Source organism: Myceligenerans crystallogenes, assembly GCF_039529775.1.
In the GTDB taxonomy this organism is placed as follows: Bacteria; Actinomycetota; Actinomycetes; order Actinomycetales; family Cellulomonadaceae; genus Myceligenerans; species Myceligenerans crystallogenes.
In genome coordinates, this window is the sequence record NZ_BAAANL010000006.1 from 57,672 (window position 1) to 114,138 (window position 56,467).

Annotated in this window: 53 protein-coding genes (2 of these 53 only partly in view); 19 read left to right on the forward strand and 34 right to left on the reverse strand. The window is 73.2% G+C overall.

The window, feature by feature from the left end:
- On the reverse strand, positions 1-235 hold the beginning of the coding sequence (locus tag ABD208_RS14880; protein WP_344104288.1) for a TrmH family RNA methyltransferase. Its footprint begins 593 nt before the window's first position; only the first 235 of its 828 coding nucleotides appear in the window; its start codon is at positions 233-235; its stop codon lies off the left edge, out of view.
- Positions 236-404: 169 nt separating this feature from the next.
- Between ABD208_RS14880 and ABD208_RS14885 the strand changes: the two genes are divergently transcribed.
- Entirely contained in the window at positions 405-1,127 is a 723-nt protein-coding gene (locus ABD208_RS14885) for a sigma-70 family RNA polymerase sigma factor (protein ID WP_344104290.1), read from the forward strand.
- A 177-nt stretch (positions 1,128-1,304) separates the two neighbouring features.
- Here the strand turns inward: ABD208_RS14885 and ABD208_RS14890 are convergent, their stop codons facing one another.
- From ABD208_RS14890 to ABD208_RS14925, 8 genes are all read right to left on the reverse strand, one after another.
- Positions 1,305-4,271, reverse strand: coding sequence for a hypothetical protein (locus ABD208_RS14890; protein ID WP_344104292.1), 2,967 nt, complete (start codon positions 4,269-4,271; stop codon positions 1,305-1,307).
- A gap of 86 nt (positions 4,272-4,357) precedes the next feature.
- Entirely contained in the window at positions 4,358-5,704 is a 1,347-nt protein-coding gene (locus tag ABD208_RS14895; protein WP_344104294.1) for an endo-1,4-beta-xylanase, read from the reverse strand.
- Between the two features lie 145 nt (positions 5,705-5,849).
- The gene (locus ABD208_RS14900) at positions 5,850-7,880 is read right to left on the reverse strand and encodes an ABC transporter ATP-binding protein (protein WP_425561116.1); all 2,031 of its coding nucleotides are present in this window, start codon (positions 7,878-7,880) and stop codon (positions 5,850-5,852) included.
- Between the two features lie 73 nt (positions 7,881-7,953).
- A complete protein-coding gene (locus ABD208_RS14905) occupies positions 7,954-9,720 on the reverse strand; it encodes an ABC transporter ATP-binding protein (protein WP_344104296.1) in 1,767 nt (588 codons plus the stop codon).
- Positions 9,721-9,805: 85 nt separating this feature from the next.
- Complete coding sequence (locus ABD208_RS14910) at positions 9,806-10,501, reverse strand: TetR/AcrR family transcriptional regulator (protein ID WP_344104298.1); 696 nt, start codon at positions 10,499-10,501, stop codon at positions 9,806-9,808.
- Between the two features lie 210 nt (positions 10,502-10,711).
- Positions 10,712-11,887: an SPFH domain-containing protein gene (locus ABD208_RS14915; protein WP_344104300.1), complete on the reverse strand. Its 1,176-nt coding sequence runs from the start codon at positions 11,885-11,887 to the stop codon at positions 10,712-10,714.
- 67 nt (positions 11,888-11,954) lie between these two features.
- On the reverse strand, positions 11,955-12,401 hold the full coding sequence (locus ABD208_RS14920; protein WP_344104303.1) for an NfeD family protein: 447 nt from the start codon (positions 12,399-12,401) through the stop codon (positions 11,955-11,957).
- A 115-nt stretch (positions 12,402-12,516) separates the two neighbouring features.
- Positions 12,517-13,302 carry an ABC transporter ATP-binding protein gene (locus ABD208_RS14925; protein ID WP_344104305.1) on the reverse strand — a complete coding sequence of 262 codons (786 nt, stop codon included), beginning with the start codon at positions 13,300-13,302 and terminating at the stop codon, positions 12,517-12,519.
- A gap of 109 nt (positions 13,303-13,411) precedes the next feature.
- Between ABD208_RS14925 and ABD208_RS14930 the strand changes: the two genes are divergently transcribed.
- Entirely contained in the window at positions 13,412-14,209 is a 798-nt protein-coding gene (locus ABD208_RS14930) for a hypothetical protein (RefSeq protein WP_344104307.1), read from the forward strand.
- 39 nt (positions 14,210-14,248) lie between these two features.
- Here the strand turns inward: ABD208_RS14930 and serB are convergent, their stop codons facing one another.
- The 6 genes from serB to glgA form a co-directional block, all read right to left on the reverse strand.
- Positions 14,249-14,923 (reverse strand): phosphoserine phosphatase SerB, encoded by a 675-nt coding sequence (gene serB, locus ABD208_RS14935; protein ID WP_344104309.1) that lies wholly within the window; start codon positions 14,921-14,923, stop codon positions 14,249-14,251.
- Positions 14,924-15,004: 81 nt separating this feature from the next.
- Complete coding sequence (locus ABD208_RS14940) at positions 15,005-15,571, reverse strand: SixA phosphatase family protein (protein ID WP_344104311.1); 567 nt, start codon at positions 15,569-15,571, stop codon at positions 15,005-15,007.
- Between the two features lie 111 nt (positions 15,572-15,682).
- The gene (fabI, locus tag ABD208_RS14945) at positions 15,683-16,459 is read right to left on the reverse strand and encodes an enoyl-ACP reductase FabI (RefSeq protein WP_344104314.1); all 777 of its coding nucleotides are present in this window, start codon (positions 16,457-16,459) and stop codon (positions 15,683-15,685) included.
- A 164-nt stretch (positions 16,460-16,623) separates the two neighbouring features.
- Complete coding sequence (gene fabG, locus ABD208_RS14950) at positions 16,624-17,352, reverse strand: beta-ketoacyl-ACP reductase (protein ID WP_344104316.1); 729 nt, start codon at positions 17,350-17,352, stop codon at positions 16,624-16,626.
- A gap of 90 nt (positions 17,353-17,442) precedes the next feature.
- Positions 17,443-20,817, reverse strand: coding sequence for a S8 family serine peptidase (locus tag ABD208_RS14955; protein ID WP_344104318.1), 3,375 nt, complete (start codon positions 20,815-20,817; stop codon positions 17,443-17,445).
- A gap of 50 nt (positions 20,818-20,867) precedes the next feature.
- Positions 20,868-22,181: a glycogen synthase gene (gene glgA / locus ABD208_RS14960; RefSeq protein ID WP_344104320.1), complete on the reverse strand. Its 1,314-nt coding sequence runs from the start codon at positions 22,179-22,181 to the stop codon at positions 20,868-20,870.
- 85 nt (positions 22,182-22,266) lie between these two features.
- Here glgA and glgC point away from each other — a divergent pair, with 85 nt between their 5' ends.
- The gene (glgC, locus tag ABD208_RS14965) at positions 22,267-23,508 is read left to right on the forward strand and encodes a glucose-1-phosphate adenylyltransferase (RefSeq protein ID WP_344104323.1); all 1,242 of its coding nucleotides are present in this window, start codon (positions 22,267-22,269) and stop codon (positions 23,506-23,508) included.
- A 114-nt stretch (positions 23,509-23,622) separates the two neighbouring features.
- On the opposite strand, the gene ABD208_RS14970 is transcribed toward glgC, so the two are convergent.
- The 3 genes from ABD208_RS14970 to ABD208_RS14980 all read right to left on the reverse strand — a co-directional run bounded on the left by ABD208_RS14970 (position 23,623) and on the right by ABD208_RS14980 (position 25,358).
- Positions 23,623-23,940: a helix-turn-helix domain-containing protein gene (locus ABD208_RS14970; protein WP_344104325.1), complete on the reverse strand. Its 318-nt coding sequence runs from the start codon at positions 23,938-23,940 to the stop codon at positions 23,623-23,625.
- Entirely contained in the window at positions 23,937-24,299 is a 363-nt protein-coding gene (locus tag ABD208_RS14975) for a type II toxin-antitoxin system RelE/ParE family toxin (protein ID WP_344104326.1), read from the reverse strand. The genes ABD208_RS14970 and ABD208_RS14975 overlap by 4 nt, the downstream gene beginning before the upstream one ends.
- A 75-nt stretch (positions 24,300-24,374) precedes the next feature.
- Positions 24,375-25,358 carry a LacI family DNA-binding transcriptional regulator gene (locus ABD208_RS14980; protein ID WP_344104327.1) on the reverse strand — a complete coding sequence of 328 codons (984 nt, stop codon included), beginning with the start codon at positions 25,356-25,358 and terminating at the stop codon, positions 24,375-24,377.
- A 124-nt stretch (positions 25,359-25,482) separates the two neighbouring features.
- Here ABD208_RS14980 and ABD208_RS14985 point away from each other — a divergent pair, with 124 nt between their 5' ends.
- Genes ABD208_RS14985 through ABD208_RS15015 form a run of 7 tightly spaced genes read left to right on the forward strand, consistent with a single transcriptional unit; the run spans position 25,483 to position 33,050 of the window.
- Positions 25,483-27,489, forward strand: a complete 2,007-nt coding sequence (locus tag ABD208_RS14985; RefSeq protein WP_344104329.1) for an HAD family hydrolase — start codon at positions 25,483-25,485, stop codon at positions 27,487-27,489.
- Positions 27,490-27,523: 34 nt separating this feature from the next.
- Positions 27,524-28,486, forward strand: a complete 963-nt coding sequence (locus ABD208_RS14990) for a DUF8171 family membrane protein (RefSeq protein WP_344104331.1) — start codon at positions 27,524-27,526, stop codon at positions 28,484-28,486.
- Positions 28,486-30,555, forward strand: coding sequence for an ABC transporter ATP-binding protein (locus ABD208_RS14995; RefSeq protein WP_344104333.1), 2,070 nt, complete (start codon positions 28,486-28,488; stop codon positions 30,553-30,555). Before ABD208_RS14990 ends, ABD208_RS14995 begins: the two co-directional genes overlap by 1 nt.
- Positions 30,552-31,379 carry an energy-coupling factor transporter transmembrane component T family protein gene (locus tag ABD208_RS15000; RefSeq protein ID WP_344104335.1) on the forward strand — a complete coding sequence of 276 codons (828 nt, stop codon included), beginning with the start codon at positions 30,552-30,554 and terminating at the stop codon, positions 31,377-31,379. Before ABD208_RS14995 ends, ABD208_RS15000 begins: the two co-directional genes overlap by 4 nt.
- A gap of 20 nt (positions 31,380-31,399) precedes the next feature.
- Positions 31,400-31,828: a DUF3099 domain-containing protein gene (locus ABD208_RS15005; protein ID WP_344104337.1), complete on the forward strand. Its 429-nt coding sequence runs from the start codon at positions 31,400-31,402 to the stop codon at positions 31,826-31,828.
- Complete coding sequence (locus ABD208_RS15010; protein ID WP_344104339.1) at positions 31,825-32,088, forward strand: hypothetical protein; 264 nt, start codon at positions 31,825-31,827, stop codon at positions 32,086-32,088. The genes ABD208_RS15005 and ABD208_RS15010 overlap by 4 nt, the downstream gene beginning before the upstream one ends.
- Entirely contained in the window at positions 32,085-33,050 is a 966-nt protein-coding gene (locus ABD208_RS15015) for an SURF1 family cytochrome oxidase biogenesis protein (RefSeq protein WP_344104341.1), read from the forward strand. Before ABD208_RS15010 ends, ABD208_RS15015 begins: the two co-directional genes overlap by 4 nt.
- A 44-nt stretch (positions 33,051-33,094) precedes the next feature.
- Here ABD208_RS15015 and ABD208_RS15020 read toward each other — a convergent pair whose 3' ends face one another.
- From ABD208_RS15020 to ABD208_RS15035, 4 genes are read right to left on the reverse strand one after another with little or no spacing between them, the layout of a single operon-like run.
- Entirely contained in the window at positions 33,095-33,859 is a 765-nt protein-coding gene (locus ABD208_RS15020) for an FAD:protein FMN transferase (protein ID WP_344104343.1), read from the reverse strand.
- A gap of 49 nt (positions 33,860-33,908) precedes the next feature.
- Positions 33,909-34,502: an FMN-binding protein gene (locus ABD208_RS15025; RefSeq protein WP_344104345.1), complete on the reverse strand. Its 594-nt coding sequence runs from the start codon at positions 34,500-34,502 to the stop codon at positions 33,909-33,911.
- Positions 34,499-35,875 carry a ferredoxin reductase family protein gene (locus tag ABD208_RS15030; protein ID WP_344104347.1) on the reverse strand — a complete coding sequence of 459 codons (1,377 nt, stop codon included), beginning with the start codon at positions 35,873-35,875 and terminating at the stop codon, positions 34,499-34,501. Before ABD208_RS15030 ends, ABD208_RS15025 begins: the two co-directional genes overlap by 4 nt.
- A complete protein-coding gene (locus tag ABD208_RS15035; RefSeq protein ID WP_344104349.1) occupies positions 35,872-36,609 on the reverse strand; it encodes a response regulator in 738 nt (245 codons plus the stop codon). Before ABD208_RS15035 ends, ABD208_RS15030 begins: the two co-directional genes overlap by 4 nt.
- Positions 36,610-36,768: 159 nt before the next feature.
- Here ABD208_RS15035 and ABD208_RS15040 point away from each other — a divergent pair, with 159 nt between their 5' ends.
- A complete protein-coding gene (locus tag ABD208_RS15040) occupies positions 36,769-37,428 on the forward strand; it encodes a DUF305 domain-containing protein (RefSeq protein ID WP_344104352.1) in 660 nt (219 codons plus the stop codon).
- A gap of 95 nt (positions 37,429-37,523) precedes the next feature.
- Here ABD208_RS15040 and ABD208_RS15045 read toward each other — a convergent pair whose 3' ends face one another.
- Together ABD208_RS15045 and ypfJ are read right to left on the reverse strand one after the other, a co-directional pair.
- Complete coding sequence (locus ABD208_RS15045; protein WP_344104354.1) at positions 37,524-38,654, reverse strand: sensor histidine kinase; 1,131 nt, start codon at positions 38,652-38,654, stop codon at positions 37,524-37,526.
- Positions 38,655-38,667: 13 nt separating this feature from the next.
- Positions 38,668-39,570, reverse strand: a complete 903-nt coding sequence (gene ypfJ / locus ABD208_RS15050) for a KPN_02809 family neutral zinc metallopeptidase (RefSeq protein WP_344104357.1) — start codon at positions 39,568-39,570, stop codon at positions 38,668-38,670.
- A 142-nt stretch (positions 39,571-39,712) separates the two neighbouring features.
- On the opposite strand from ypfJ, the gene ABD208_RS15055 reads away from it, so the two are divergent.
- The 3 genes from ABD208_RS15055 to ABD208_RS15065 are packed head-to-tail and all read left to right on the forward strand — an operon-like array spanning position 39,713 to position 42,329.
- Complete coding sequence (locus ABD208_RS15055) at positions 39,713-41,353, forward strand: MDR family MFS transporter (RefSeq protein ID WP_344104359.1); 1,641 nt, start codon at positions 39,713-39,715, stop codon at positions 41,351-41,353.
- Complete coding sequence (locus ABD208_RS15060; RefSeq protein ID WP_344104361.1) at positions 41,350-41,832, forward strand: MarR family winged helix-turn-helix transcriptional regulator; 483 nt, start codon at positions 41,350-41,352, stop codon at positions 41,830-41,832. Before ABD208_RS15055 ends, ABD208_RS15060 begins: the two co-directional genes overlap by 4 nt.
- 32 nt (positions 41,833-41,864) lie before the next feature.
- On the forward strand, positions 41,865-42,329 hold the full coding sequence (locus ABD208_RS15065) for a VOC family protein (RefSeq protein ID WP_344104363.1): 465 nt from the start codon (positions 41,865-41,867) through the stop codon (positions 42,327-42,329).
- A gap of 906 nt (positions 42,330-43,235) precedes the next feature.
- On the opposite strand, the gene ABD208_RS15070 is transcribed toward ABD208_RS15065, so the two are convergent.
- Positions 43,236-44,729 (reverse strand): zinc metalloprotease, encoded by a 1,494-nt coding sequence (locus tag ABD208_RS15070; RefSeq protein WP_344104365.1) that lies wholly within the window; start codon positions 44,727-44,729, stop codon positions 43,236-43,238.
- 270 nt (positions 44,730-44,999) lie between these two features.
- On the opposite strand from ABD208_RS15070, the gene ABD208_RS15075 reads away from it, so the two are divergent.
- From ABD208_RS15075 to ABD208_RS15090, 4 genes are all read left to right on the forward strand, one after another.
- Positions 45,000-45,467, forward strand: a complete 468-nt coding sequence (locus ABD208_RS15075) for a hypothetical protein (protein WP_344104368.1) — start codon at positions 45,000-45,002, stop codon at positions 45,465-45,467.
- Positions 45,425-46,111, forward strand: coding sequence for a substrate-binding domain-containing protein (locus ABD208_RS15080; protein WP_344104371.1), 687 nt, complete (start codon positions 45,425-45,427; stop codon positions 46,109-46,111). The genes ABD208_RS15075 and ABD208_RS15080 overlap by 43 nt, the downstream gene beginning before the upstream one ends.
- Before the next feature lie 140 nt (positions 46,112-46,251).
- A complete protein-coding gene (locus tag ABD208_RS15085; protein WP_344104373.1) occupies positions 46,252-46,908 on the forward strand; it encodes a SigE family RNA polymerase sigma factor in 657 nt (218 codons plus the stop codon).
- Positions 46,905-48,281: a hypothetical protein gene (locus ABD208_RS15090; RefSeq protein ID WP_344104375.1), complete on the forward strand. Its 1,377-nt coding sequence runs from the start codon at positions 46,905-46,907 to the stop codon at positions 48,279-48,281. The genes ABD208_RS15085 and ABD208_RS15090 overlap by 4 nt, the downstream gene beginning before the upstream one ends.
- Positions 48,282-48,330: 49 nt before the next feature.
- On the opposite strand, the gene ABD208_RS15095 is transcribed toward ABD208_RS15090, so the two are convergent.
- Together ABD208_RS15095 and ABD208_RS15100 are read right to left on the reverse strand one after the other, a co-directional pair.
- Positions 48,331-49,929 (reverse strand): ABC-F family ATP-binding cassette domain-containing protein, encoded by a 1,599-nt coding sequence (locus ABD208_RS15095; RefSeq protein WP_344104377.1) that lies wholly within the window; start codon positions 49,927-49,929, stop codon positions 48,331-48,333.
- 168 nt (positions 49,930-50,097) lie between these two features.
- A complete protein-coding gene (locus ABD208_RS15100) occupies positions 50,098-50,487 on the reverse strand; it encodes a winged helix-turn-helix transcriptional regulator (protein WP_344104380.1) in 390 nt (129 codons plus the stop codon).
- Positions 50,488-50,583: 96 nt separating this feature from the next.
- Between ABD208_RS15100 and ABD208_RS15105 the strand changes: the two genes are divergently transcribed.
- Positions 50,584-50,994 carry a RidA family protein gene (locus ABD208_RS15105; protein WP_344104383.1) on the forward strand — a complete coding sequence of 137 codons (411 nt, stop codon included), beginning with the start codon at positions 50,584-50,586 and terminating at the stop codon, positions 50,992-50,994.
- A gap of 12 nt (positions 50,995-51,006) precedes the next feature.
- Here ABD208_RS15105 and ABD208_RS15110 read toward each other — a convergent pair whose 3' ends face one another.
- The 7 genes from ABD208_RS15110 to ABD208_RS15140 all read right to left on the reverse strand — a co-directional run.
- Positions 51,007-51,777, reverse strand: coding sequence for a hypothetical protein (locus ABD208_RS15110; RefSeq protein WP_344104387.1), 771 nt, complete (start codon positions 51,775-51,777; stop codon positions 51,007-51,009).
- Between the two features lie 40 nt (positions 51,778-51,817).
- Positions 51,818-52,198 (reverse strand): hypothetical protein, encoded by a 381-nt coding sequence (locus ABD208_RS15115; RefSeq protein WP_344104389.1) that lies wholly within the window; start codon positions 52,196-52,198, stop codon positions 51,818-51,820.
- Between the two features lie 127 nt (positions 52,199-52,325).
- Entirely contained in the window at positions 52,326-52,814 is a 489-nt protein-coding gene (locus ABD208_RS15120; protein ID WP_344104811.1) for a gluconokinase, read from the reverse strand.
- A 201-nt stretch (positions 52,815-53,015) separates the two neighbouring features.
- Positions 53,016-54,371: a ThiF family adenylyltransferase gene (locus ABD208_RS15125; RefSeq protein ID WP_344104391.1), complete on the reverse strand. Its 1,356-nt coding sequence runs from the start codon at positions 54,369-54,371 to the stop codon at positions 53,016-53,018.
- Positions 54,372-54,460: 89 nt separating this feature from the next.
- Complete coding sequence (locus tag ABD208_RS15130) at positions 54,461-55,453, reverse strand: thiazole synthase (RefSeq protein WP_344104393.1); 993 nt, start codon at positions 55,451-55,453, stop codon at positions 54,461-54,463.
- A gap of 2 nt (positions 55,454-55,455) precedes the next feature.
- A complete protein-coding gene (gene thiS, locus ABD208_RS15135; protein ID WP_344104395.1) occupies positions 55,456-55,710 on the reverse strand; it encodes a sulfur carrier protein ThiS in 255 nt (84 codons plus the stop codon).
- A protein-coding gene (locus tag ABD208_RS15140) for an FAD-dependent oxidoreductase (RefSeq protein WP_344104397.1) crosses the window boundary here: on the reverse strand, positions 55,707-56,467 show its 3' portion. 634 nt of this gene lie beyond the right edge of the window; the window shows 761 of its 1,395 coding nt (coding positions 635-1,395); its start codon lies off the right edge, out of view — the gene reads right to left on this strand; it ends in the stop codon at positions 55,707-55,709. Before ABD208_RS15140 ends, thiS begins: the two co-directional genes overlap by 4 nt.

Genomic DNA, 56,467 nt, shown 5'->3' on the forward strand with positions numbered 1-56,467 from the left:
CGGGCACCGCCGCCAGCGCGCCCTCCATGGACTCCAGCCACCGCGGCGCCATCAGGAACGACCGCGGCCGGTGCCCGGCCGCGAGCGCCCGCCGGATCACCTGCGAGCTCTCGGCGATGTACAGCCCCTTGGCCGGCTCGTGCCTGCTGCGCAGCGCGACGTCGGTCAGCCGCATGTAGTCGGCGAGCCGTTCGTCGCCGGGATCGTCGAGGTGGACGACGTCGGGGTTGGTCACCACCCGATTCTGCCGCACCGCCCACACGTCCCACCTCGCCCTACGCCCCCGCGCACCCCGCTTCGCACCGAATATCACTCCCAGCGAACTTCTCCCCCTTCCCAGGAACACCAATGGTTCGCTAATGTCCCCACCAAGGTAACTTCGTACACGACGAAGGAGTTCAGTGATGAGAACCGCCAGAGCCTCCCGTTCGCGCCGCTCCCGGAGTTCCGGAGCGCATCCCGCGCTTCCGGCCTCCTACCAGGAGATCATCGAGCGTACGCCGTCGCTCGACCCGGCCGAGGAAGCTCTGCTCCTCGAGCGGGCCGCCCTCGGAACCGCCGCCACCCGCACGCTCGCGAAGACCGCCGTCTCGCCGACACTGCGTGCCGACCTCGAAGCGCGGGTCAAGGCCGGGCAATACTCCAAGGAGCGACTCGTCCTCGCCTACCTTCGCATCGTCCCGGAGGTCGTGACCGCCTACTCCGGCCGCCTTCCGTTCATGGACCTCGTGCAGGAGGGCAACGTCGGCCTCGTGCGCGCGGCCGAGAACTACGACCCGTCGCACGGCACGTTCGCCGCGTTCGCCACCCGCTGGGTGCGCCGATCCGTGGTCCGCGCCATCGCCGCCGGTGCGCGCGCCGACGTCCCCGGCCAGGACTCCGGCACGCCGGACTCCGACGCCGAGCAGTCGGTCCTGCGCCGCCGCGTGCGCCAGGCGCTCGCTCACCTGGACTCCGTCGAGGCCCGCGTGCTGGAGCTGCGGTTCGGCCTCGTCGACGGCACCGCCCGCACGCTCGACGAGATCGGCCGCCGTCTGAACCTCACCAGGGACCGGGTGCAGCAGATCCTCGAGCACGCGCTGGGACGTCTCCGCGACGTCGTCGCACCACTGCCGGCGGCCGCGTAAGGCCCCGCAGGCACCACGAGAACCCCAGACTTACCCCTGAAAGGTGCACCGTGAGGTGCACGGCGGCCCTGCGGGCCGTCCGGAAGGACAACGGCGTCATTCCGAACGGCCCGCAGGGACTCCGACGACGACGCGGGGCCGGCGACAACCGGGCCGACGTCGTCAGGGCCGACGACGTCAGGGCCGGTCGAGGCGGGACACCACTTCGTCCAGCGCCTCCTGGTACGCGGTCGTGCGCGGGTAACCTCCGTGCAGCCCGATCTCGAAGAGATACGCGGAGCGGTCGACCTCCTCGGCGCCGCGGTCGATGTCGTTGGACTCGTACCCGACCACCGGGAAGCCCAGGAAATCGGTGCGCCGCCACAGGTTCACCCAGGCGGGCGGGCCGCCCGCGGGCGGCACCAGCAGTTCCGTCAGCGCACGCCCGCACGGCTCGCCCGCCGCGCCGTCGGCGGTGTCGGCGACGTCGTCCACGTTCCACGGGTCCCCCTTCCACGCCGGCGGCCCCACCGGCGGCAGCCCCAGCGCCCGCGGCCCCAGCAGATCGGGGAAGAACCGGCCGAAGTACGGCCGCAGCTGGACCCCGTAGGTGAGCAGCCCGACCCGCCCGGCGGCCGGCACCTGCTGTTCCAGCGGGTTCCCCGACCGGATGAGCACCACGGCCGCCGCGATCACCGCGCCGATCGAATGGGCCGACAGCACCACGCGCCGCCGCCGGGCGACCGCCTGCCGGTAGGCGTCGTCGGCGACGTCGACCGCCGCGAGCCACGCCTCCACGCGGCTGCGTACCTCGGGGACCGCCCGCTCCGCGTAGCTCGGCGGGCCGAACGGGTGGGCGCTGCGCGGCAGGAAGCACAGCACGTCCCACAGCAGGCCCCACGGCCGGGTGGCGTTGTCGGTCGAGCCCGCCAGCGCGCTGGCGACCAGCGCGCCGGCGAGCGTGCCGAGCATCGGCACGGCCAGATCGGTGAGCCAGGCGGGCACGAAAAGCAGGCCGGCCGGGTCGCCCGGGAACCCCGCCAGGACGGCCCGCGCGCCGGGCACCGCGAGGGGGATCGTCGCCGCCAGCGCCAGCCACGACGCGACCGCGAGCGCCGACACGGACAGCTCCGCGCGATGCGTCATCGCCGCGAGCTGCCGCGCCTGCAGTGCCCTCCGGGCGGCCGGGGTGAGCAGGTCGGGGTCGATCACGTCCCCGGTCCGCGCCCCCGGCAGCCCGCGCCCTGCGGCCCGGGCCGCCCGCGCCCCGGGCCCGCGCCGCGGCCCGGAGGTGTCGACGGCGGGCGGGATCCAGAGGGTGCCGTGCCGGACGGCGTCGACCACCGCGGGCGCCACGAGCGCGGCCATGAGCAGCCCGAACACCACCACGATCACGGCGACGCTCGCCCCGAACTCGGTGTAGACGGGCGGCACGGGCACCATGTCGCGCGGGTCGGCGACCGCGGCGATGTCGACCCAGAGCCCGTCCCGGGACCCGGGCACGATCGAGCGCCCGGGGCTGGACCGCAGGTACCACTGGATCCCGACCACGACGAGGCTCGAGTACACCGCGGCGGCCGAGGCCGACAGCAGCAGGAAGACGCCGGGCCCGGCGCCGCCCCAGCCCTCGGCGCGCGACCCGTTCACCCGCCGGCGCACCACGGCCCAGACGGCCGGGACCGCGAGCGCCCCCGTCGCGACCCCGAGCAGCACCGCGCGGACCGCCAGCGGCAGCGGCCGGCCGCCGGGCACCAGGAGCGTGGCGGCCGCTGTCGCGCAGACGGCGATCACCGGCACCACGGACCAGCACACCGCCTGCCACGGCCCGGTCCGCCGGGCCCGCCGCCACACGAGACCGGTCGAGGCGATCCCGGCGAGCGCGACCACGAGCAGGCCCGGGACGGCGTCGAGCCCGATCAGGGCGGGCGCGTGGGCGGGTTCGCCGGCCCGCGCGAGCGTCACCCACGCGCCGAGCCACGTCACCAGCCCGCCGGCGAACACCGAGAACGCGGCGCGTGGCTTCCAGCGCGGCTCCGCGGGCTGCACGCCGTCGTCGTCGGTGCGGAGCGTGACGAGCCACGCCGCCACGGCCGTCACGGCGAAGCCGGGTGCCGCCGCCCAGCCGGTGCGCTCGGACGTCCACAGCAGGAGCGCCGACAGCAGGCCCAGCGACGCGCCCAGGTGGCTGTACAGCGCGCCGACGCCGGTGCGGCGCGACCAGAAGCCGGCGCGGCGCAGCACCGGCCCCTCGCTGACCGGGACCACCTCGCCGGCGCGCAGCGAGGACACGCGCGACTCGAACCGCACGGTGCCGCTGTACGCGACGAGCACGAGGATCCCGACGGCGGCCACGGGCACGAGCGACAGCAGGCCGAGCCGTTCGCCGTGGTCCATCCGCGCCAGCGAGTACATCCCGGACGGCAGCTGCGCGCAGACCGACACCGTGTCGCCGTCCGACATCCCCATGCACCGGGTGCCGATGGTCGACAGGGCCACCGTCGCCGTCGTCGCCGTGAACAGGAGCGTCAGCAGGAGCGAGAACACGCGGGTCAGGGCCGCCGAGGCGTCCGGCACGAGCCGGCTCGCGGCCGGGTCGCGCGACGCGCCGGGGATGCGCCGCGCCCAGTACCCCGCGTTCGCGAGGCCGAACGGGACGATGGCCACCCACATCACCCGCAGCGCCATCGCGCCGATCACCCCGAGCAGGCCGCCGAACGGCAGCCTGCCCAGGCGCGACATCGCGCCCCACGAGTAGGCCTCGCGGCGCACGTCGTTGCGGATCTCGTGCGGGTCGCCCGGCGGGATCTGCCGGTCCCGGTCGTCACCGGGCCCGGGCGCGCGGTCCCGGGCGTCGGCCTCCGGCGTCGGCACCCAGAAGCTCCCCAGCACGTCGCCGTCGGTCTGGACCACCTCCTCCGGCGCCAGGTCGAGGATGCCGTGCGGCGGCAGGTTCGCCACGCCGTGGATGCGCAGCTCGAGGATGTCCTGCCCGGGCGCGGCGGGCACGGCCCGCCCGCGCGGTTCGGCCCGCCGCACGCCCTGGGGTTCGGCGACGACGGACGACGGCGGCCGGCCCGCCGGCACCGACGACGACGACGGCGGAGGCGGGCCGGCCGGGGAGGACGACTGGACGGACGAGGGATCTGGCTCACTGACGTGGCTCATCGAGAGGCCTTCCGTAGCGGGTCAGCACGAAGGAACGCCTTCAAAATAGGACTCAGGCCACATTCACGCCAGTATCCGCGCCGTGGTCACACGCGGATCTCCGCGGTCGTCGCCCCCGGCGAGGTCAGGGCGACGGCGGAGGTGGAGCCCGCGGCCTCGATCTCGTAGTCCCCGAGGAACCCGGAGAACGTGACGCGCCCCGCCGCGTCGGTGCGCAGGCGCGTGTCGGCGAGCCACCACTCCCCCTTGACCAGCTCGCGAAGCCGGTCGTAGGCGGGCTTGGGCGACCCGTCGGCGCGCAGCAGCCCGCCGGGGGCGTTCAGCCACATCCCGCGGTCCGACAACCCCCAGTAGGTGAACGCCTCCACGCTCGGGTGGGCGAGCAGCGTGCGCAGGTGCCGCTCCAGCTCGTCGGCCTGCCGGGCCTCCCCCTCCGGGGTGCTGGGCCAGTGCTCGACCTGCCAGTCGTTCAGGTCGACGACGTGCGCCGGCATGATGTCGCCGGACATCAGGGTGGTCTCGGTGAAGTGGATCGGCAGCCCGTACCGGGAGAACCGCTCCAGGATGCGTTCCGTCTTCTCCTCGCCCCAGTACCCCTGGTGCATGTGGGACTGCAGCCCGAGCACGTCGATCTCGATCCCCGCCTCCAGCACGGCCTCGATGAGGCACTCGTACGCCGTCGACATGTCGAAGTCGTTGAGCAGCAGCGTCGCCCTGGGATTGGCGGCCCGCGCCTCCTCGAACGCCATCTGGATCGTCTCGACGCGCCCCCGGGCGCGCGCGAGCGGCGTGATCGCGTTCTCCTCGGCCGTGAACACCGGCATGATGACGACCTCGTTGATCGCGTCCCAGACGTCGATCACCCCGGCCAGCCCGCCGGCCTCCCGCCGGATCCGCTCCCGCTGCAGCCGCTCCACCTCGTCCAGCCCCGCGGCCGTGACGGCGTCGCCGCCCTCCCGCGCGACGTCCAGCAGCCAGCCCGGCTGGACCGTGTGCCACATCAGCGGGTGCCCCTTGACCACCACCCCCCGCTCCCGGAACCACTCCGCGGCCCGGCGCAGCTGCCCGGCGCGCGGCGCCCCGCGCTCCGGCTCGAACGTCCCCCAGTAGAAGGGGAGCGTCGCCTGGTTGAACACCTCGAGCCAGGCCTCCGCGAGGCGCTGGTCGTACCCGAGATCCGGCGAGGCCCCGCTGTCCGCCCGGTGATCGGACCCGTATCCGGTCCGCTCGTGGCCGTTGGCGAGATCGATCAGGTCGAACCCGATGCACCCGAACCAGAACGCGTGCCGCTTCTGCCGCACGATCACCTCGGCGTCGGTCAGCGGGGCACCATCGTCCCCCAGCAGGGTGACGGTCGCCTCGGCGCGACGATGCGCGAGCGACGGGTCCGGGATACGGGCAACGGGCGGGCGAAAGAGAGACGACGTCGTCATGCGGCCCACCATAGCCGAATCGATACGATTCCGAAAACGTTCTCCAGGGAACGGCCGTTACTTGCCCGACGCCCGGACCGGCGCCCCCCGGACCGCCGATCGCTGACCTGTCGGAGCCGTCAGGTCAGCGATCGGCGGCCCGCGCTCACGCCGGCGCCGGGGCCTCCTCCTCCGAGGCCAGCGGAGCGGCGAACTGGCTCTGGTACAGGGCCGCATAGGCCCCGCCGGCGGCCAGGAGCTCCTCGTGGCTCCCCTGCTCCACGATGTCCCCGTGCTCCATCACCAGGATCACGTCGGCGTCCCGGATCGTCGACAACCGGTGCGCGATCACGAACGCGGTGCGTCCCTGCCGCAGCCGGTGCATCGCCTCCTGGACCAGCACCTCGGTGCGCGTGTCGACCGAGCTCGTGGCCTCGTCGAGCACCAGGATCGCCGGATCCGCGAGGAACGCCCGCGCGATCGTGAGCAGCTGCTTCTCCCCCGCCGACAGGCTGGACCCCTCGTCGTCGAGCTGCGTGTCGTACCCGTCGGGCAGCGTCCGCACGAACGGATCCACGTGGCAGGCGCGCGTGGCTGCCAGGAACTCGTCACGGGACAGCTCGCCCCGCACGCCGTACCGCAGGTTCTCCTCGATGGTCCCCTTGAACAACCAGGTGTCCTGCAGCACCATCCCGATGCCGCCGCGCAGGGTGTCGCGGGTCATCTCGCGCACGTCGACGCCGTCCAGCGTGATGTGCCCGGCGTTCACCTCGTAGAACCGCATCAGCAGGTTCACCAGGGTCGTCTTGCCCGCGCCCGTCGGCCCGACGATGGCCACCGTCTGCCCCGGCTCGGCGGTCAGGTCCAGCCCGGTGATCAGCGGCTTGTCCGGGCTGTAGGCGAACTCGACGCCGTCGAACACGACCCGGCCGCGCACCGGCCCGCCGTGGTTCGGCACCACGGGATCCGCCGGGTCCGGCTCCTGCTCCGGCGCGTCCAGCAGCTCGAAGACCCGCTCGATCGACGCCACGCCGGACTGCAGCAGGTTCATCATCGAGGCGACCTGCGCCAGCGGCTGCGTGAACTGCCGCGAGTACTGGATGAACGCCTGCACGTCACCGATGCTGAGCTGGCCCGAGGCCACCCGCAGCCCGCCGATCACCGCGATCAGCACGTAGTTCAGGTTCCCGATGAACCCCATCACCGGCTGCATCGTGCCGGAGATGAACTGCGCGCTGCGCGTGGAGTCGTGCAGCTGCTCGTTCTCCTGCGCGAACGTGGCGGCGGACGCGCCCTGCTGCCCGTACACCTTGACCAGCGCGTGGCCCGTGAACATCTCCTCGATGTGCGCGTTGAGCCGCCCGGTACTGGCCCACTGCCTGATGAACTGCGGCTGGCTCCGCCTGGCGATCTGCGCGGTGACGACCACGGTCAGCGGCACCGTCACGAGCGCCACCAGCGCCAGGATCCACGAGATCCAGAACATCATCGCCAGCACGCCCACCACCGTCAGCAGGGAGGTCACCAGCTGCGCCAGGGTCTGCGTGGCGGTCTGGGCGGCGTTGTCGATGTCGTTGGTGACCCGCGACAGGATCTCGCCGCGCTTCTGCTTGTCCACGTAGCTCAGCGGGATCCGGTGCAGCTTCGCCTCGACGTCCGCGCGGAGCGTGCGCATCGTGTTCTGCACGGCGATGGCCGTGATCCGCGCCTGCCACCAGCCGAACAGGAACGCGGCGACGTACACGCCGACCGCCCAGGCCAGGATCGTCACGAGGGCGCCGGTGTCGATGCCCTGCCCGACGACGACGCCGTCCATGCCCGCGAGCATGTCCGCGAGCTGGTCCTGCCCCTGGGCGCGCAGCCCGTCGGCCACCTGGTCCACGGGCGTGCCGGCCGGGACCTGCCCGGCCAGCATCCGCCCGACGACGCCGTCGAAGATGACGTCGGTCGCCTCACCCAGGATCTTCGGGCCCGCCACCATGAGCGCGACCGAGACGATCCCGCTGAGCGTCAGCACGATCACCCGCGCCCGCTCGGGGCGCATGAGCGCGGCGAACCGCTTGAGCGACTCCCCGAAGTTCATCGCCTTCTCCGTGGGCATGCCCATCCCGCCCATCGGGCCACCCCCGCCCGGACCTCGCCGCGCACCGCTGCGCGCGGCCTCGCGGGTGGTCTCGGCGTCCTGGTCCGCGCTCATGCCGCCTCCTCGATGTTCCTGCGGGACACCCGCACCCGGTCGGCCGTCATGATCGAGGCTTCGCCGTTGTCGATCATGCCGCCTCCTCGAGGGTCATCTGGCTCGTCACGATCTCCTCGTAGGTCTCGCTGTAGTTCGCGTGCTCGTGGTCGAGCAGCTCGTGGTGCCGGCCACGGCCCACGATGCGGCCGTGGTCGAGCACGAGGATCTGGTCGGCGTCCCGGATGGTCGCCACGCGCTGCGCGACGACGATCACCGTCGCCTCCCGCGTGCGCGGCTCCAGCGCGGCGCGCAGCCGGGCGTCCGTCGCGTAGTCGAGCGCGGAGAACGAGTCGTCGAACAGGTACACCTTCGGCTCCCGCACCACCGCGCGCGCCATGGCCAGGCGCTGGCGCTGGCCGCCGGAGAAGGTGCTGCCGCCCTGCCCCACCGGCGCGTCCAGCCCCTCGGGCAGCGCCTCGACGAAGTCACGCGCCTGCGTGATCTCCAGCGCCCGCCACATCTCCTCCGTGGTGGCGTCCGGCTTGCCGTAGCGCAGGTTGCTCGCGATCGTCCCGCTGAACAGGAACGCCTTCTGCGGCACCATCCCGAGCAGCGAGCCGAGGTCGTCGGTGGCCAGGTCCCGCACGTCGACGCCGTCGAGCAGCACCCGGCCGCCCGTCACGTCGAACAGCCGCGGCACCAGGTGGAGCAGCGTCGTCTTGCCCGCGCCCGTCGACCCGATGATCGCCGTGGTCTCCCCCGGCGTCGCCGTGAAGCTGAGCCCGTGCAGCACGGGCTCCTGCGCGCCCGGGTAGCCGAACGTCACGTCGTCGAACGTGACCACGCCGCGCGGGCCGCCGCCGCCGGACAGCGCCGCGAGCGGCGTGGGCGAGGCCGGCTCGGTGACCGACGTCGTCGTGTCCAGGACCTCCCCGATGCGATCCGCCGCGACGGACGCGCGCGGCAGCATCATGACCATCATCGTGGACATCATCACGGCCATGAGGATGTACATCAGGTAGGACAGGAACGCCGTCAGCTGGCCCACCTGCATGTCGCCCGAGTCGATCCGCCCGGCGCCGAACCACAGCACGGCCACGCTGGACAGGTTCATCACGAGCATGACCATCGGGAAGGCCAGGGCCATGAGCTTGCCCACGCCGAGCGAGGTCTCGTACAGGTCCTCGTTCGCGCCGGCGAACCGCTCGGTCTCGCGCCGCTCGCGCACGAACGCCCGCACCACCCGCAGGCCGGTGATCTGCTCGCGCAGCACGCCGTTGATGACGTCGATCCGGCCCTGCATCGCCTTGAAGTACGGCACCATGCGCCACATCAGCACGCCCACGCAGACGCCGAGCACGGGGACGACGACGAGCAGCAGCCCGGACATCGTCACGTCCTCCGCCAGCGCCATGATCACGCCGCCCACCAGCATGATCGGCGCCATCACCATGATCGTGAACATCATGATGAGCACCTGCTGGACCTGCTGCACGTCGTTGGTGGTGCGCGTGATGAGCGTCGGCGCGCCGAACTGGCCCACCTCCCGCGCGCTGAAGGTCTGCACGCGCGCGAACAGGTCGCGGCGCACGTCGCGCCCGAACGCCGTGGCGGCCCGCGCGCCAAGGTAGACCGCGCCGATCGCGGCGACCGCCTGGAGCAGGCTCACGCCCAGCATCCAGCCGCCGGTGTTCCAGATGTACGCGATGTCGCCCTGGGTCACGCCCTGGTCGATGATGTCCGCGTTCAGGGACGGGAGGTAGAGGTTGGCCAGCGTCTGGCCCAGCTGCAGCACGAGCAGCAGGGCGACCGCCGTGCCGTAGGGGCGCAGATATCTGCGCGTGAGGGAGACAAGCATGTCGGGTGGGTCCTCGCTGTGGGTTCGCAGAGCGGTGGTTCGCGGGGGTCGGTTCGGGGTGTCGTGGGATCGGGGCCTTCAGGGGTCAGGACGTGTCACGCGCGCCGGATGTGACACGGGTACCACCCGCGCCCGGCGCGACGATGCCGTGCACCAGGGCATCGGCGACGACCGACGCCGGTGGCGGCTCGCTCAGGTGGTCGACGCGGGCGTGGGTGCCCGCGATGGCAGCCTCCAGCAAGGAGACGACGACGTCGAGGGAAAAACGGAGGTCGTCGGCGTCCGGTTCCAGGATGCCCACCAAACCCTCGATCGTCATCGCGCGCTGCATCTCCCGCTGCGCCACGAGGGTCTCGCGGGTCTGGTGCATCTGCCGGTGCCGCTCCGGCGACATCTGCTTCAGCTGCTCGCCGTCCGGGGCGAGGCGGCGCAGCACCTCCATCCAGCGCAGCGCGGCGGACATGCGCGCCCGGCCCAGCTCGATGGTCAGGGTGAGGCGGTCGGCCAGCGGGAGCGACCGGTCGACGGCGGCCAGCTCGTCGCGGGTGCCCGCCGGGTCGGCCGCGCGGAACATGCCCTCCAGGGCGACCGCGCCCAGCAGCGACCACTTGTCGCCGAACGCCCGGAACAGCGTGCCCTCGGCCACGCCCGCGGCCTCGGCGAGCTCCTTGCTGGACACGTCGGCACCGCGCGCGGCGACCACGTCCAGGCAGGCGTCGACGATGGCGGCCCGGCGGGCTTCCGGGGACATCGGCGCGGCACGGCGCGTGGTCGGTGACACGCCGTCACCCTAACTGAGTGAGCACTCACTCCGCAAGCGACGCCCCGGCGCCGGCAGGACGGCACGAGACGTCACCGGCGCACGAAAGAACCGCCGGGGTGAAGCCTCACAAGGAGGTTTCACCCCGGCGGTTCCCTTGCCCGGAGAGTGCCCGCGGACGGCCCCGCCCGGCGGCGCCGTCCGCGTCAGAGCGACACGATCGGAGGTGCCTCAGGGCTGCGGCGGCGCCGGAGGCGGCGGCAGCTCGTCGCCGTCGACGGTACGCGGCTGCGCCTGCGACGACGCCTGGCCGGCCTGCCCGCCCGCGGGACGCTGGCCCCGCTCGGCCGACGGGTCGAACGGCGTGCCCGACCGGGTGCCCGACTCGGTGGCGTCGGCCGTGGCGGCTTCCGCCTGGCGCTGCGCCTCGGCGAGCGCCTCGCTCGGGCTCGGCAGCACGCCGGCACCGGTGAGGAAGTCGGTGGTGGGCACGACCGGGGGAAGCGGGCCGCCGCCGCCCGAAGGCGAGGTGTCGCCCCCGCCGAAGCCCTTGGCGATCGAGCTCAGCGCCGCGGTGAACTCGGTGGGGATCACCCAGTTGGTGTTCGAGGTGCCGTTCGCGAGCTGCGGCAGCATCTGGATGTACTGGTAGCTGAGCAGCTTGGGGTCGGCGTTGCCGCGGTGGATGGCCTCGAAGACCTGCAGGATCGCGCGGGCCTCACCCTCGGCCTCGAGGATCTGGGACTGCGCGGAACCCTCTGCCCGCAGGATCGCGGACTGCTTCTCACCCTCGGCGGTGAGGATCGCGGACTGCTTGACACCCTCAGCCGTGAGGATCGCGGCGCGGCGGTCGCGCTCGGCGCGCATCTGCTGCTCCATGGCGCCCTGCACGGAAGCGGGAGGGTCGATCGACTTCAGCTCCACCCGGTTGACGCGGATGCCCCAGCGGCCGGTCGCCTCGTCGAGCACGCCGCGCAGCTGGCCGTTGATCTGGTCGCGGCTGGTGAGCGTCTGCTCCAGGTCCATCGACCCGATGACGTTACGCAGCGTGGTGACCGTCAGCTGCTCGATCGCGGTGATGTAGTTCGCGATCTCGTAGACGGCGCTGCGGGCGTCGGTCACCTGGAAGTAGATGACGGTGTCGATCTCGACCACCAGGTTGTCGCTGGTGATCACGGGCTGCGGCGGGAAGGAGACGACCTGCTCGCGCATGTCGACGCCCGCGCGCACCTTGTCGAGGAACGGGATCAGCAGGTGGAAACCCGGGCCGAGTGTCCCCTGGTACTTACCGAGACGCTCGATGACCATCGCCACGGCCTGCGGGACGATCCGCACGGCCCGCGACAGTGCCACGACGACGACGATGACGAGTATGAGAAGGACTATCCACAGTCCGACGTTGTCCACGTGCCTCTCCTACTGCGGGTAGCGCCCGCTCGCGTGATGGGGTGGGTGATGCTTCTCGGTGACGGGCTCAGGAGGACTGACCGGCGGGCCGCTGGCCCACCACCGCGATCGCGCCGTCGATGCGCACCACCTGCACGGTAGCTCCCTCGGGCAGCGGAGGCGAGCCTTCGGCCGCGCGTGCCGTCCACACTTCACCCATGAGCTTGACCAGGCCGGTCGTCTCGGTGACCTCCTCGATCACCGACGCCGGGCGGCCGATGTGCGCCTCCGCGTTGGTCAGGCTGTCCGCGCCGCCCTTGTTCAGGAACCTCTTCAGCGGCGGGCGCACGGTCAGCAGCAGCACGACGGAGACGACGGCGAACGTGATCACCTGCATCGCCAGCGGCTGGTCCAGCCCCGCGGCACCGGCCGCGGCGAGCGAACCCCCCGCGAACATGATGAAGACGAAGTCGAGAGTCGTGATCTCGATCAGGCCCAGCAGCAGGGCCGCACCGACCCACCACAACCACTCCATGGCATTCCCCTCCCGCTACGACGTGACGCCACCTGACGCCTTTGCCCGAAGATTACCAATCGCGCAGGTGACGGGGCCAGGAATTCAGCACATCAGTTTGGCTACGGCTTCATGGTCACCGGGCGGCCCTGGCGAGCCAGCGCCCCCCGCCGTGCGCGACGACCAGCGGGAGCCCGAACGCCTCGGACAGGTTGTCCGCGGTGAGCACCTCCTCGATCGGCCCCGCGGCGTGGATCCGGCTGCGGCCCATCAGCAGCACGTGGGTGAACCCCTGCGGGATCTCCTCCACGTGGTGCGTCACCAGCACGAGCACCGGCGAGGCCGGGTCTCCGGCGAGCTCGGTCAGCGCCGCCACCAGCTCCTCGCGCCCGCCGAGGTCCAGCCCGGCGGCGGGCTCGTCGAGCAGCAGCAGCTCCGGGTCGGTCATCAGGGCCCGCGAGATCTGCACGCGCTTGCGCTCGCCCTCGCTCAGCGTGCCGTAGCGCCGGTCGGCCAGCTTGGCGACGTCGAACGCCGCGAGCAGGTCCGTGGCGCGCTGCTCGTCGACGTCGTCGTACGACTCGGCCCAGCGGCCCGTGACGCCGTAGGCGGCGGTCAGGACGACGTCGCGCACCGTCTCGCCGGCGGGGATGCGGTCGGCGAGCGACGCGGAGGAGAGGCCGACGCGCGGCCGCAGCTCGAACACGTCGGTGCGCCCGAGGGTCTCCCCCAGGATCTCGGCCTTCCCGGCTGTCGGGTGCAGGCGCGTGGCGAGGATCTGCAGCAGTGTCGTCTTGCCCGCGCCGTTCGGGCCCAGCACGATCCAGCGCTCGCCCTCGTGCACCCGCCAGTCCACCGCATCGAGGATGGTCGTGGTGCCGCGCCGGACGGTGACGCCCGAAAGGTCGAGAACCGTGCTCATGGTGACCCACACTAACCGACGCACACCCGGAACGGGGCCGTGTCCCGTGGTGTGACCTGCGCCCGGATCCGGGCGAGCGGGCCGGCCGGAGTGATTACAGTGGTGGCCGATGAACAGCGAGCCCGACCTGCCGCGCAGCGTCGTCCTCGCCCTGTGGCTGCGGGGCGCGGGCGGCACGACCGACATGCCCGACGCCGCCGACGCCGCCGCGTGCGTCGAGGGCGACGACGAACCCCACCGCGTCCACGGGCTGCCCGGCGTCGGGGACGGCACGGACCTGGGCACGCTCGTCACGACCTGGACGGCGGGGCCGCGCACGGTCGCCGCGCTCCTGCCCTCGCCGGGCGACCCGGCCGGCGTCCCCGCCGCGGCGGGTCACGCGGCGACCGAGGCCGGGGAATGCGTCGTCGTCACGACGCCGGCCGGGAGCTTCGCCGCGGTCCCGGCGATCACCCCGTTCGGCAGCCACCTCGAACCCGGCCACCTGGTCGAGTGGCAGGTCCACCCGGTGCCGGACTGGAGCACGGGCCTGCTCGGGGCGATCGGCACGCTGTCCGACGCCGAACGCGAGCTGCGCAGCAGCCTCATCACCGCGACCGAGGCCCTGGACGCCCTCGACGTCGCCCGCTGGCGCGACGACGCGCGCGAGGCGATCGAGCGCCTGCGCTCCGCCGACACCGCGCGCTGGCCCGTCCCCGAGCTCGACGGCCGCCGCGCCCGCGTGCTGCAGCTCGCCACGCGGCTGCGCGCCATCGTCGCACTCGGCTCGTTCGACGCCGACGGGCGCCGCGACGACGGCGGCGCCGTCAACCTCTGGCAGGCGGACCAGCGCAGCACCGCGCTGCGCGAGGTCGACCGGACCGCACGGCACGCGATCTCCGCGGCCACCTTCGGCGAGGCCGGATGACGGGATGAGCCCGGGTGCCGCCCGCCGGGGCGGCACCGGTCACAGCAGGCGCAGGACCTCGTCCAGCGCGCCGTCGAGGCTGTGCGGGGCGGCGGCGCGCACCGCGGGCTTCGCGCGGAACGCGACCCCGACGCCCGCCGCCAGGATCATGTCGAGGTCGTTGGCGCCGTCGCCCACGGCGACGGTCGCCTCCATCGGCACGCCCTCCGCCTCGGCCCAGGCGCGCAGGGTCGCCTCCTTGGCGGCGCGGTCGATCACGGGGCCGGCCGTCCGGCCGGTCAGCACGCCGCCGGCGATCTCCAGCCGGTTCGCGCGGATCAGCGTCACGCCCAGCGGCTCCACGATCGGCCGCACGATCTCCTCGAACCCGCCCGAGACCAGGCCGAACGCCCAGCCCCGCTCCTGGCACGCGGCCACCAGCGCGGCGGCGCCCGGCATCAGCTCGACCGCCCCCCGCACCTTCTCCAGCGCGGCCTCGGGCACCCCCGCCAGCGTGGCCACGCGCTCGCGCAGCGACCCGGCGAAGTCCAGCTCGCCGCGCATCGCCCGCTCGGTCACCTCCGCGACCTGCTCCCGGGTCCCGGCGTGCTCGGCGATGAGCTCGATGACCTCCTGCCGGAAGAACGTGGAGTCGACGTCGGTCACGATAAGGCGCTTCACGCGACACAGTGTGCCCGACGACGCGGGGCCCGCGCAGACCGTCTCAGCCGGCATGCACGCTGCCACTCCTCGTGCTCGGCTACGGGCGAGTGCCTCGTTCCTCGGCCCTCACCCTCCGCCGAGCCCTTCGTCGTGTCAGCCCTGCGGCCGCCCCACGTGACGCAGCACGGCCGTCCCGCGGCCCCAGGTGGACCACGGCTCGTGCTCCGGCGCCTCGAGCAGGGAGTACGTCGCGGTCGGGACGCCCACCCGGACCTGGGCCAGGGCCGCGTCGTCCGAGCCGGGGCCCGCGAGGTAGGCCGCCGTGGCGGCCATCGTGGGCTCGTGGCCGATCACCAGGACGGTGCGCGCGTCGTCGGCCACCTCGCCGACGAGCCGCAGCACGTCGCCGACGCGGGCGTTGTACAGGTCGTCGGTGACGGTGACCCGCGGGCCGTTGTCGCGCGACCGGCCGGACAGGCCGTTCCCCGCGAGCTCCCAGGTCTGCCGGGTCCGCAGCGCGGAGGAGACCAGGACGACGTCGGGCGCCGCGCCGAGCGAGACCAGCGCGGCGGCGAGCCCGGCCGCCTGCGTCCGCCCGCGCAGGGCGAGCGGCCGCAGGACGTCGTCGGGGGTCGTGGCCGGCTCGGCCTTGGCGTGGCGCAACAGGACGAGACGGCGTGACGCCGGCGTCCCCGCCACCTCCTCGCGATGCCTGGTCACGATCGTGCTCCTTCCGGTTCTTGCGGGCTCCTCCAGGTGAGGGAGGAGCCATGGTGCGGGTGGTTCCCGCGACAGCTCTCGGGTACTGCGCTCCCGGGGCCGGTCGCCCCGTTACTGGCCCATCGCGTGCACGCCGCCGTCGACGTGCACGATCTCGCCGGTGGTGGCCGGGAACCAGTCGCTCAGCAGGGCCGCGACGGTGCGGGCGGTCGGTTCCGCCGTCGTCTGGTCCCAGCCCAGCGGCGCGCGCTCGGGCCAGTTGGCCTCCATCTTCTCGAACCCGGGGATGGACTTCGCCGCGGTGGTCTTGATCGGCCCCGCCGAAACCAGGTTGCAGCGGATGCCCTCCGGCCCGAGATCGCGCGCCAGGTAGCGGTTCGCGGCCTCCAGGCCGGCCTTCGCCACGCCCATCCAGTCGTAGACCGGCCAGGCGTACATGCCGTCGAAGGTGAGCCCCACGATGGCGCCGCCGTGCGTCATGAGCGGGCGGGCCGCCACGCCGAGCGCCTTGTAGGAGTACGTGGAGACGTGCAGCGCGGTGGCCACGTCCTCCCACGGCGCGGACAGGAAGTTGTCGCCCATGACGTTCTGCGGCGCGAAGCCGATGGAGTGCACGACGCCGTCGAGCCGGTCGAAGCCCGCCTCGCGCACCGCGTCCGCGAGATTCGCGAGGTCCTCGTCGCTCGTGACGTCGAGCTGAACGACGGGCGGCGGCGTGTCACCGGGAAGACGCTTCGCGAACGCCTTGGTCAGCGTCATCTGCCGGCCGAACGACGTCAGGACGACGTCGGCGCCCTCCTCGATCGCCAGGCGCGCCGTGTGGAACGCGATCGACGACTCGGTGAGAACCCCGGTGATCAGCAGCTTCTTGCCTTCGAGGAGACCCATGATGTCCTTCCGGTGAATGCACGGGGGCACGCCACGGCGTGTCCCGTACGGGTGTGAGCGTAACGGTGGGACCCGCGTGGAGGAAAACTCCGGTGCCCGCGCGGGTGGTGAAGGATGTTTGACGATGTGGTTCCGCGGCCCCCGGTGAGGGCCACCGGCGCAGGTCAGTGACCCATGCCCATCCCGCCGTCGACGGGGATGACGGCGCCGGTGATGTACGACGCCGCGTCGGATGCGAGGAACGTCACGGCCCCGGTGACCTCCTCGGGCTGGGCGAACCGGCCCGCGGGGATCGACTTGAGGTAGAAGTCGCGCGTGGCCTCGGGGAGCTCGGCGGTCATGTCGGTCTCGACGAAGCCCGGGGCGACGACGTTCGCCGTGATGCCGCGGCTGCCCAGCTCGCGCGAGATGGACCGGACCAGGCCCACCAGCCCCGCCTTGGACGCGCCGTAGTTCGTCTGGCCGGTGCCGCCGTACAGGCCCACCAGCGAGCCGATCAGCACGATGCGGCCGTAGCGCTTGCGGATCATGCCCTTGGCGGCCCGGCGCACGCAGCGGAACGTACCGGTCAGGTTCACGTCGACGACCTGCTCGAACTCCTCGTCGCTCATGCGCATCAGGAGCTGGTCCTTGGTGACGCCGGCGTTCGCGACCAGGACCGCCACCGGCCCGAGTTCCTGCTCGATCTGGGTGAACGCGGCGTTCACCGCTTCCGTGTCGGTGACATCGGCCTTGTAGCCGTGCACCCCCTCGGGCAGGTCACCTCCGCGGTACAGCGTGGCGACGCGGTCACCCTGGGCGACGAAGCGCTCGGCGATCGCGCGGCCGATGCCGCGTGCCGCGCCCGTGACGACGACGACGCGGCCGGGGGCGGATTCCAGGTTCTCGGTCATGTCCGTGACGCTACCGTCGCGACACGCGGGACGTCGCGCGCGCCGCACGACGCGCCCCGCCCCGCCCGTTGTGGGTTTCCGACAACGGCGTCAGCCGATGGTGTATGCACCCACGGTCGTCTCGCGGACGACGCCGTCCGGGCTCTCCGCCTCGACCCGCAGCGACACCCGCCGGGTGCCCGGCGGGGCGTCGACCGTCGCGGAGAAGACCCCGTCGCCGGTCCCGGTCGTCGCTGCCTCGTGCCAGGTCACGCCGTCGTCGGGCGACCACCACAGCGTGGCGGCCTCGGCGGCGGCGCGCCTGCCGCCGTCCGGGGCGACCGCCGTCACCGTCACGGTGGTCCGCCCCGGGGCGGTCCCGTCCAGCCCGAGCCCGGCGACGTCGTACGCCACCTGCAGCAGCGGCAGCCGGGTCTCGCGGTCGCCCGACGGCGGCTGGGCGGGGAACTCCCACTCCGCCGACACGCCCGGCGCCGTCGGCCAGGGCGACCTGCGGTCGCCGTCGTACGCGAGGCGCATGGCACGCCTGCCGTTCGGCACCGGGACGACGGCGCGGCCCTGCGGGACGTCGGTCAGCAGGTCGTCCTCGCGCCACAGGCGCAGGCGCTGGTCGAAGCCGGCGCTCGCCCACTGCGGCACCTGGAACAGGTGGCCGTCGCCGTCGGTCCAGCCGGTGGCCGTGACCTCCAGCCCGTCGCGGCTGGTGGTCGCGGTCGCCGAGACGGAGTGCGCGCCGCCGCCGTAGACGGCCGGCGTCGAGGAACCCGCCGCGAACTTCCGGAACGGGGCCTCGTAGGAGCCGTGGTTGACGATGCCGCCCGCGCCGCCGTCGATCAGCTCCGTGTACCAGACGGACTTCGACCAGGAGAAGTCGCCCCCGGTGACGTACGCCGTGCGGGTGGACGGCGTCGCCACGGGATCGAGCGTGGACCAGGCCACGAAGTGCCCGGGCGCGAGCCCGGCCCAGCCCGCGTTCGGGACGACGCCGCGCGGCCCGGCCGCGTAGCCCGCCTCGACCCGCGCCAGGTCGGCCTCGCGCGCCTCGAACGACACGTCGGTCACCGGGGACTGCTGGAAGGCGAGGTCGTAGGTGTAGTCCGCGTCGGCGGCGCTCTCGCCGGCGGCCACGGGCTCGGTCAGCACGAAGCTGCCCACCAGGTCGAACCACCCGGTGGACACCGGGTCGGTCGGCGTGGCGTACAGCGGCGCGTCCCCGCCGACGGTCATGTCCAGCGCGGAGCCGCTCGCGTCCCAGCGCTGGTAGTCGAGGGTGGCGCGGACCAGCTCGGACGGCAGCGGGGTGGTGACGGAGACCGGCATCGCGCCCTCGGCGCTCACCTCCACCACCAGGTCCCGGTCCACCACGAACTCGGGCTCGCTCACGCCGGTGACCGCGACCGGTGCGCCGTCGGCCCCGGTCTCGGTGATCCCGCCGAGCAGCCCGTAGGTGCCGCCCTCCAGGCGCACGGTCCGCTCGCCGTCCAGTTGCAGCAGCTCCTGGTGCCTGCGCAGGTCGCGCACGTCCAGCAGGGCGAGCGACGCCGTCCCGGTCAGCGGTTCGCCGTCGCGCCCGAGCGGGCGGATCGTCACGTCGAAGACCTCGGGCTTCTTCTCGTAGCCCACGGGCGTGCGCACCTCGCGGTTGCCCTGGCCCTTGACCGACGCCGTGACCGTGCCGGAGTACCGGCCGATCGGCCCGGCGGAGGTGTCCACGGAGACCTCCGTGGCGGCCCGGCCCCCGGCCGGGACGGTCAGCTGCCGCGCGCCGAGCGTCAGGCCGTCCCGGACGACGTCGCCGTCCGGGCCGGTCAGCTCGGCGCCGAGCGCGAGGGTGACGTCGCGGTCCGTCGGGTTGACGTAGGCGAGCGTGCGAGACGACGGCGCCGTCTGGCCCGGATGCTCCAGCGACCCGAACGACACCGACGCGGGTTCCGCCACGACCGGCAGCTCCAGCGCCCCGGGGATCCACACCCGCCCCGCCCCCTGCTCCCACACCGTCGCGCCCCGCGCGGCCTCGGCCGATCCCATCAGCCGCGCCTTGACCTGCCCGGCCGTCCACTCCGGGTGCGCGCCGCGCAGCACGGCGGCGGCCCCGGCCACGTGCGGCGCGGCCATGGACGTGCCGCTGCCCGCCAGGTAGAGGTCGCCCGCGGGCAGGCCGGGGCTCGTGCCCGCCGCGCGGGCGGCGAGGATCTCCACGCCGGGCGCGGCGACGTCGGGCTTGATCGCGCCGTCGCCCGCGCGCGGGCCCTGGCTGGAGAACGGGGCGGTGACGTCGTCGTCGTCCACCGCGCCGACCGTGAGGGCCGACGTCGCGCTGCCCGGGCTGCCGATCGAGCCCGGGTCCCCCGCGTTGCCCGCGGCGGCGACGAACAGGGTGTCGTGCGTGGCGGTCAGCTCGTCGACGGCGGCGGCGACCGGGTCCGTGCCGTCGGTCGGCTCGCTGCCGAGGCTCAGGTTCACGACGTCGGCGCCCTGGGCCGCGGCCCACTCCATGGCGTCGATGGTCCACGACTGCTCGCCGTGCCCGGTGTCGTCGAGCACCTTGCCGACCAGCAGGTCCGCGCCGGGGGCGATGCCGCGGTGCGCGCCGCCCGAGGCGGCGCCGGAGCCCGCGAGGATCGAGGCGACGTGCGTGCCGTGGCCGCTGCCGTCGGTGACCGCGCCCTTGCCCGTGAAGTCCCGGGAGCCGGTCACGAGGCCGGTCAGGTCGGGGTGGGCCGCGTCCAGGCCCGTGTCCAGCACGGCCACGGTGACGCCCTCGCCGGTCCAGCCCCCGTCCCAGGCGGCGGGGGCGCCGATCTGCCCGGCGGACTCCTCGTCGAGCTTCTGGACGGGGGCGTCCAGGAGCACCTGGCCGACGGGCGAGCCGCCGGCGCGCAGCGCGTCCAGGAGGCGGCCCGCCGTGTGGGGGGTGAGCTCCGCGGAGACCGCGTCGAGCGAGGTCAGCGTGCGTTCCGGGGTGATGCCGTACGGGGACACGTCGAGCGGGCGGGTCCCGCCGGGGCCCTGCGCGGAGCGGAGGATCACCGGGGTCGTGCCGCGGGCGGCGTCGTCGTACCCGGCGTCGGCCAGCAGGCCGACGTCGAACAGGTCGCGGTCCAGGACGTCCGGGACGAGCCCGGCGACGTCGGACGGGATGACGTAGACCGCGTCGCCGACGGCGGCGCGCGTGAACGTGACCTCCCGCGCCCGGGGCGCGGGGCGGATGGTCACGGAGCGCTCGCCGCCCGGGGCGGTCGCGACGCTGACCTGGTCTCCGGTCAGCAGCGTGACGGTCGCGGTGCGCCCGGCGGGCGCGGCCGGGTCTGCCGGGTCGTCCGAGCCGACGACGGCGGGCGCGGCCGGGTCATCGGGTGCGACGACGGCGGGCGGGGCCGCGGCGCCCGTCGCGCCGGCGGCCGGTGTCCCGCCCGCGAGCAGAGCCGTGACCAGGACAACCGTGAGTACCGCCGCCGCACGCATGCGGAACAGCGAACACCGGATCTCGCCCGGGACGGACGGTGTGAAGCGATTCAGGTGATCTGCCGGTACACGTCCAGGGTCCGCTCCGCGATGGCCGTCCAGGAGAAGTGGCGCTCCGCGCGGACGCGGCCCGCCTCGCCCATCGCGGCGGCGCGGGCGGGGTCGGCGACCAGGCGGGTCAAGGCATCCGCGAGGTCGGCCACGAAGGCGTCCGGGTCGAGCGGGGTGCCCGTGCCGTCGTCGGACTGCTCGATCGGGACGAGCGCGCCCGTCACGCCGTCGTCGACCACCTCCGGGATGCCGCCCGTGGCCGTGCCGACGACCGGCAGGCCGACGGCCATCGCCTCGAGGTTCACGATGCCGAGCGGCTCGTAGACGCTCGGGCAGACGAACACCGTCCCGGCCGCGAGGACGGCGACCAGCTCCTCGCGCGGCAGCATCTCCTCGATCCAGACGATGCCGCCGCCGTCGCGCCGCCCGTGCGCGCCGCGCGCCTCGCGCAGCCCCGCGACCAGGCCCTTGACCTCGGCCATCAGCTCGGGCGTGTCGGGGGCGCCCGCGCAGAGCACGAGCTGGACGTCGTCCGGCAGGGACGCCGCGGCGCGCAGCAGGTACGGCAGGCCCTTCTGCCGGGTGATCCGGCCCACGAACACCACGGACGGCCGGTCCGGGTCGATCCCGCGGGCCCGCACGGCGGCGTCCGCCGCGGCGAGCGTCGCCTCGCCGGACGGCCGCCGCCAGCCCGCGGGGTCGATCCCGTTGTGCACGACGTGCACGCGCTCCGGGTCGAGCTTCGGGTAGCAGCGCAGGATGTCGTCCCGCATCCCCGCGGACACCGCGATGATCGCGGCCGCGCCCTCGTACGCCGTCCGCTCCGCCCAGGAGGAGACCGCGTAGCCGCCCCCGAGCTGCTCCGCCTTCCAGGGCCGCAGGGGCTCCAGCGAGTGCGCGGTGACGACGTGCGGCACGTCGTGCAGCAGGCCGGCCAGGTGGCCGGCCAGGTTGGCGTACCAGGTGTGGGAGTGCACGACGTCGGCGCCGGCGCAGTCCTGGGCGATCACGAGGTCCGTGCCGAGGGTCGCGAGGGCGGCGTTCGCGCCGGTCAGCTCCGTGGGCGTGGAGTATCCGGTCACCGCGGGCCGCGCCACGACGCCGCCGGGCGCGCCGGCGTCGTCGGCCCCGTCGTCTCGGCGGGGACCCTCGAAGCACCGCACGCGCACGTCGGCGAGCGGCGCGAGCACGCGGCCGAGCTCGGTGACGTGCACCCCCGCGCCGCCGTACACGTGCGGCGGGTACTCGCGGGTGAGGAGGTCGACGGTGAGGCGGGGCGACGGGTCCGGCGAGGCGGGAGGGGCTGCGGTCACGGGGCAGACGTTACCGAGGAATCTCACCAGTGTTTTCCGCCGCGCGGGTTCCCCTGGAAACACCGCAGGACATAGTGTCTGAGCCATGGCCGCAGCCCCCCGTGTACTCGCGATCGTCCTAGCCGGAGGCGAGGGCAAGCGCCTCATGCCGTTGACCGCGGCGCGCGCGAAGCCCGCGGTACCGTTCGGCGGGATCTACCGCCTGGTCGACTTCGCGTTGTCGAACATCGTCAACTCCGGGTACCTGCACGTCATCGTGCTGACCCAGTACAAGTCGCACTCGCTGGACCGGCACATCTCCAAGACGTGGCGCATGTCGCCGCTGCTGGGGAACTTCGTGGCGCCGGTCCCGGCGCAGCAGCGGGTGGGCAAGCACTGGTACCTCGGCAGCGCCGACGCGATCTACCAGTGCCTGAACATCATCGACGACGAGCGGCCGGACATCGTCGTCGTGGTCGGCGCGGACCACGTGTACCGCATGGACTTCTCCCAGATGGTGGACGCACACATCGAGTCCGGGGCGCGGGCGACGGTGGCGGCGATCCGGCAGCCGCTGTCGACGGCGGACCAGTTCGGGGTGATCGACGTCGAGCCCGGTGACCCGACGCGGATCCGCGAGTTCCTGGAGAAGCCCAGGAACCCGGCCGGTCTGCCCGACGCGCCCGACCAGGTGCTCGCGTCGATGGGCAACTACGTGTTCGACGCCGACGCGCTGGTCGACGCCGTGACCCGGGACGCGTCCAGCAACGACTCGCGGCACGACATGGGCGGCGACATCATCCCGGCGTTCGTGGCCAAGGGCGAGGCGGGCGTCTACGACTTCATCCGCAACGACGTGCCGGGCTCCACCGACCGGGACCGCGACTACTGGCGCGACGTGGGGACCATCGACTCGTACTACGACGCGAACATGGACCTCATCTCGGTGCAGCCGGTGTTCAACCTGTACAACGACGAGTGGCCGCTGTTCACGGGCTACACGGGCCTGCCGCCCGCGAAGTTCGTGCACGCCGGCGCGGGCCGGATGGGGCACGCGGTGGAGTCGATCGTGTCGCCGGGCGTGCTGATCTCCGGCGCGCAGGCGGCGGGGTCGGTGCTGTCGCCGGGGACGCACCTGCACTCGTGGTCGTCGGTGGGCGGCTCGGTGCTGATGGACGGCGTGCAGGTGCAGCGGTACGCCCAGGTGCACCGCGCGATCCTGGACAAGAACGTCATCGTGGGCGAGCGCGCCCGGATCGGCGTCGACCCGGAGGAGGACCGCAGGCGCGGCTTCACGGTGACGGAGTCCGGCCTGACCGTCGTCCCGAAGGGTTCGGTCGTCGAATAGCCGGGAACAGGCTGATTTCGCGGATGAGAGCGCAATCATCCGCGATTTCCGCCTGCCCGGCGACAACTGCCTGCCAGGCGTTGCGGACAATATGCACCGTCCAGGGTGTAATTGTCAGGCGAGCGCTTCCAGCTTGCCGTCCTCGAACAGAATGGCCTGCTGGAGGCTGCCACCGAGCGCCTGGGCATAGCGGGCGATGACTTCCTGTCCGGAGATCTTGCCGGACTCGATCTGGGAGATACGGCCTTTGGTGACGCCCATCCGGTCGGCGACCTGCTGCTGGGTCAGCTGCCGCTCCTTGCGCAGCTCGCCGAGACGGTGCCCGACGACCTGCGCGAGAAGCTCCTGCTTCCCGCGCTCGACGGCTTCCTCGCCACCGGCCTTCTCGACGAGGTCTTCCCGGATGTCCTGCCAGCGGACGTAGCTGCTCATGATGCGCCTTCCTCTTCCGCTCGTTCCTTCATGTACTGCTGGTACCGCTTCTCGGCCAGTGGGACGGCTGTGTCGTACCACTTTCTCCAGAGTCCGGCCTTGTCACCTGCGACCAGGAGGATCACCGAGCGCCAGGGGTCGAAGACAAACAAGATCCGCATGCTACCGGGACGCAGTTCCTTCAAGTTCGCGAGTACGGAGTGCTGGATCACGTCCACGAGCGGACGGCCAGGTGCCGGACCGTGGTCCGCAAGTACGTCGATCGCCGAAGTCACCCTGTCTCGATCCTCCGGCTTGAGGCCGTAGATCCAGTCCTTGACTTCGTCGACGACGAAGATGTCCCATTCCTTGCCTGCCATGCGGCAAGTTTAGTTGTCGGTAAACATCCTCGCACGGCGAACGACCGTGTGCCAAGAGCCGGTGAGAAGTGGAACCTACGTGCTCGCGCGGATCACCAGGGTGGGTTCCAGGACCTCGTGGCGGTCCGTGGTGCGGCCCGCCCAGCGTTCGTGGAGCAGGTCCACCGCCAGTTCGCCCATCTCCGCGCGGGGCTGGTGGACGCTCGTGAGGCGGGGGCGGGCGCGTAACGCGAGCGCCGAGTCGTCGTAGCCGACGACGGCGAGGCCCTCCGGGACGGCGATGCCCCGGTCCCAGGCGTGGTTGAGGACGTCGTCGGCCTCGACGTCGTTGCGGGCGAAGATCGCCGAGCAACCTGCTTCCAGAGCCGCGTCCAGGCCCGGGCCCGCGGGTTCGTCGCGGCCGCGCTCGATCACGCGGGCCCGGTCCGCCAGGCCGTGCCGTGCCATCGCCGCCTCGTAGCCGGCGCGGCGGGCCAGGCCCGCCGGGCGGGTGGACGAGGTCAGGTGCGCGATCCGCTCGTGCCCGGCCGCCACCAGGTGGTCGACGGCGAGGGCCGCGCCGTGCTCGTCGTCGTTGTTGACGGAGTCGATCCCGGCCACGGGCTCCAGGCTGCGCCCCACCATGACCACGGGCGCGCGCCTCGCGGCGGCCTGCAGCAGCTCGGGGGCCGCCCAGGACGAGACCACGATGAGCCCGTCGACGTTCAGGTCCCCCAGCGCGTCGATCCGCTCGGCCATCCGGCCGGCCTTCCGCGCACCGTGCGCGAGCAGCACCGACAGCCCGTGCGGTTCGGCGGCCCGCTCCACGGACTCGACGACCTCCGTGTGGTACGGGTTGTCGAGGCTCGCGACGACGACGCCGAGCAGCATCGTGCGGTGCTGCCGCAGCGCGCGGGCCAGGGCGTTGGACCGGTAGCCGATCTCGGCCGCCGCGCGCACGATCCGCTCGCGGGTCGCCGCGCTCACGCCGCCGTCGCCCCGCAGTGCGAGCGACACGAGCGACTTGGACACCCCGGCCCGCGCGGCGACGTCGACGATCGTGGGCCGGGACGAGTTCATGCGACGTTTCTACCGCACGCTCCTGGCAACGATTCCTGGAACGTTCCAGATTTCGGGTCCGGTTCACCTTCCGGCCAGCGTGGCGCCATCGGGGCGTCGTCGCCCGTCCCTAGCGTCGTCGTCCGTGACCCAGATCTCCGACGACGACGGCGCGCGCGGCGCCGCACCCCTTCCGCCCTCCCCCGCCCTGGCCGTCCGGCCCGCGGCCCTGCTGCTGGACTTCGGCGGCGTGGTGTTCGAGACGCGCAGGCAGCCCGACGCGATGGCGCAGGTCACGCGGAACGTCGCGGCGGAGCTGGCCCGGGCGGGGCACGTGTTCACGCAGGAGGACCTGCTGCCCGTCCTGACGGGCGGCCGCAAGGCGCTCAAGGACTGGAAGAACGCGTCGTCGCGCCGCTGGGCGCCGCGCGAGCTGACCCACCGCGAGATCTGGGGCGACTTCTACGGGACCCCGCTGCCGCCCGCGGCCCGGGAGGTGCTGACCGGCAGCGCGGGCGCGCTGCAGCAGATGCTCACGCTGACCGCCACGCGGCACACGGTGCGGCCGGGGATCCGCGAGCTGGTGGACCTGGCGTCCGGGCTGGGCATCCCGCTCGGGATCGTGTCCAACGCCCACTCGGGCCGCGCGCACCGGCTGATCATGGAGCGCGCGGGGCTGACCGAGGCGTTCGGCGTGCAGGTGTACTCGGACGAGGTCGGGGTCCGCAAGCCGAACCCGGAGATGATCCGGATCGCTGCCACCGCGCTGGGGACGACGCCGGAACGCTGCTGGTACGTGGGCGACACCTACGATCGCGACGTCGTCGCGGGCCGCCGCGCGAACGCCGCCGCGGTGATCCTCACGCGTCACCACCACACGGACGAGGTCCCGTTCCCGATCGCGGACACCCCGGACGCGATCTACGACACCCCGGAGGGCCTCGTCGAAGCCCTCCGCACGGCCGCCCCCGCCCCGGTGCGGGGCCGAGCCATCGCGCACCAGGAAGTGCCAGACGACGACCCGGCGAGCTCCGGGACGCACGACGCCGTTGCCGAAGCGCCGGCCTCGCACGCGGAAGCCCTGCCCGGCGATCCGGGTGCGGAAGCCCCACCCCGCGACCCAGGTCCGGAGGCGGGATTCGTCTCCGCGACCAGGGCGGGGCGCCCCTCGGCGCTGCTGCTGGACCACGGCGGGGTGATCTCCGTGTCCCGGACCGACGACGGCCTACGGCAAGAGTTCGCCGGCGAGCTGGCAGCACGGCTGCGACGGGCCGGATTCGAGGTCACTCCCGAGCAGGCCGCAGCCGCGATCACCGAGATCCGCGCCGCGCACAAGGCATGGAAGGCGCGCCGCGCGGGCGACACCCGGGAGATCGACGCCACGACGTTCTGGGTCGAGCTCGGCGGGCCGGTGCTTGCCGCCGCACTCGACGGTCGCACCGGCGGTGGCCCCGCCGACGGTCGCACGGGCGGCGGCTCCGCCGACGGGAGCACCGCACGCGGCGACGTCGTCGTCCCCGGATCGCTGCGCGCCTGGCTGCGGGCGGAGGCGCACGCGCTGATGGTCGCCTACGCGCGCGCCAAGTCCGCGCCGGCCGTGCGCGCCGGGGTGCGGGAACTGCTGCTCGCCGCACGCGAGGCCGGGGTACCTGTCGCCGTCGTCTCCAACACCGTGAACGGCCGGGCCGTGCGGGAGGAGCTGGACGACGCCGGTCTCACGCCGCTGATCGGCGCGCACGTCTACTCCGACGAGCTCGGACGGCGCAAGCCCGACCCCCTCATGCCCGCCACCGCGCTGCGCGCGCTCGGCGCCGATCCCGCGCGCGCGTGGTTCGTCGGCGACAAGCCGTCGCGCGACGTCCTCGCCGCCCGCGCGGCCGCCGTCGGCCACGTCGTCCTCGTCCGCGGCGGCACGACGCCGGACGCCGCCCTCGACGCCCCCGACGACGACGCCGGGCGCCCCGACCACATCGCGGACGACATGACGCACGTGGCCGGACTGATCGGCCTCGCACCGACATCGGAGCAGCCGGCCGCGACCGCCGTCCCGCCCGCGGAGCCGGGCACCGCGGCGCCGTCATCCCCCGCGACTCCCCCCAGCACCGGCCCGTCGTCCGGCGGCCGGGCGGCAGACCCCGTCCCGGGGTCCTGATCCCCTCCTCTCAGCTCACCCCCTTGGAGCCCAGATGACCACCACCGCCGCGGCCGCCCTGCGCGCCCGCCTCCACGACCCCGACCAGATCTCCGGCTCGCAGAAGCTGATGATCATGGTCCTGGCCATGACGTTGTACGGCACGGCCGACATCGTCGCCGACATCCTGCCGAAGTTCGAGGTCGGCAGCCTCGAGCTCGAGGTCGCCTACCTCGCCTTCCTCCCCGTGGTGCTCGCCGCGCTGCTCACGCCGCTGTGGGTGGCGCTGGGCGTCGCGATCGGCGAGGCCGTGATCGCCGACATGCTGCTCGGGTCGTTCTCCGGGATCGGCGAGATCGAGGGCTTCCTGCAGATCTTCGTCGGCACGTACGTCGCGGGCTGCATCGTGAAGGACCCGCGCAAGCCCGCACAGCTGTTCTGGGCGGCGATGGCGCTCGTCTCGATCGACAAGGTGACCTCGGGTGTCATCGACGTCGTGAAGTTCGGCGTCGGCGTCGACCCGGAGGCCGGTGAGGAGGCCGGCGGCGGGATGTCCGCGGTGATCCTGGCCGAGACCATCGAGCTGGGCCTCGCCCTGGTGATCACGGGCGCGATCTTCGGCGGGCTGGTCGCGATCGGGCTGGCGCCGCGCCTGTACGGCAAGATCGAGCCGCTCATGGGCCTGCGCCCGCGCGACCCGCAGCGCCCGCCGCGCCTGGTGGGCCCGTGGGGCTCGCCGTTCTGGCCGGCGGCCGCGCTCGGCATCCTGCTCGCCGCCGCGACCGGGATCTTCAGCCAGTGGGAGGAGCACTTCGAGGTCGCGAACCCGCTCACCACGTTCGGTGAGTGGGAGGCCGAGGGCGCGGAGGAGTTCGCGGAGTCGTCCGCGTGGCTGGGCGCGCTCGGCGGGCTGGTCGCCGGCCTCGCCCTCGTCGCCCTCGTCGCGGCGCTGCGCGCCCGCGCCGCCCACCGTTCCCTCACGGCCGACGCCGCGGCCGGCGACGAGGACGACGACTGATGCCGACCGCCGACGACGGCACGAACCGCGCGGACCCCGCCGCGGTACGGACCGCTCCCGCTCCGCACGACGGCGCGGCCACGAGCGAGCCCGCCCCGCCCGCCGGCCTGGCCCGCGAGGAGACCGCCTCGCAGGACGCCGCTCCCTGCGCGATCGAGGTGCGCGGCCTGACGTTCCGGTATCCCGGGGCGGAGGCCGACACCCTGCGCGGCGTGGACCTGCGGATCGAGGCGGGCGACTTCGTCGCCGTCGTCGGCGGCAACGGCTCCGGCAAGACCACGCTCTGCAAGACCTTCAACGGCCTCGTGCCGCACTTCTGGAACGGCGACCTGGCCGGCTCGGTCCGGGTGAACGGCCGCGGCACGCGCAAGCGGTCGGTCGCGGAGCTCGCCCGCGAGGTCGGGTATGTGTTCCAGGACTTCGGGAACCAGCTCGTGCGCGCCACCGTGCGGGACGACGTCGCCTACGCACCACTCAACCTGGGCCTGGCCGACTGGCGCGAGCGCGCCGACGACGCCCTCGCCGCCCTCGGCCTGGAACCGTACGCCGACCAGCACATCTGGTCGCTGTCCGGCGGGCAGCAGCACCTGACCGCGCTCGCCGGGGCGCTGGCGCTCGCGCCCGGCATCCTGGTGGTGGACGAACCGGCCGCCGAGGTGGACCCGGTGCGCGCCGCCACGATCTACGACCATCTGACCCGGCTGAACCGGGAACGCGGCGTCACGGTCGTGGTGATCGAGCACCACGCCGAGCTCGTGGCCACGTACGCCAGGTCCGTGGTGCTCATGGACCGCGGCACGGTCCGCTGGCACCTGCCGACCGCCGAGGCGCTGGCCCGCACCGCCGACCTGGAGGCCGCGGACATCCCCGCGCCCCAGGTCGTCGCGGCCGCCCGCGCGCTGGTCCCGGAGGTCGCGGCCGGCAGCACGCCCGTGCCGCTGACCGTCGCCGAGTGCACCGAGATGCTGCGCGAGGCGGTCCGCGGGCTGCCGCCGCGCCACCCGTTCGGCGAGCCCGCGCAGATTCCGGCCGGCCAGGGCACGGACGGCGCCGTGCCAGCACGCCGCGCCTCGGCCGGCCGTGATCCGGACGGCGCCGCAGCGGCGGCCGGCCGCGGTCCCGCCGGGCCGACCGTACCGGGTGCCGGCGACCCGGCGTCGTCGTCGGCCCATCCTGCCGGGCCAGGGCCCGCCGCCCCGATCGCCGCCCTGCGCGGCGCGGGTTTCAGCTACCGCACCGTCGCCGGCCCGCGGCATCGCGTGCTGGACCGGCTGGACCTGGAGTTCCGGGACGGCGAGCGGGTCGCGCTCGTCGGGTCGAACGGCGCGGGCAAGTCCACGCTGCTGCGCCTGCTGACCGGCCTCGCCCTGCCGGATCAGGGCGTCGTCGTCGTGGACGGCCGGGACACGCGGGGCGTGACCGCCGCCGAGCTGGCGGGCACCGTGTGCCACGTGGGCCAGCGGCCCGAGCAGATGCTGCTGCAGGACTCGGTGCGGGCCGACGTCGCGATGTTCCCCCGCGGCCGCGACCTGCCCGACACGGACGAGCTCGTCGAGCGGGTCCTGGAACGCATGGACCTGACCGCCCTCGCCGACCGCGACGGCCGCCTCCTGTCCGGCGGGCAGCAGCGCCGCACCACCCTGGCGATCGCGCTCGCGATGCGCCCCCAGCTGCTGCTCCTGGACGAGCCCACCTCCAGCCTGGACCTGCGCTCGCGTGACGACGTCATCGGCCTGCTGAACGACCTGTCCGAGCACATCCGCTGCACGGTGGTCGCCACGCACGACATGCACCTCGTGGCGGAGTGGGCGCGCCGCGTCGTCGTCCTGGACGAGGGACAGGTCATCGCGGACACGGACCCGGCGAGCCTGTTCGCCCGGCCGGAGATCCTGGAGCGGGCCCGGCTGCTGCCGCCGCAGATCGCCCAGGTGGGGGCGGCGCTCGGGCTGCCGCATACGGCGCTCCAGGTGTCCGACCTCATCGGGATGCTGGGGATCCCGGCCCTCGCGGACTCCCCGGACGCGAGCGACGCGCCGGACGCCGTCGGACCGAAGGAAGAGCACGCATGAGCGCACGAACCGGCCTCGACCGGTCCGCCGTCGAGTGGGCCACGCTGGAGCTGATGCGCGTCGCGTACGCGACGCGCGGCGGGTTCCTCGCCGTGCGCGACCCGCGCGCCGTGGTGTGGTGGTACGTGATCGGGGCGGTGGTGCCGTGGTTCACGTACGACGCCGGTGTGCTGGCGCTGCTCTTCGGCGCGGCGCTCTGGGCGGCGCTGGCCGCGCGGATCGGGCCGCTGCTGCTGGGGCTGTTCGTGCTGGGGATCCTCGGCGACCTGGTGTACCTCCTGGTCCTGCTGCTGGTGCTGCGCGAGGACCCGGCGGCGATCGGCGCGCTCGTGGTGCCGATGCTCAAGCTCGGGACGGTGTCCCTGGTGAGCATGGCGGCGTTCGCGTCGCTGGACCCGGAGAAGATCAGCGACGCCCTGCTCGCGATGCGCGCGCCGGAGATCATCGGTTTCGCGGTGTCGTACGGGTACCGGATGATCCCCGTGCTGGTGGACGAGTTCCGCGTCATCGTGGACGGGCACCTGCTGCGCGGGGCGCCGCCGCGCGGGCCCGGGTTCCTCGGCCTGCGGGCGCTGGTGCGGGTCGCGCGGATCCTGGTGCGGTCGTTCTACCCGCTGATCCTCAACACGGCCAAGCGCACCCGCACCACCGTGGAGGCGCTGGAGACGCGCGGTTTCACCGCCACGGGCGCGGCGTCGGGCGCGGGCCGCGCGCTGCGGCTGGCGCACCTGCGGTTCACGCCGTCCGACGGCGTGCTCCTGGCGGGGACGCTGGTCGTGGTGACGTTCGCCTACTGGGCGGGGCCCATGCTCGGGCTGCGGTGAACGGCTCGTAGACTGGGTGGATGAGCAGGGCTTCGGGTTCCGGGAAGGCGCCGGACGTTCAGTCGATCAGCTCGGTGGCAGAGTCGGTCGAGGACGAGCAGGCGCGTCGTACGAAGCAATACCTCATCCAGATGGCGATCCGCATGGTGTGCTTCGTGGGCGCCGTCGTCGCGCTCACCAACGGGCAGCCGATCGTGGGCTGGGCCCTGGCCGGCGGGGCGATCGTCCTGCCGTACACGGCCGTGATCTTCGTCAACGCGCCGAACCGGAAACAGGGCAGCGCCGAGGCGTACATCGCGCCGCAGGCCGCGACGCTGCCCGCCGCCGCGGCGGAGGCGTGGCCCGAGGACAACCCCGGCCCGGGGACGTCGTCGGGCACGAAGCACGTCGTGATCGACGGCGACGCGCTGATCGACGACGTCAAGGACGAACCGGTGGAGCGGAAATGATCGACGTGCTCGGGCTGGGCGGGGCCTCCGGCGGGACGCCGGACCCTGTCGGGGAGCTGATCTGCAGCTCGAAGGGGTGCCGGGCCGAGGCGGCCTGGGGCCTGCTGTGGAACAACCCGAAGCTGCACACGCCCCAGCGGCGCAAGGTGTGGCTCGCGTGCGACGAGCACCGGGAGCACCTGGAGCAGTTCCTCGGGGCGCGCGGGTTCCACAAGCGGACCGTGCCCGTCGAGGAACTGGAACGGCAGGAACCCGCGTGAGCGAAGCTCCCGCCGGGGACACCCGGGAGCCACGCACCACCCGGCAGTGGGTGATCCTCGGGGTGGCCGCCGTGGTGCTGGCCGCGTTGTGCGTGCTGGCCGCGCGGTGGCAGTGGGCGCGGTACGAGGACCGCACGGCGCAGATCGCGGTGATCGAGGCGAACTGGTCGGCCCGGCCCGTGCCGGTCGAGGACGTGCTCGGCGGGCCGGGGGCTGCGCTGCCCGAGGACGAGGTGTGGCAGCAGGTGGTGCTCACCGGGAGCTACGTGCCCGACGCGACCGCGCTGCTGCGCAACCGGCCCGTGCACGGCACCCCCGGGTATCACGTGCTGGTGCCGTTCGTGGCGGAGCATCCCTCCGCCCCCGGCGGGATCGTCATGGTGATCGACCGCGGGTTCGTGCCGCTGGGCACGGACGGGAGCGAGCCGGAGTCGGTGCCCGCGGCGCCGTCCGGCGAGGTCGAGGCGACGGTGTCGCTGCGCGCCGACGAACCGGCGTCGTCCCGCGGGGCGCCGGACGGCCAGGTGCAGGCGATCTCGACGGAACAGGTACTGGCGGCCGGACCTGACGGTACGGGCTGGGCCGAGGGCCGGACCGTCGGGGCCTACGGTTCCCTACGGTCGGAGTCCCCGCGCCCGGCGTCGGCCCCGGCCGCCCTCCCCGAGCCGGACACCAACCCGGGCTCCCACCTGAGCTACACGTTCCAGTGGTGCGTGTTCGCCGCGGGGGCCCTGGCGGGCTACCTCCTCCTGTGGCGCCGCGAGCGAGGGGCCCTGCGCGGCGAGTCCGTCTCGGCGGGCGACCTCCTGCTGGCGGCCCCGGACCTGGACGCGTCCACGGGCGGCACGACGTCGTCCCGCCGGCGCCGGCCGGACGACGCCGCGCCACGCCGCGGACTCATGTCCCGCCCGACGACGGACACGGACGACGAGGACGCCCTCATCGACTCCCAGCTCCGCTGAGGCTGCTGCCGGCCGACGGCGCATCCTGGCCGTGCCGACACGACTCATTCGCCCGGGGCGCCCGCCTGGGTCAGGACCGAGCCGTCCGGGGCGAGTGCCAGGGCCCAGGAGGCTCCGTGGGCGACGGCCCAGTCCGCGCCCTGTGGGCCGAGGGCGAAGGCGGCCGTGGCCAGGACATCGGCGGTGGTCAGGCCGGAGGCGACGACCGTGACCGAGCCCAGGGCGTGCGCGGCGGGCCGTCCGGTGCGGCCGTCCCAGATGTGCGCGCCCCGCTCCCCCGTGCCCGAGGTCGCCAGGGCGCCGTCGGTCAGGGACACCGTCGCGACGACCCGCCGCGGGTCGGCCGGGTGGCGGATCGCGACGGTCCACGGGCGGCCCGGTTCCGGTTCGCCGTGGACGACGACGTCGCCGCCCGCGTTCAGGCAGAGGTCCGTGACCCCGGCCGAGAGGACGGCCTCCGCCGCGCGCTGCGCCGCCCAGCCCTTGACGACCCCGTCGGTGTCGAGCAGGCCGTCCGGGCCGGTCAGGTCGAAGGCTCCGCCGGATGCCTCGTGCGCCCAGCGGCCGATCTCCAGCACCTCGCACATCTGCGGGCTCGGCGTCGCTCCCTCGATCCTGGTTCCGGCCCCGGTTCTCGCGCCGAGGCTCCGGAGCCGGGACAGCTCCGAGGCCGGGATCCAGCGGCTGAACCGGGCCTCGGCGGCACGCAGCACCGCGAAGCCGGCATCCGCCGCCGCGCGTGCCGCCCCGGGATCCGACGCGGCGGGGCCGCGGTGTTCCGGCAGGTGCAGGGACATGGGGATACCCATGACCGGCTCCGTCACCCGCACGGCCCTGGCCCCGCGCCGTCGTCGTCCGTCATCCGCGCAGGTCGATCGTGGACTGGAGGGACGCCTTGTAGCCCTCGGACGTGTACGTCGCGCCCGTGACCGAGTCGAACCGGGCGGACTGCGCGGCCAGCGCGCGCTCCTCGAGGACCGGGAGCGCGTCGCCGTTGATCTGCTGGCTGCGCGGGTCGTCGCCGTGGCCCGCCTGGAGCGGGCTGACGTCGATGATCTCGTCGCCCAGGAAGGTCACCGCGACCTGGACGTGGCCCTCGCGGGTGTCGATCACCGCGCCCGTGACGGTGACCTCCTCGGGCTCGGGCTCGGGTTCGGGGACAGGCTGATCCTGCTCGTCCGGCGCCGTCGTCGTCCCGGAACCACCGCCGGCCCCGGAACCGCCGCCGGAGCCCTCGCCGGACGAGGGCTTCGGGGACGACGCCGCCTTCTTCCCGTCCGCCTTCCCCGAAGGCTCCCCCGACGGCGACATCGAGTGCCCCGCGTGATGGCCCGCGGCGTGCTGCGCGGCGTCGTCGTCGGTCTGCGACAGCTCGTACCTCGCGAACGCCGCGGTCCCGATGACCGCGAGGCTTCCCACATAGACCAGGGTCCCGCGCCAGCGGCTGCTCATGACAGGCTCAGCTCCTCGTGGTGGACCGCCCGGGACGGGATCCGGAGCCTGCGGCAGCTCCGGACGACGGTGTCGACGAGCCCGGGCGGCCCGCACACGAACACCTCGCGGGCGGCGGCGTCGGGCACGACGGCGCGCAGCGGTCCCGGCGCCAGCGGGTCGCGACCGAGCGCCTTGCGCCGTCCCGCGAGCGGGACGTACGCCGCGCCGAGCGCGGCCGCGAGCTCCCCGGCGAGCGCCAGTTCCTCGGCGGTGGACGCACGATGGACGACGACGACGTCGCGCCCGTCCCGCACGAGTTCCTCCGCGAGCGCCCGGATGGGCCCGATCCCGGCGCCGCCGGCGATGAGCAGCACCCGCCCGGCGGCGGTCCGGGCGGCGGTGAAGCGCCCGAACGGGCCTTCGAGGAGCACGCGCGTGCCGGGCCTGAGCCCGCCGACGGCGGACGAGTGGTCGCCGAGCGCGCCGACGGTGAACCGCAGGCGTCCGTGCTCGGGCACGGCGGAGACGGAGTACGGGTGGGCGGTGACGAGGTGGCCGCGGGTGAGGAACCGGACGAGGAAGAACTGCCCGCCCTGCACGCCGAGCTCCTCGACGTGCCGGCCCTGGAGCCAGACGCTCGTCGTGGACGGCGATTCGGGCACGACGGCCTCGACGCGGAACACGTGCCGGGTCAGGCGCCACAGCGGCCGGGCGATGCGCCAGGTGACGAGCGCGGCGCCCGCAGCCGCGTACATGAGGATCCAGACGGCGCGGGCGACGGGGTCGGCGAGGAAGTGGGTGCCGCCGGTGATCTGGTGCCAGAACGTCAGGTAGATGCCGACGTACAGGGTGAGGTGGACGGTGAGCCACACCTCGTAGGACAGGAGCCGCCGGATCAGGCGCGCGCCCGTGATCCCGCCGAGCAGGAACAGGCACGCTCCGATGGTGGCCTCCCAGAGGTCCGGCTGGGTGGCGAGCAGGGCGGGGACCTGCGCCCACACCGTCGTCGACTCCCACCGGGCGGAGCCGGTCAGGACCAGCAGGACGTGCGTGACGACGAGGAGCACGACGGCCGCGCCGAGGCTGCGGTGCCACCCCACGAGGTGGTCGAGCCCGAACAGCCGCTCGATGCCCGGCGCGCGGGAGATCAGCACGAGCAGCACGCAGACGAAGTAGGAGGCCAGCATCCCGGCGAGGTCACCGGCGCCGGACAGGACCGTCCCGGGGTCGGTGCCGGTGCGGGCACCCCCGAACCAGAAGACGGTCACGGCCAGCCCTCCGGCGGGCACGGTCAGCCGGAGCGCCGCCCGGGCGCGGGCGCCCGGGCTGGTGTCCCGGCCGCGCGCCTCCCGGCGCCCGACGCCGTGGCGGGCGGTGGCGACGGCGGTCATGAACCGTCCCCGATCCGGTAGCCGACGCCGCGGACGGTGCGGACGAACCGCTGCGCCGTCGCCGAGTCGCCGAGCTTGCGGCGCACGTGCAGCACGTGCACGTCCACGAGGTGGTCGTCGCCGAACCAGTCCGCGCCCCAGACTGCCTCGACGATCGCGCGCCGCGAGAGCGCGACCCCGGGCCGGGCGGCGAGCGCGACCAGGACGTCGAACTCGGTGCGGGTCAGCGGGACCAAGGCGCCGTCGAGATCGGCCTCGCGCGCGGCGACGTCGATGCGCAGCGGGCCGATCTCGATCGCGGGTACGGCGGCCGGGAACGCACCCTGGACGGGGTGGGTGCCGCGGGGGCGCCGGAGCATCGCCTGGATGCGCGCCATGAGCTCGCGCGGGCGGAACGGCTTGGTCAGGTAGTCGTCGGCGCCGACGGACAGGCCCACGACGGTGTCGATCTCGTCGGCCCGGGCCGTCAGCATCACGACGTAGCAGTCGGAGAAGGTGCGCAGCCGGCGGCACACCTCGATCCCGCCGAGACCGGGCAGGCCCAGGTCCAGCACCACGACGTCAGGGTCCACCTCCCGCAGCACGTCGACGGCCGCGGCGCCGTCGTGCACCTCCCGCGTCTCGAAGCCCTCCCGCTCGAGGTAACCCGCCACGAGCCGCGCGAGCGGCACCTCGTCGTCGACGACGACGGCACGGCGGACGGGAGCTGCGGGGGGCGCGGGCACGCTGACCATTGTGCCGATCGCGGGCCGCGAGTCGAACCCGTGCGGGCCTCGCCGGATTTCTTCATCGTTTCTTGATCGAGGGCCGACGGCGGGTGCGGGGTCGCGGGCACAGACTCGTCGTCGTCCCGTACCGCACGTGTGCGGGCTGACGAGAGGAACGAGAGCACCGTGAACGTGAACCTTCGGCGGATGCCGGTCGTCGTGATCGTGGTGGCGGGGCTGCTGCTCGCCGCCTGTGCGGGATCCTCGTCCGACGACGGCGCGGCCGCGGACGAGCACGCCGGGCACCACAACGAGGCCGACGTGGAGTTCCTGCAGATGATGGTCGTCCACCACCAGGGCGCGGTGGAGATGGCCGAGCTGGCGGCCGAGCGGGGGCAGAGCCCGAGGATCACGGGCCTGGCGAACCGGATCGCGACGGCGCAGCAGCCGGAGATCGACCGGATGACGCAGTGGCTCGACGAATGGGGCGAGGAGTCCGACCCCGCCGCGATGGACCATGAGGACATGGACATGGGCGGCGAGGACACGGGGGGCGAGGACCCGGAGGGCGAGAACACGAAGGGAACGGGCCACGGCGAGACGGCGGGCGGCGAGATGGGTCAGGCCGAGGCCATGGGCACCCTCGCCGGGCTGAGCGGCGCCGACTTCGACGTGCAGTTCCTGCACCTCATGATCGCCCATCACCAGGGGGCGCTGGCGATGTCGGAGACGGTGCTGGCCGACGGCGTCAACCCCGACGCGCGGGCGCTCGCGGAGGAGATCACCACCGCGCAGGCCGACGAGATCGCCGAGATGGAGACCATGACCGCGGAGATCGCGGGCTAGGCGGGCCGGCCGGTCCGGGCCGGCCGGTCCGGGCCGGCCGGGCGGCCGGGCCCGGCGCCGCGTCGGCGGGAACGGGGCCCGGGACCGAACGGCGGTCAGGCGGCGCCGGGACGACGGGCGTGCCAGGGGCGGGCCGTCGCGGGGAGCGTGATCGCGAAGGTCGCGCCACGGGACGGGCCGTCGCTGGCCGCCGCGACCGTACCGCCGTGGGCCTCGGCCAGGGCCTTGACGATCGCCAGGCCGATCCCGGAGCCGCCGTGGTCCCGGTCGCGAGCCGCGTCGGTGCGGTAGAAGCGGTCGAAGAGGTGCGGAAGGTGTTCCGCGGCGATGCCGTCGCCCGAGTCGGTGACGGTGAACCTCACGGCGGGCCCCGCGCGCCGGGCGGCGAGCCGGACCTCGCCGCCCGGCGGCGTGTGGCGCAGCGCGTTGTCGAGCAGGTTCGCCAGGACCTGCCCGAACCGGTCGTGGTCGACGGCCACCGGCGGCAGCGCGGGGTCCGCGTGGGTGAGCAGCCGCACCTGCCCTGCGGTGCAGCGGGCACCGGCCGCGGTGGCCGCGGCCTCGATCAGGCGCGCCGGGTCGGCGGGCCGCAGGTCCAGCCGCGTGGCACCGGACTCCGCCTGCGTCACGGCGGTCAGGTCCGCGACGAGCCTCGTGAGGCGCGACGTCTGCTCGCGCAGCGTCGCGGTGGTGGCGGGGTTCAGCTCGGCGACGCCGTCGTCGATCGCGTCGAGATACCCGGCGATCGTGGCGACGGGCGTGCGCAGCTCGTGTGCGACGTCGGCGGTGAGCCGGCGGCGCGTGGCCTCGTTCTCCCCCAGCCGCCCGGCCATGCCGTTGATCGCGGCGGCAAGTTCCTCGAACTCGGCGCCGGTGGCCGGCCCCGCGGCCACGCGCTCGTCGAACCGGCCGGCGGCGACCTGCGCGGACACCGCGGCCATGCCGGCCAGCGACACGGCGACCCGCCGCGAGACGAGGTAGGCCAGCACGAGCGAGGTCAGCACGGAGGCCCCCAGGGCGGCCGCCAGCGTGAGGGCACTCGCGGAGACGAACGCCTCCCGGGCGTGCGTCTCGACGCTGCCCGGGCCGTGCTCGGCGCGTTCCAGGTGCACCCGGAACAACTCCGGGCCGACGGCCTGGCCCACGATCCAGGCCGCGATCCCGCCCGACAACACCACGATCGCCATCGACAGGACGAGCCGGGTCCGGAAACCTGATCCGTTCATGAGCCCGGCCCCGTCAGAGGTTCGCCGCCTCCAGGGCGTTGCACTGCTCGATCGTGCCGCCCTCGTAGCCGCGGGTGAACCAGTCGACGCGCTGCTCGCTGGTGCCGTGGGAGAAGGAGTGCGGGTCGACCTGCTGGCCCGCCCGCTGCTGGATGCGGTCGTCGCCGACCGCCTCCGCCGCCGACAGGGCGTCGTTCAGCTCCTGCTTCGTGGGGGGCCGCAGGAACGGGACGCCCGTGTCCGGGTCCTCGGTGGTGGCGGCATGGCCCGCCCACATGCCGGCGAGGCAGTCGGCCGCCAGCTCGATGCGCACCGAGTCCGACTCGGCGCCCGTGCCGGAGCGGTCCGCCTGCTCGAACCAGCCGAGCTGGTTCTCGATGTGGTGGCCGAACTCGTGCGCGGTCACGTACATCTCCCCCAGCGGGCCGCCGCTGGCGCCGAGCTGCTCGCTGAGCACCTCGTAGAACCGGACGTCCTCGTAGACCGTCTGGTCCGCCGGGCAGTAGAACGGCCCGGTGTCGCTGGTGGCCGAACCGCAGCCGGTGTCGACGGCGTCGGTGAAGCTGACGACGCCGGGCTGCACGTACTCGATGCCCGCCTGCTCCGGCAGCGCCTCGGCCCAGTAGGCGTCCAGCGCCTGCGCCGTCGCGGACAGGCGGCACTCCTGGTCGGTGTTCGCCTGCTCGGCGGTGCAGGCGCCCACGGCCTGCTCCTGACCGGTCCCGGCGCCGCCCGTCGTCGTACCGCCACCGAGCACGTCCGCGGGGTTCCCGCCCATCGCCAGGTAGATGATCGCGATGATGACTGCGCCGAGGCCGCCACCGCCGATCGCGATGCCGCGACCGCCGATGCGACCGCCCCCGCCGCCGCGCTGCACGCGGCCGCCCTCGAAGTTCCCGCCCTCGCTGAAAGTCACGGCGCCACCGTACCGGCAGACACCGACATCCGCCGGAGCTGCCCGATCCCTGCGGCGTGAGGACCGGCACAGCGCGAACTCGTTGACCGCGGTCAACCATCCGGTTAATGTTGCTCACAGCAACTATCGAAAGAGTGATCCCTTGACCCAGGAAACCGCGGCGGCCGGCCGGCCGCACGTGCTCCGAGCCATCTCGGGGCTGATCGTCGGGATGTTCGTCGCGCTGCTGTCCAGCACCGTCGTCTCCCCCGCCCTCCCCCGCATCGTGTCCGACCTCGACGGCGACCAGTCGTCCTTCACCTGGATCGTCACGGCCACCATGCTGGCCATGACGGTGAGCACCCCGATCTGGGGCAAGCTGTCCGACCTGCTCGACCGCAAGCTGCTGGTCCAGATCAGCCTGGGCGTCTTCACCGCCGGCTCGATCGTCTCCGGCTTCGCGCAGGACCCGGGCATGCTCATCGCGTCCCGCGCGGTCCAGGGCATCGGCATCGGTGGCCTGATGGCGCTGGTGCAGATCGTCGTCGCCGACGTCATCTCCCCGCGCGAGCGCGGCCGGTACATGGGCGTCATCGGCGCCGTCATGGGCGTGGGCCAGGTCGCCGGGCCGCTCGTGGGCGGGCTCGTGACCGACTCGATCGGCTGGCGCTGGACCTTCTGGATCTTCGTGCCGTTCGCCGTCTACGCGATCGCGATGATCCAGTCCACGCTGAAGCTGCCGCCGCGCCCCCCGCGCCCGGTCAAGGTCGACTACCTGGGCGGCGCCCTCATCGCCGGCGGCGTGTCCGCGATCCTCGTGTGGGTGTCCCTGGCGGGCAAGGAGTTCGCCTGGTGGTCCGGGCCGACCGCCGCCATGCTCGGCGGCGGGCTCGTGCTGCTCGCGGCCGCCGTCCTCGTGGAGCTGCGGGCGCCCGAGCCGATCATCCCGATGCGGCTGTTCCGGGACCGCACCTTCACGCTCGCCGTCGTGGCCTCGATCGCCGTGGGCATCGCGATGTTCGGCGCGAGCATCTACCTCAGCCAGTTCATGCAGCTGGCGCGGGGCGCCACGCCCACCGAGGCCGGCCTCATGACCCTGCCGATGGTGCTCGGCCAGATGGCGGGCGGCATCGTCATCGGCCAGCTCATCTCCCGGTCCGGGAGGTGGAAGCGGTACCTGGTGGGCGGCTCGATCGCCCTGACGGTCGCCCTGGTGCTGATGAGCACGCTGCACCACGACACGGCGTTCGCGCTCCTGGCGGTCTTCATGTTCCTGCTGGGGCTCGGCATGGGCACGGTCATGCAGAACCTCGTGCTCGTGGTCCAGAACCAGGTCGCGGCGCGGGACCTGGGCACGGCGAGCGCCGGCGTGACGTTCTTCCGCACGCTCGGCGGCACGCTGGGCGTCTCCGCGCTGGGCGCGATGCTCGGCAACCGGGTGCCGGTGCTGCTGGAGGAGGGTGGCCTGCGGGCTGCGGCCGGGGCGGTCGCGGCGGACCCGTCCGCGCTCACTCCGGCGCAGGGCGCCGCCCTGGAGCAGCTGGCGGCCGGTTCGTTCCCGAACATGGCGGACCTGCCGGAGCGGATCCGGGTGATCGTGGAGACCGCGTACGGCGCGGGAATCGCGGAGCAGTTCCTGGTGTCCGTGCCGGTCGCGGTGGTGGCGATGGTGGCGATCATGTTCCTGCCGAACGCCCGCCTGTCGCGCCAGACGGCGGCGCAGCGGCTGGCGGAGGAGTCCGCGGGCACTCCGCGGACGCCCGAACTCGCCACGGCGACGTCGTCGTCGGACGGCCCCCGATGACCGGCGGCGGGCGCGCGGCCGGCGTCACCGACCTCCCGACCGACCTCCCCGACGAGACCATGGTCGCCGCCGAGCAGCAGATCGGCCTGCTGTTCCGGACCGCGATGCAGCGCTGGAAGGAGCAGGCAGCGAGCATCCATCCGGACCTCGCCCCGAAGGCGTTCGCCGTGCTCCGCACGCTCGTCGACGACGGGCCCGCACAAGCCCGGGACCTGGTCACGCGCCTGGGCACGGACAAGAGCGTGCTCAGCCGGCAGATCACCAGCCTGGAGCGCCTGGGCCTGATCGAACGCGAGGTCGACGAGCACGACGCCCGCGCCCGCCGCCTCGTGGCCACGCCGGCGGCCGCCGCGCGGGTCACGCGCGTGCGCGCGGCCCGCCACGACGACGTCCGACGGCGCCTGGCGGCATGGACCCGCGAGGAGCGCGCCGTCTTCGTCGACCTGCTGGGAAGGCTCACGGCGCCCGACGACGCCTGAGCGATGTCAGACAGTCGCGGCATGCTGTTCCCATGAGCACCCGAGATTTCCAGGTCACGTTCGACGCCCACGACCCGCGCGCCCTGTCGCTGTTCTGGCGGGACGTGCTGGGCTACGTCCACCCGTTCCCGCCGGGCACGGAGCCGGCGTCGGAGGGCGATGCGCTGGCCGCCTGGGACGAGTTCCTGGAGCGGGTCGGCGTGCCGCAGGACCAGCGCAACGGTTCCTCGGCGCTGGAGGATCCGGAGGGAAGGCGCCCCCGGATCTTCTTCCAGCGGGTCCCCGAGGACAAGGTCGCCAAGAACAGGGTCCACCTCGACGTCCGGGCGGCCCCTGGCCTCCAGGGCGACGAGCGCATGGCGGCCCTCGAGGCCGAGTGCGAGCGCCTGGTCGCCCTGGGCGCCACCCGCGTGCAGCGCTTCGAGCCCGCCCCGCCCATGGGCCAGGGACACATCATCATGCGGGACCCGGAGGACAACGAGTTCTGTCTGGACTGATTTCCGGGGCGGCCGGCGTGCCAGGTCCGGCAGGTTCTTGCCGGTCGGAGCCGTGAGCAGATTTTCGCGACTCCCGTATCCAGACGTCGCTGGACGTACGTCAGCGTACCAAAACGAGGCATAAACGGGGCAAGATCAGGCCCCGGCCGCCGCGGCCGGGGCCATGGCACGTTTTGACGCCCAGCCTGCACCAGTGTCAGAAGCCGCGCTTGGCACACTTTTATTCTGTGCCTGGCGGCGACGGCGACACTGACTCGCAACGGCGCGTTCTTCCTGCGCACAGCTTCAGACTCGCCAACCTCCTCGGTTCGATACCGGAGGCTGTTGCAGGGGTCGCCGTAGTCGCCGCTCTGGGACTGCTCCGCACCGTTCAGACGTTGAGCTATGCATCAGACTCTTCACTTGCCAGTTCGCCGCCGTAGATCTGGCTGTGGGGGAACTGTGGGGGAATGAGCTTGGTGCACCGCTCCCCCCGCTGGTGAGGGAGCCGACGGGCCCAACGGGGAATCGTTGGTTTCGTCGATGGGGCGAGGCCCCGCAGTTCCGATCCTAGCCGCAGCGCCCTCAACGCGAATCCTCGCCCTTCGCCCGCTGACTCCGTCTCCAAGCGCGCAGCCCACTGCTGCGGGCTGGTCGATCCGTACCCGTCGTCACCCTCCCGAAAGGATCCGCGAACTTCCAATGCTTTGTCTTACCGGACCTCGTTTGAGCCGCAGGAGTGCTTGGCGCGAGCGAACCTCGCGCCAAGCGCGCGGCACGGCGCAAGAGACAGGACAAAGGGGCGGGAGGGGTCACGCGGGTGAAGCTAGATCGGACGAGAGGGCCTGTCCAGACTTCAGCTCTGTGTCACCTTCAGCTCGCCGGACGCAACGGAAAAGCACCGCGAATGGTGCCAGATCGAGACGGCTACGGACGGTAGTAGAGGTTGTAGATGGAGCTGCCGGCGATCTCGTGGCCCCCGCCGGCGATGCACGCCCCGGTCCCGTACCCCGAGAACGTCATGTTCTGGCAACGGCTACACCACCGCCAACCTCCTTGTTGACTGACCGTTGGTTCCTGACCGATCGGGATCTGATACGACCCGACGGCAAAGCGATGCTGGCCACCCGATACGCACATTCCTGAACCGAACCCAGCGAACGCCAGAAGGTGACAGGCCTGGCATGCCCGCCACCCTGCCTGGGCTACGGGCCGCATTCCCGGGCGCCCGTCGATAACCGCGTATCGGCCGCTCCCGTCGTAGTTGTGCGGGCTTCCGTCGTGGCAGGGGCCGGGTGGGCCGCCGAAGTCGGCATATGCCAGGCACTGGCAGTTGGAGCACCAACGCCACCCCAGTAATGTCGGCGGCGGCGGTGCGGGTGCGATATCGACCTCGACGAACTCCGGAGCTGTCGACGACACCCCGGACACGGTGAAGCCCATTCCGAGTACATTGAGCTGGGACCCAATGACAGCCGGGATCGTGCCTTCATACCAGGGCGGATCGACCTCGTTACGTCCCGGCCCAACCGGGTGGACACCGATGGAATGGATCACGACCCCTGGTGCCACACCAGTGTCGTCGCCGGTTGCGGTTCGGTACTCGACGATCAGTTTCTGCGCGGACGTCCCGTTTGGAACGCCGAGTACGGCCGCCTGCGGCTTTGCCGGATCGGTGACTGAGCAGAGTCCGTGAATACGGACCCCGTTGCGGGGGGGCGCGCTGACGTCCCATACCCGGCCGGTGAAGAAGAACAACTCCTTGTACCGGCGATACAAAGCGGCTGCGGAGGGACGGCGTTCGCTGACCCAAAACCCAGGACCAGCCGCCAGCACCCCCTGCCAGGAGGACGCCGGCGGAACGGTGGTCGCGTGCGACTGGGTGCCGGTATACCCCATCACGCAATAGGGATCGTTGTAGAGGTGGTCGAACTTCTGACCGGCGTATGGGCCGAACGCATGCTGCAGCCCAAGGGTGTGCCCGACCTCGTGCTGCAGGAACGCCATCGTCGTGGCCGGGCCGAGGTTGAACGCGATGTCCCCGCCCGAAGCCCCGGCATCGGTCGGCCATGACGGAAGAACGGTGATCAGATGCTGGAACCCGTCGAGGGAGACGTCGTTCTCGGCCAAAACCCGCCGCACCGCATCCAACGTCCGGGACCGGCCCCCCAGGAAGTTGCCGTCGCGGTGACGGTGACCCTCCAGGGTGTAATAGCCGGGCAGGACGGTGAACTGCAGGTCGACCAGTCCAAAGGCGGCTCGGTGCCAGAAGTTGCGGACGCTGTCGGCGTGGTTGAAGAAGACGTCGTACAGAGGTCCCTCAGTGCTACTAAAGTTACCTCCCGCACCCGGCAAGGTCCGGTCGACGCCGTCATCGAATCGGGCGCGAACAATGGCGTACCGATGAATCGGATAGTCCATGGAACCCCCAGCGGGTGTCACACATCCCCAGAACGACGGATCAATCACGTTACCGGAGCAGCACGTCGGCGACGAGTGGCGGCGAGGGTGAGATCGAGGTCTTTGGAACACTATTCCGGAAGCACCTTGCGGGTCGACAACACCACGGCGGCGCATCTGCTTGGAGAGAAGGTGTGCGGCACGTGACGCAACCTCCCTCAGAGGGCGCCTGCCTTCGGTAGGTTTACGCAGATGGTCAGGTGGTTCCGTCGGCGGGGCCGGCGATCGCGAGTGATCGGCGCAGTCCTCGGTGTGGCATCCGGCGTCCTGGTGGCCGCGTTGCTGGACGCCCTCAAGGACGCGGTGATGCCGAACGAGGCATCGTGGTGGCTGTCGCTTGGTGCGCTGCTCGCAGGTGCGGCCGCCGGCTACACCGTTGACCGAGGCGTGGGGCGGTGGATCGACGCGCCGTATGGATCGGGGACCGCGGTGGTCGATACCGTCTCGGACGTCGACCAGCACTTCGATCCGCGCGGCCGGGGCGTGATGAGCGCGTCCCAGATGAAACACCGGTTCCGGGGGTGGCATGTCGCGCTGACCGAGATCAATACGTGGCTCGCCGCGGACCGGGTGCCGCCCTTGCTGGTCGTGACGGGCGATCCAGGGTCGGGGGGACTTGCCCCCTCGAGGACGACCCGGAGGCCGAGCTGCGGGCCGTGGCCGCGCTCGCGCGTCGGCGGGTCGACGGGTTCATCGTGACACCGGTCCGCGACGACCAGTCCTACCTGCGCGTGCACGTCGATCGCGGCACGCCGCTGGTGTGTGTCGACCGTGAGCCGCACGGGATCGAGGCGGACACCGTCACGACGTCGAACGTCGACGGGGCGCGGGCGGCCGTCCGCCACCTCGTCGCGCAGGGGCACCGGCGGATCGCCTTCCTGTGCGACTTCGAGCGCATCCAGACGGCGGCGCTGCGCCGGCAGGGCTACCTCGACGAGCTCGCGGCCGCGGGCCTCGACGCCGACCCGGCGCTCGTCGTCCTCGGCCTGCACGACGACCCGAGCGCCACCGCCGCGGCCCGCCGTCTCCTCGCCCTCCCGGGCCCGCCGACAGCGAACTTCTCCAGCCAGAACCTCGTCACCATCGGCACCATCCGGGCGTTGCAGCAGCTCGGCCTCGAGAACGACGTCGCGCTCGTCGGCTTCGACGACGTCGAGACGAGCGACCTCCTGCGGCCGGCCACCACGACCGTCGCCCAGGACCCGGATCGCATCGGGCGCCTGGCCGCGGAGCGGCTGTTCGCACGCATCAACGGCGACACCAGCCCGCCCGGGCACCTCGTGGTCCCCACCCGGCTCGTCGTCCGAGGCTCCGGCGAGCTCCCCGGCCCCGGTCGCCGCTGAGGCGGGGCCGGCGCCACGGGCGACCGGCCCCCGCGACCTCAACCGTTCCGTCCTCGCGGAGCGTCATGGCGGGTAGGAGGTGCGAGCAGGCGCCCGCACCCAGACCCGGGAGGCGCGATGAGAACGACGTGGAGCAAGGCATGACGGCGGAGTGGGACGCCGAGCTGACCGAACTCGTCACCCACCGTGGCGGCGCCCTGGTGACTCACGCCTACCTGCTGGCGGGAGACCGCCGCGAGGCCGAGGACCTGGTCCAGGACGCGCTGGTCAAGGTGTACTCGAAGTTCCGGCGGCCGCACCCGCCGGGCGCCGCGGGCATGACGACCCTCGACGTCACCGTGCCCGTGGGGAACGTCGAGGGCTACGTGCGGCGCACGATCACGACCCTCTTCCTGGACAGGTACCGGCGCAGGCAGCGATGGTTCCGCGTGGCCCACCTGCTGCCCGCGGACGGGAGCGTCCGCGGGGCGGACGACCCCGCTGCCGCACGCGCCGACGTCGGCGCCGCGCTCCGGCGGCTCACGCCCCGGCAGCGGGCCTGCGTGGTGCTGCGCTACTACGAGGACCTGACGGTCCCGCAGATCGCCGCGGAGCTCCGGATCTCCGAGGGAACGGTGAAGAGCCATCTGCACACCGCGCTGCCGGCTCTGCGCGCCCTGCTCGGCACCGACGAGGCCGAGAGCGAGACCGGCGAGGCCGACGGCGAGACCGGCCGACGGCGGACCCCCGCGGCCGGCCTCCGGGACACACACCTGATCGGCACGAAGCCGGCCCTGGAAGGAGGGGACGCACGATGAGCACCCAGGACACGAATCACGCAGGGGGCACCCCGGAGGAAGGAGCGACCCTGGCAGGGCTGCTGCGGGAGCACGGCGCCGGCGTGCGCGCCGAAGGCCACGCGGCACTGGCCGAAGGACTGCCCCAGGTACGCGGCCGGGTGCGACGCCGCCGCGTCGCCAAGGTGGGGGCCGTCGCGGGAACGCTGGCGGTGGCGGGTGTCCTGGCGCTGACCGGTTCGCAGGCCGCCGGATGGATCCGGGGCGACGCCGAGCCGCTGCCCGGGGGCACGAGCACCCAGCGGCCGCAGGGCGAGATCCCGGACGGCGTGACCGTCAGCTACCAGGACGGGTACGTGCCCGACGGCTGGAAGCAGAGCGGGGCCTTCTGCGGGATGCCGGTCGCGGACCTGGAGGACCTGGCGGAACCCACGGGGATCGCGGGACTCACCGTCGGCACGACGGGCGAGCCGGTCGCCTACCGGGAGCGCGCGGGCTGGTGGGTTCCGGCCACCGTCTCCGGCGAGGCCATCGCGGAGGCCGTCCAGGAACCGTTCCTCGTCTGGTCGCAGGACGGCACGGTGGTCGACCTCGGCTGGTCGTACGCGAGCGACGGCGTCCACTCGATCGCCGAGGCCGAGACGGGCCAGTGGTGGGGGCCGGTCCGTGCGACGCCGGTCACGGGCTGCCTGCCCACCCCGGGTGCCGACGAGCCGTTCGACGACCGCCGCTATCAGCACGTGCGCGAGGCCGGACGGTTCGAGGTCCGGGTGGCCGTGCGGACGCACGACGACGACTCGGGCGACTCCTCCCTGTACCTCAGCGAGCCGAGAGAACTCGAGACCGCCGACGGCGCCGGCGGGCCGGCCGGGGGTGCTCCCCGGCCGGAACCGGACGGCTCGTCCTGGTCGGGCCAGTTCACGCCCGACTGGCTCACCTGGTCCGACGTCGGCTGCTCCGCGTCCGAGGAAGAGGTGCTGGCCGGCTCCCGGGCCGGTGCGGAATGGGCGTTCGACCTGCACGAGGCCGATCTGACCACGGTCCTCGGCCGCTGGGAGATCCCGGTGACGCTCACGGACGGCGCCGGCGCTCCGAGCCTCCCGTACGCACCGCCCGTGATCATCCTGTTCGACGACGGCCGGCTGGTCGGTCACGGGTATCCCGGGCCCGCCCTGGCGCCCGCGACCGGCGGTGACGGCTGGGGGTACGCGTACTCGAACGCGATGAACTCCTGCCGGGTCACCCCGGACGGCAGCCGCACCCGGATCCCCGAGGGCGACTACACGGCACGGGTCATGACGGTGCTCGATCCGGGAGGCGACACGCAGCGGTTCGTGTGGAGCGACTCCCTCGCGGTGCGGGTCGCGGAGGACGGGGACCTCACGGCGCGATGACGGCGGGCCGGGCGCGCGGCGTCACCGCGCGCCCGGCCCCGATGCCTGCTCAGGCCAGGCTGACCAGTTCCGCGTAGCTCTCGTTCCAGAGGTCCTCGTCGCCGTCCGGCAGGAGCAGGACGCGCTCCGGTTCCAGGGCCTCGACCGCGCCGTCGTCGTGCGTGACCATGATGACCGCGCCCTCGTACGTCTTGAGCGCGCCGAGGATCTCGGCGCGGGACGCCGGGTCGAGGTTGTTGGTCGGCTCGTCGAGCAGCAGGACGTTCGCCGACGAGACGACGAGCGTCGCCAGCGCCAGGCGCGTCTTCTCGCCGCCGGACAGGACGCGGGTGGGCTTGTCGGCGTCGTCCCCGGAGAACAGGAACGAGCCGAGCACGTTGCGCACCTGCGTGTCGGTGAGGTCCGGTGCGGCGTGCCGCAGGTTCTCCACGACCGTCGCGTCCATGTCGAGGGTGTCGTGCTCCTGGGCGTAGTAGCCGAGCTTGAGGCCGTGACCGGCGTCGACGGTGCCGGAGTCCTGCTGCTCCACGCCCGCGAGGATCCGCAGCAGCGTCGTCTTGCCCGCGCCGTTGAGGCCCAGGATGACGACGCGCGAGCCGCGGTCGATCGCCAGGTCCACGCCCGTGAACACCTCGAGCGAGCCGTACGACTTCGACAGGCCCGACCCGGTGATCGGCGTCTTCCCGCACGGCGCCGGCTTCGGGAACCGCAGCTTGGCCACCCGGTCCGCCTGCCGCACGCCCTCCGCGCCCTCCAGCATCGACTCGGCGCGCCGGATCATGTTCTGCGCGGCGGTCGCCTTGGTGGCCTTCGCGCGCATCTTGTTCGCCTGGGAGATCAGCGCGGACGCCTTCTTCTCCGCGTTGTCGCGCTCCCGCCGACGACGCCGCTCGTCCGTCTCCCGCTGCTTCATGTAGTTGTCCCAGCCCATGGCGTACTGGTCCAGCTCGCCGCGGTTGGCGTCCAGGTGGAAGACCTTGTTGACGCAGGCCCGCAGCAGGTCGACGTCGTGCGAGATCACGATGAAGCCGCCCGAGTACACCTTGAGGTAGTCGCGCAGCCAGGCGATGGAGTCGGCGTCGAGGTGGTTGGTGGGCTCGTCCAGGAGCAGCGTCTCGACGCCGGAGAAGAGGATGCGCGCCAGCTCGATGCGGCGGCGCTGACCGCCCGACAGGGTGTGCAGGGGCTGGGCGAGGACGCGCTGGTCCAGGCCCAGGTTCGCCGTGATGACCTGGGCCTCCGCCTCGGCGGCGTAGCCGCCCGCGGCGAGGAAGCGGGCCTCCAGCTTGGGGTAGCGGTCCAGCGCCTTGGTCATGACGTCCGGGTCCTCCGAGGCCATCTCGGCCTCGGTGACGCGCATCTTCGCGATCAGCTTGTCGAGCTCGCGGGCCGACAGCACCCGGTCCATCGCGATGACGTCGAGGTCGCCGGTGCGCGGGTCCTGCGGGAGGTAGCCGATCTCGTTGCCGCGCGTGATCTGGCCCGCGGCGGGCAGGGCCTCGCCCGCGAGGGTCTTGGTGAGCGTCGTCTTGCCCGCGCCGTTGCGGCCCACCAGCCCGATGCGGTCGCCGGGACCCACGCGGAACGTCGCGGGCTGCAGCAGGGCGCGGGCGCCGAAGCGCAGTTCGACGCCATGGGCGGTGATCACGGGATGCGGGTCCTTCGAGGCTCGGGAGAGTGAGTGGCCCATGGCGGCAGGGCCGATCGGGGCCGGGCCAGTCTACGAGGTCGGCGGCGTCGGGCGCAGTGAGATTGATCGCGCGGACGCGGCGTCATGCCGGGAGCCGATGACGCCGTCGCCCCCGAGCCAGGCCCATCACGCGTCGGCGTCGAACTGCGACCTGGCCCGGTCGACCTCAGGAAGTGCCGTAGCGGTCCACAGGTACAGGGAGTCGATGAGGTCCTGGAGCGTCCCGCCGAGCTCCGAGAGGCGGTACTCGACCGCCACCGGGCGCGTACTGGTCACGACACGCTCGACCATCCCGTTGCGCTCGAGCCGCCGCAGCGTCGCCGTGAGGGACTTCTGCGTCACGAGCGGGATCGCGCGGCGCAGTTCGTTGAACCGACGCGGTCCCTCGCACAGCGTGTCGAGCACCTGCAACGACCACTTGTCGAGCACCTGATCCAGTAGCTCGCGGTGCTCGCGCGTGAGACGGAGCGGCGCATCCCCGGTGGTGGTCACCTTCGCGACGGCGGTTTCCTCCATGAAACCTAGTCTCGTTGAAGTCACCTTCAGATACAAGGTATCTCTTGGAGACCAGCAGCCGGGAGCCCCGGATGCGCCGACCCGAAGGGAAATCCCATGACCGTTCAGCTCCTCACCCCGGATGCGATGTTCCAGCCGGTCCCCTACCACCACGTCGCGGTGGCCACCGGATCCAGGCACATCCACGTCGCCGGTCAGATCGCCCGGGACGGCCAGGGCAACCCCCTCGCCCCCGGCGACCTCACGGGCCAGCTGGCCGCCGCGCTCCGCAACACCGCGCGCGGCCTGGCCGGCGCCGGGGCGACGTTCGACGACGTCGTGCGCCTGCGGTTCTTCGTCACTGACTGGCAGCCCGAGAAGTACACGGAGTTCGTCGCCGGTATCGAGCAGGTCGCCGAAGAACTCGGCCTGCCGGACCCGCTGCCCCCGGTGTCCGCCATCGGCGTCAGCTACCTCTTCGAGCCTGACGTGCTCGTCGAGGTGGAGGCATACGCCGTCGTCGACTGACCCCGAGCGTCGTCACCGGGACGGCGGGAGCGGGCTGCGGGCGTTGCGGGCGACGGCCCACCAGATGATGCCGCCGACCAGCAGGAAGAAGCCCAGCATCCCGCCGCCGACCGCGACGAACCACGCGCCGATCGTGCCGAGGAGCGTCGCGAAGAAGTCCCCGAAGTCCTGGCCCTCGGCGACGACGACGGAGGTTCCCGCGGCGACGCCCGGATCGGACACCTCGATCTCGACCGGGCCGGCGGCGTCGAACATCGCGACCACCTCGCCGTGGGTGCCGCCCAGGTCGACGGTCCCGCCCGGGAATCCGCTCCGGACCGGGACGGGGGCGCCGTCCGCGGCCGTGACGGAGATGTCGTCCGGACCCAGCCGGGTGCCCGCGAAGGTCTGGTCCGGGTCGTCGTCCCACTCGCCGTTGGGCGCGTGACCGGCGGCGCCGGCCGGCGCCCCGGCGCCGATCTGCCAGACGGCGTACGTGCCCGGCTCGGCCGGGAGGGGCACCTCGGCCGAGCCAGGCACGTCCGCCGAGCCCAGCGCCCGCGCCCCCGGCTCACCCGACGAGGTGACGACGTCCAGGGGCACGGCCCGCAGGAACAGGACGACGGCGAGCGCCCCCGCCGCGAGCGCCAGGACCAGGACGGCCGCGCCGGAGAACGTGAGGATCTTCGGCCCCTTGCCGACCGTGCGCGGTCCCCGGCCGACCGCCGAGGCGGCCCCGCCCGCCGGCGTCACGCCTGAAGGTGGTGAGTTCTCGATGAACCCGGGTCCCGGCGGAGTGCTCATCCAGGAATCGTCCCACGGCGGCTTGCGCGGTCGGCTCCCGCTACATCTCCTCGTCGTCCATCGGCTCCTCGGAGTCGTCCATGGACGTGCCGTCGTCCATCGGCTCCTCGTCCATCGACTTCTCGCCGTCGTCCATGGACCCCTCGTCGTCCATGCCCTCGCCCTCGTCCGACATCTCCTCCTCGTCCATGGGCTCTTCCATGGAGTCCTCGGAGTCCATCGACTCCTCCTCCATGGGCTCCTCCTCCATGGAGTCCTCCTCCATGGAGTCTTCCGTCATCTCGTCGGTCATCTCCTCCGTCCCGGCCGGGGACGAGTCGTCGCCGGCCGGGCCGGAGTCGTTGCAGCCGGCGAGCAGCGCGGCGGCGGTGAGAGCGGACAGCGCGACGGCCGCGACACGGCGGCTCCGGTTGATCTTCATGCCCCCGACGCTATGCCCTGACCAGCCAGAACGACCCTTACAACCTCGTTGTGAGGTCCTTACGCCGATCTAACGCGGGAGCGGACCGAACCCTCGCGGAACTCTCCCGCAACCGTCCGGCATCGGCTCAGCTGAAACGCACGGGCAGCCGTCCCACGATCTCCGCGACGATCTGGGTCGGGCCCGGGGTGATGTCCACGGTGAAGCCTGGTTCGCCGGGGGCCAGCGGTTCGAGCGTGGCCAGCTGGCTCGCCAGCATGTCCGGCTTCATGAAGTGGCCCGGGCGGGCCGCGATGCGCGCGCCCAGCAGCTCCGCCGAGCCCGTCAGGTGCACGAACACCACGCCGCCGGCATCCCGGAGCACGTCCCGGTAGGCCCGCCGCAGCGCACTGCACGCGACGACGACGTCGGCCCCGCGCCGCGTCCCGTGATCGGCCATCCAGTCGCGCACGATCGCCAGCCACGGCGCCCGGTCGTCGTCGTCCAGCGGGATGCCGCCCGCCATCTTCGCGACGTTCTCCGGCGGGTGGAAGGCGTCGGCATCGGCGTACTCGGCCCCGAGCCGCTCGGCCAGCAGCTCCGCCACGGTCGACTTGCCGGACCCGGCGACCCCCATCACGACGACGTTCACACCCGGACCCTAACCGAACCGGGCCGAGCCCCGGGCGACCGGCACGAGGCCGGTCCGGTCACCCGGCACGAGGTTGCCGTCCGCACCACGAGGTCGCGTCGCGTCGCCCCAGGACAACCGGACGGCAACCTCGTGCCGTGACAGCAACCGCCTGGTTCCCGCCCGGGCATCACGTAGGCAGGCTCGTCAGGCCGGGGCCGGGCCGATGGCCCGGAGGCCACCGGTCACCGAGCGGGCGTCGAGCCCCGCGTCGCGCAACGTCTCCGCAACGCGGCGGGAACGCAGGCCGGCGGCGCAGAGCACGTGGACGGTGCGGCCTCCTGCCCACGCCCCGACGTCACGGACGACGACGGCGCCCGGCCCGGCGAACTCCCCGGACGGCACCACGCGCGCCCCCGGGAACGGCTCGAGCTGCGCCTCCCACTCCTCGCGCACGTCCAGCACGAGCGGCTCGCCGCCGTCCGCCCGCAGCGCGAGCAGGTCCGCGCCCGAGATCTCGGCGACCCCTTCCGCCGCCCCGCCCGCGGGCGCCGTCGCCCCCTCGACGGCCCCGCCCGCAGGCACGGTCACGCCCTCCGCGGCCCCGCCCGCAGACGCCGTTGCCCCGTCCACGGCCACACCTGCGGGCGTCGTCGTTCCCTCCGCGCCCGCAGGCGCCGTCGCCCCCTTTGCCGGACCCCCGATCCCGCAGAACACCGCGTACGGATCGACGGCGTCGTTCCCCGGACCGCCGAGCAGCTCCGTGACCGGCGCCCGGTCCGGGTCCGGCCGCACCGTGAGGGTGCGCCACGTGACGTCCAGCGCGTCGTACACGGCGAGCCGCCCCAGCAGCGTGCGCCCCGCGCCCGTGATCAGCTTGATCGCCTCGGTCGCCATCACCGTGCCGATCGTGCCGCAGACCGCGCCGAACACGCCCGCCGTCGCGCAGTCCGGCGACGCGCCAGGGGGCGGCGGAACCGGGAACACGTCGCGGTACGTGACGCCGTCGCCGTGGGGCGGCCGCGCCCAGAACGTGGCGGCCTGGCCGGTGAACCGGTGCAGCGCGCCCCACACGCACGGGATGCCGAGGATCTCGGCGGCGTCGGACACGAGGTAGCGCGTCGCGAACGAGTCCGAGCCGTCGAGCACGAGGTCGTAGCCGCCCAGCAGGTCCAGGGCGTTCCCGGCCGTCAGCCGTTCCCGGTGCCCGACGACGACGACGTGCGGGTTGACCTCGCGGATCGTCGCGGCGGCCGACTCCGTCTTGGCCACCCCGAGATCGCTCTGCCCGTGGATCACCTGGCGTTGCAGGTTGGAGGCCTCCACGACGTCGTCGTCCACGATGCCGAGCGTGCCGACGCCGGCCGCCGCGAGATACAGCAACGCCGGGCTCCCGAGCCCGCCCGCCCCGACGACGAGCACCTTCGCGGCCGCAAGCCGCCGCTGCCCCTCCACCCCGATCCCGGGCAACGCAAGATGCCGCGCATACCGCACCACCTCCTGGTGACTCATGGCGGGGCCGGCCTCGACGAGAGGCGGAAGCGAGCCCTGCGACCATGTCATCTCGTTCGATGGTCGCGTTCCCACCGTACGAGATGACATGGTCGACACCTGGGCCGTGGCCGTCGGGCCAGCCGGGCGGCGGTCGGGGGTCACAGGGCCAGGTCCAGGTTGTTGGCCGGGGCGATGCGGCCCTCCGGGGGGGAGCTGGCCAGGGCCTGCTCGCGGCGGGGCATGCGGCCCGCGCGGGCCGCGTCGTACCCGGCCTCGACGGCCAGGCGCATCGCGCGGGCCATGCGGACCGGGTCCGCCGCGCGCGTCACGGCGGTGGCCAGGAGGACGCCGTCGCAGCCGAGCTCCATCGCGAGCGCCGCGTCCGACGCCGTGCCGATCCCCGCGTCGAGGATGACCGGGACGGGCGACTCCGCGGCGATCGCCTCGATGTTGCGCGGGTTCGCGATGCCCAGCCCGGAGCCGATGGGCGAGCCGAGCGGCATGACGGCCGCGCAGCCCGCGTCGGCGAGATGGCGGGCGGTGACCGGGTCGTCGTTGGTGTAGGGCAGGACGGTGAAGCCGTCGGCGACCAGGGTCCGCGCCGCCTCGACGAGGCCGATCGGGTCCGGGAGGAGCGTGACGTCGTCGGCGATGACCTCCAGCTTGACCCAGTCCGTGCCGCACGCCTCGCGTGCGAGCTGCGCGGTCAGGACGGCCTCGCGGACCGTGAAGCAGCCCGCGGTGTTGGGCAGGGCGCGGATGCCGAGGCGGTCGAGCATGGCCCACACGGAGGTGTCGCCTCCGGCCGACGCACCGCCGGGCGCGGGCCCGCCCGGCGCGGGCCGCGCTACGCGCCGCATCGCAACGGTGGTCAGTTTCGTGCCCGACGCCGTCAGCGCGTCCGCGAGCGCCAGCAGGCTCGACGCTCCCCCGGTCCCCATGACGAGCCGCGAGCCGAGCTCGACCCCGGCGATGGTCAGGGGTGTCCCGGTCACGCCGGCCGACGCGCCGGTCGCGCCGGTCGCGCCAGCGGACGTCCCGGTCGCGCCAGCCGGCCTCCCGGTCGCGTCGGCGGGCGTGCCGGTCGCGCCGGCCGGGTGCCTCGCGGCGTCGCCGGGCAGGGTGCCGGTGAGGTGCGATGTTGGTTCCATGGTCAGCCTCCCTGGACGGCGGTGACGACCTCGACCCGCATGCCGGGCCGGATCTCGGTGCGCTCCCAGGCGCCGCGCGGCACGACGGCGTCGTCCACGGCGACGGCGACGCCCTGCGGCACGCCGTCGACGACGACCTCGGGCAGCAGCCGGCCGACCAGCTCGGCGACGGGCAGCGGACCCTCGAGGGGGTAAGGCAGGCCGTTCACGACGGCGCTGGCTTCGCCGTTCACGACGGCGCTCGGTTCGGCGGTCATGCGAATGCTCCTTCGTGCGGGGCGGGGTTCTCGAACAGCCGGGCAAGGTGCCGGCCGACGACGGCGGCCGTGTGCGGGGTCAGGAGGATGCCGTTGCGGTGGTGCCCGGTCGCCAGGAACAGCCCGGGCTCGGCCATACCGATCAGCGGCAGGTTGTCCGGGGTCGCCGGCCGCGACCGGGTGGTGGTCTCGATCAGGTCGGCCTCGTCCAGGCCGGGCAGCAGCGCCCGCGCGTCGCGCAGCAGCGCGAACACGTCCCCGGCGCGGGTCCGCGTGGTGGCGTCCCGCTCGTCGGACGACGCGCCGACGACGATCTCCCGCCGCCCGTCGCCCCGGGCCGCCCGCGGGACCACATAGACGGACCGGCCCTGGACGGTGCCGCGCACCACGACGGAAGGCCCGGCCGCGGCGTCGGCCTCGAGCCGCAGCGTCGTCCCGGGCACGGCCCGCGTCGCCGCTCCCCCGTACAACCCCGCGCTCGCGTACCCGGCGGCGAGGACGACGACGTCGGCGGGATGCTCGACCCCGTCCTCGTCCACCACCCCGGCCACGCGCTCGCGAGGTGGGGCTTCGGACGCCCGGGCAGGGCCGACGGGATGCTCGACCCCGTCCCCGTCCTCGTCCACGACCCCGGCCACGCGCTCGCGAGATAGTGCCTCCGGCCGCGAGGCGGTGCCGTCCATCGCGAGGAAAGGAATTCGCTCGCGCGGTAGTGCCTCCCGATCCGGGGCAGAGCCCTCGGAGAGCAGTACCCCGG

Coding starts and splice junctions, on each gene's coding strand:
- ABD208_RS14885 (WP_344104290.1), top strand. CDS start 405: ATGAGAACCGCCAGAGCCTCCCGTTCGCGCCGCTCCCGGAGTTCCGGA.
- ABD208_RS14890 (WP_344104292.1), bottom strand. CDS start 4,271: ATGAGCCACGTCAGTGAGCCAGATCCCTCGTCCGTCCAGTCGTCCTCC.
- ABD208_RS14895 (WP_344104294.1), bottom strand. CDS start 5,704: ATGACGACGTCGTCTCTCTTTCGCCCGCCCGTTGCCCGTATCCCGGAC.
- ABD208_RS14900 (WP_425561116.1), bottom strand. CDS start 7,880: ATGAGCGCGGACCAGGACGCCGAGACCACCCGCGAGGCCGCGCGCAGC.
- ABD208_RS14905 (WP_344104296.1), bottom strand. CDS start 9,720: ATGCTTGTCTCCCTCACGCGCAGATATCTGCGCCCCTACGGCACGGCG.
- ABD208_RS14920 (WP_344104303.1), bottom strand. CDS start 12,401: ATGGAGTGGTTGTGGTGGGTCGGTGCGGCCCTGCTGCTGGGCCTGATC.
- ABD208_RS14925 (WP_344104305.1), bottom strand. CDS start 13,302: ATGAGCACGGTTCTCGACCTTTCGGGCGTCACCGTCCGGCGCGGCACC.
- ABD208_RS14930 (WP_344104307.1), top strand. CDS start 13,412: ATGAACAGCGAGCCCGACCTGCCGCGCAGCGTCGTCCTCGCCCTGTGG.
- serB (WP_344104309.1), bottom strand. CDS start 14,923: ATGCCGGCTGAGACGGTCTGCGCGGGCCCCGCGTCGTCGGGCACACTG.
- fabI (WP_344104314.1), bottom strand. CDS start 16,459: ATGGGTCTCCTCGAAGGCAAGAAGCTGCTGATCACCGGGGTTCTCACC.
- fabG (WP_344104316.1), bottom strand. CDS start 17,352: ATGACCGAGAACCTGGAATCCGCCCCCGGCCGCGTCGTCGTCGTCACG.
- ABD208_RS14955 (WP_344104318.1), bottom strand. CDS start 20,817: ATGCGTGCGGCGGCGGTACTCACGGTTGTCCTGGTCACGGCTCTGCTC.
- glgC (WP_344104323.1), top strand. CDS start 22,267: ATGGCCGCAGCCCCCCGTGTACTCGCGATCGTCCTAGCCGGAGGCGAG.
- ABD208_RS14970 (WP_344104325.1), bottom strand. CDS start 23,940: ATGAGCAGCTACGTCCGCTGGCAGGACATCCGGGAAGACCTCGTCGAG.
- ABD208_RS14975 (WP_344104326.1), bottom strand. CDS start 24,299: ATGGCAGGCAAGGAATGGGACATCTTCGTCGTCGACGAAGTCAAGGAC.
- ABD208_RS14980 (WP_344104327.1), bottom strand. CDS start 25,358: ATGAACTCGTCCCGGCCCACGATCGTCGACGTCGCCGCGCGGGCCGGG.
- ABD208_RS14990 (WP_344104331.1), top strand. CDS start 27,524: ATGACCACCACCGCCGCGGCCGCCCTGCGCGCCCGCCTCCACGACCCC.
- ABD208_RS14995 (WP_344104333.1), top strand. CDS start 28,486: ATGCCGACCGCCGACGACGGCACGAACCGCGCGGACCCCGCCGCGGTA.
- ABD208_RS15000 (WP_344104335.1), top strand. CDS start 30,552: ATGAGCGCACGAACCGGCCTCGACCGGTCCGCCGTCGAGTGGGCCACG.
- ABD208_RS15005 (WP_344104337.1), top strand. CDS start 31,400: ATGAGCAGGGCTTCGGGTTCCGGGAAGGCGCCGGACGTTCAGTCGATC.
- ABD208_RS15010 (WP_344104339.1), top strand. CDS start 31,825: ATGATCGACGTGCTCGGGCTGGGCGGGGCCTCCGGCGGGACGCCGGAC.
- ABD208_RS15020 (WP_344104343.1), bottom strand. CDS start 33,859: ATGGGTATCCCCATGTCCCTGCACCTGCCGGAACACCGCGGCCCCGCC.
- ABD208_RS15025 (WP_344104345.1), bottom strand. CDS start 34,502: ATGAGCAGCCGCTGGCGCGGGACCCTGGTCTATGTGGGAAGCCTCGCG.
- ABD208_RS15030 (WP_344104347.1), bottom strand. CDS start 35,875: ATGACCGCCGTCGCCACCGCCCGCCACGGCGTCGGGCGCCGGGAGGCG.
- ABD208_RS15035 (WP_344104349.1), bottom strand. CDS start 36,609: ATGGTCAGCGTGCCCGCGCCCCCCGCAGCTCCCGTCCGCCGTGCCGTC.
- ABD208_RS15045 (WP_344104354.1), bottom strand. CDS start 38,654: ATGAACGGATCAGGTTTCCGGACCCGGCTCGTCCTGTCGATGGCGATC.
- ABD208_RS15060 (WP_344104361.1), top strand. CDS start 41,350: ATGACCGGCGGCGGGCGCGCGGCCGGCGTCACCGACCTCCCGACCGAC.
- ABD208_RS15065 (WP_344104363.1), top strand. CDS start 41,865: ATGAGCACCCGAGATTTCCAGGTCACGTTCGACGCCCACGACCCGCGC.
- ABD208_RS15070 (WP_344104365.1), bottom strand. CDS start 44,729: ATGGACTATCCGATTCATCGGTACGCCATTGTTCGCGCCCGATTCGAT.
- ABD208_RS15085 (WP_344104373.1), top strand. CDS start 46,252: ATGACGGCGGAGTGGGACGCCGAGCTGACCGAACTCGTCACCCACCGT.
- ABD208_RS15090 (WP_344104375.1), top strand. CDS start 46,905: ATGAGCACCCAGGACACGAATCACGCAGGGGGCACCCCGGAGGAAGGA.
- ABD208_RS15100 (WP_344104380.1), bottom strand. CDS start 50,487: ATGGAGGAAACCGCCGTCGCGAAGGTGACCACCACCGGGGATGCGCCG.
- ABD208_RS15105 (WP_344104383.1), top strand. CDS start 50,584: ATGACCGTTCAGCTCCTCACCCCGGATGCGATGTTCCAGCCGGTCCCC.
- ABD208_RS15110 (WP_344104387.1), bottom strand. CDS start 51,777: ATGAGCACTCCGCCGGGACCCGGGTTCATCGAGAACTCACCACCTTCA.
- ABD208_RS15115 (WP_344104389.1), bottom strand. CDS start 52,198: ATGAAGATCAACCGGAGCCGCCGTGTCGCGGCCGTCGCGCTGTCCGCT.
- ABD208_RS15120 (WP_344104811.1), bottom strand. CDS start 52,814: ATGGGGGTCGCCGGGTCCGGCAAGTCGACCGTGGCGGAGCTGCTGGCC.
- ABD208_RS15125 (WP_344104391.1), bottom strand. CDS start 54,371: ATGACATGGTCGCAGGGCTCGCTTCCGCCTCTCGTCGAGGCCGGCCCC.
- ABD208_RS15130 (WP_344104393.1), bottom strand. CDS start 55,453: ATGGAACCAACATCGCACCTCACCGGCACCCTGCCCGGCGACGCCGCG.
- thiS (WP_344104395.1), bottom strand. CDS start 55,710: ATGACCGCCGAACCGAGCGCCGTCGTGAACGGCGAAGCCAGCGCCGTC.